Source organism: Bacillus sp. AF62 (genome assembly GCF_050312695.1).
Lineage (GTDB): Bacteria > Bacillota > Bacilli > Bacillales > Bacillaceae_G > Bacillus_A > Bacillus_A cereus.
The window spans coordinates 57,672-115,342 of the sequence record NZ_JBNPJZ010000066.1; the positions used below are offsets into that span (position 1 = coordinate 57,672).

A 57,671-nucleotide genomic window follows, 5' to 3' on the forward strand; every position below is an offset into this window, starting at 1 on the left:
ATTCGAGTATGATATAGATGAGGGAAGAATATGACGACGATAGAACAGTTAGAAAAATATTTTAAAATAAGAAGAAATGTTTCTTCTATTATGATAAAAGAAAATAATGCAGAGATTTTTACAGAAGAGCAATTAGAGGAAATGATGCAATATTGCGTTGTTGAAGCTAAAAAAGATGGATTAGAAAAACTATATTTTGAAATCTCTTCAAAAAGTCCAAATTATGATGTGTATAAAAAATGTTTTGAAACGTATTCATTTGAATATGTTACGGAAAACATGATTGTATTTAAAGATATATATGAAGTAGAAGATGTAGAAAGTGAAATTGATTTTAAGCTTATTGAAGAAGTTGGAGAAGAGGCTTTTTATTCACTGTGGAATGAAGCGACGGGAGAACCAGTCGCTCATGATCAAGTTGTGCATATGATGCTACAAGAAATTGGTGAGCAATGGAAAGAACATTGCTTAACAGCGAGTGTCGATGAAAAGCAGATAGGAATTGTAATCCCGCATATTGAAAGAGGTACGTTAGAAGAAGGGAAACTTATGTACTTCGCAGTTACTCCAAATATGCGTAATAAGGGATATGAAGAGGCATTATTTGCAGGTGCGATGTTTGTCTTAAAGGAAATAGGTGCATCTTATTATATTGGTGAGACAAATATACAAAATGAATGGATGAAGGATGTTTTTGAAAAGAACGGATGTCAGTTGCTGAGTTGTACTGAGCGGTATGTGAGGGAGTTTTAAGATATACTCTGGGACACATCTAGTGGGAACCCGTGTACAAATTTTGAACAAGTAAAAGAACTTTTCGCCTGTTTGTAAGATAAAAAGAAAAATGAGAACGACAAAGTAGTTATTCCTATAATAAAATAGAGTAAGATTTGACTATAAGAGAAAGCGTTGGTGAAAGAATGGAGCAGCAAAGAAATTGGCTACAAGCAACTGTAGAGAGAAATGAAGATAATACGTTACAAATAAAGTGGGAAAATAATATAGAGGAAGTTCGCATTTACTGGAGTACTTCGCCAGATCATATTGAAGAAAATGGAGAATTACTTGTAACTGTAAATGGAGAATTATCATATACAATTGAAAACCCGAGTGAAAATGAACGTCCATATTTTAGATTAGTAGGAAGTAATGGACAAGCAGTAACAGTAGCTGAGCGTAGACTGCCATTACAAGGCGCGTTTAACTTCCGTGATATGGGAGGATATGAAACGACAGAAGGCCGTAAAGTGAAATGGGGCAAATTATACCGTTCTGAAGAATTAGCAGGACTAACAGAATGGGATATTGCGTATTTACAAAAGTCTGGCTTAAAGTTAATTTGTGATTACCGTACAGACTTTGAAGTGAAGCATAAGCCGAATCCAGAAATTACGGGTGCTCGTCAAGTGTGCTTACCAGTTATGCAAGACTTAGCGAAAGATCTAAATATAAATGAATTTTTCCAAGTTGGTGACCTTTCTATGTTAGGAAAACCAGGTGAGTATCTTGTGAAAATGAATCAAGATTTCGTAAGTGGTAACGAGGCATTCGTGAGCTTCTTAAACTTAGCGCAAAACCCGGAAAACTTACCATTAGTAAACCACTGCACAGCTGGAAAAGATCGTACTGGATTTGGTTCAGCGCTTTTATTACTTTTACTAGGTGTACCGGAAAAAACAGTAATGGAAGATTACTTATTAAGTAACGGATTCCGTGAAAAGCTAAATGAAAAAATGATGGCCTTTTTAGGTGCGAAATTACAAAATGATGAGAGCAGAGCAATATTAGGTGCAATGTTTGAAGCGCGCGCCGAATATTTACAAGCTGCGATTGATGGAATCCAAAAGCAATACGGATCAGTTGAAGCATACGCCGAAAAAGCTCTTGGCTTTACGAAAGATTCGTTAGAAGAAATGAAAGTGTTACTGCTGGAAGAAAAGTAAAAAGAAGGGAGGCTGGTTTTAATTAGCCTCCTTTTCTTATTGTTGTTATAATTAAGCTATGAGAATATAGGAGTTGAGAAAAACATCATGAAATACAAATTTATATTATTCGACGTAGACGATACATTATTAGATTTCCCAAAAACGGAAAGACACGCATTACATAATGCGTTTGTACAGTTTGGTATGCCTACAGGGTATAATGATTATCTTGCAAGTTATAAAGAGATTAGTAATGGATTATGGAGAGATTTAGAAAATAAAATGATTACGCTAAGTGAATTAGCAGTAGATCGATTTAGACAATTATTTGCACTTCATAATATAGACGTAGATGCACAGCAATTTAGTGATGTATATCTTGAAAATTTAGGGAAAGAAGTACATCTTATAGAAGGCGCAGTACAATTATGTGAAAATCTACAAGATTGCAAGTTAGGTATTATTACGAATGGATATACGAAGGTGCAACAATCAAGAATCGGAAATTCGCCTTTATGTAATTTCTTTGATTATATTATTATTTCTGAAGAAGTTGGTCATCAAAAACCAGCACGTGAGATTTTTGATTATGCATTTGAGAAATTCGGAATTACGGATAAATCAAGTGTACTAATGGTTGGAGATTCGCTAACTTCTGATATGAAAGGTGGAGAAGACTACGGCATTGATACGTGTTGGTATAATCCGAGTTTGAAAGAAAATAGGGCAGAAGTTAAGCCGACTTATGAAGTGGAGAGTCTTCTGCAAATTTTAGAAATTGTGGGAGTGGTTCAAGAAAAGGCAACCTCATTTTAATTGTGTTGAAATTTGATGAATCGTCGATATAATTTCATATACTAAGATATGGAACAAAAAAGATGGCACCAAGTCAAAACAATTTTACTGAAGAAAACAGAAATAAAATCAGAACCATTTAAACAAGCTGGAATTAAAATTGAGGGTTAATGTGGAGAAGGTTTTGGAAAACAGAAATAACACGAAATAATATTTTAAGCAGTTTGTAATGACAAATTACAAACTGCTTAAAAATAAAAAAAGATTGCCTCTTTGGATATGAGCAATCTTTTTTATTTTGTTAGGAGATGAAATGTATATTTTTGTACCCTATCTCCATCAAGTAAAAAAATGTTTGTTCCCTAATAATGAAAAAAATGAATTTAATTTTCATAAATAACTGTAAAGTGGTAAAAATTTCGTTTTGGAAGTAATTCGAAATTTTAAGTTAATGGGCATAGGTTGGAACCATTTCCTTGTTTAGACTGGATATCCGCCTGTTGGCGGTGGCCAAGCACTAAATAATCTGCGGATCAGCACAATTTCTCCTAAATGGTAGGAGTTGTGAGATGCAATATTGCGTAGAACACCCCCAGTGGTTTCACCAGGCCATTCCTCCAATATTTTGTCCAATTGAACAGTTTGGGCAATCGTGCATGCCTGTTCAATCCCTTGAAGAAAATACTGAATAATCTGTTGCCACTCTTCTTCACTGGCAGGACATTCTTCTTCAGGCCAGCTCTCTTTTACATGGGCGGGCAATGCAGGCTTCTTCCCCTGGGCGGATAATAAGAGAAAATCTTGCCAGTAGGTCATGTGTTTTACTAATTGATAAATAGAATAAGGTAGTTCCTCTCTGCGTTTTCCCGCAAGCACCATGTCTATATCCGACAAAGCATTTTTGATGGGAAGATGTCCTCGTTCTCCTCTTAACGATTTTACTAATGCTAGGCTAAATGCCTTATTTGATTGATCCATAATAATTGACTCCCATCCTGTTTTATTTTCTAATTTGCTGATTTTAAGGTTTCGTCTCTTTTATATGTACTAAATAAATTATAGAAGATTTACGACTATTAAGAGAAAGTAAAATAAGGAAAAAATAACAAGAATCACTTACTTCTTAACGCACAGGAAATCGTTGTTTTTTATTTGAATAGTACCTTAATATACAATTGTAGTAACAGATAAATCAAAGGTTCGAATAACAATATCCAGGTCTGCGATAATGTCAGCCACTTTTGATTTTAGCTATTCCAATCCCTACTGAATTTTGTCCAATTGATTTTATTTTGAATGAACTATGAGTTGATTATAATGGTTAGAGTGAACTCTAAGTCAAGAAAAAATTATAAAAGGATAGTTATTCTATTATGAGGGAGTTCGTAAAGCAAAAATAGTGTTTCTATACTAAGGTCATTTACGTGTTATAATACATAAATTAAATGTGTATATATACATAGTTTCTCAGAGTGCTGCAATGTTAGGTATGAACTGTGTAACAACTAGAGGTGAATAAAGGATGTTAACGTTTTTATTTGAGTTAGACAAGAATCTCCCGCAGAAGGATGAGCCACGGTATGTTGCTTATACAAATGGTTTTATCGAAGGGGATTTAACAATTTGTATGGGTGACAGAGTATTTTTTCAAAAATCATGTATGAAGGTTGCAGAGCTGGGCATTTATTTAGGTCAGTGGATGGAACAAGTTCAACACGGGCAAAACGTGCCTATGAAATATGAAACGGCTGACCGTGAAGAGGTCATTCTTGGTTTCTTCTATGAAGAGGATCATAACCAATGGAATATTTCTTCCAGCTGGCAAGAATTTGAACTTCAAGAGCGTATCTCTACTGAAACATTAGTAGAGAGCGTTCAATGCTATTTATATGAGCTAAATAAGGAACTGCGTGCGATAGAATATCCTGTGACGTTTGATCAGTACTTAAGAGGAGAGCGAATGATGCAGCTTTCTTACAAACGACCGTGTGATAGCAAAGCAGATACGACGCCGATAGAGGTTTATAATGGAAGCGAGCAAGTAGGCGTAGTAAGGGGCTATTATAAAAATACGCTGATGAGAGTGCTGGATTTTATTCCGAAAATTGGTAGTAATATCATTTATGAAATAAAGGATATTAAGAACAATATTCGCGTCATTGCAAAGGATGTAAGTAGGCAGCGCCAAAGAAGGATTTTAGTAATGTACAAAGATAATCATGATGCAGAGCATGAAATACTTGTATGTGACGGAAAGTTATTGGATGCAAATTTCTTATTTACCTTTACATATAAGGCAGAAGAATATGTTGTTCATAAAACTTCATTTGGAATGGGAAAATTATTACGAAAAGGCTATTTAATCGCAGATTGGAATATTCGTCTTGAGGAAGATATGTATTACATCGAGATGAATGCATATGATGGAGATTACATGGAGGATCAATACTTACTATTAGGCGTATTTCATGCGGTTTTATATGGATAATCGATGAGAAATACCGTCATTCTTCTTGGAAAGAATGACGGTATTTTTTATTTATCCTCAAAAATAAAAATCTCATCAATCGTACTATGAAGTGCCTTCGCTATATCGTGAGCGAGTTGCAATGAAGGATTATACTTACCTTTTTCAAGGTGGCTAATTGTTTCACGGCGTACACCAACTTGCTTCGCTAAATCTTCTTGTGTCATGTTCAATTTGGCGCGGTATTCTTTTATCCTCGTTACGAACGCCATGGTGCATCTTCCATTTCATCAACAGGTTTATCATAAAAGAACATAGAAAAACCGAACGTAAGAATGAGTGTGCCGAAAATAAGAGCGATATCAATTTCTTGTAAGATCGGGTTTGGAAATAACATTTCAATAAACATAATGATAGCGGTAGTTAGTAATGTAATGATAAATGCATTGCGACACGATTTATTTACAATTTGTTCAAACAGTTCATCGTGTTGAACTGTTCTATACGATGTGAAAAAGGAGAAGAAACAGAACATAGTAAACAATCCTTTTTCATAAAAAAACCGAGGAAACCGAAGAAACCGAGAAATCCTAAATATTTTATCCAAGTTGTTTTCATGATAGGTCCTCCTTGCGGTGTTAGAAATAAGTCACGTTATGTTATAAATATATCACGTATGGATAGGAATGGTAATAATAGTTTTCCAGTTTGCTTCATAATAATAGTAAAAAGAGGAAATATGCTGCGAAATAAAGAGGATAATATTGTAAAATGATTGTAAGGAGGGGGAGGAAGAAATGCTAACTTGGATCATGATCGTTGTATTACTTGTAGTGATTACTGTCATTGCGACGGTGTTAATTGGGCGGAATGGTGATGCAAATTATAGCAAAGCGACAAAGGGGAATATTAAACGATTAACAATGATTTATATTATACTAGCTGTCGTTTTAGTTGTTGGATTAGGGGTGTATATTTATTTTAAAGGTTAAATAAACTGAAAAATGTAAAAATCTTAAAATAGAAGTATGCTATAATATCAATATAGTTATTTGGTAATTAAGGAAAGGATTGGATGGAATGATTGAAATTACGAATGTGTCAAAAAGTTATAATGGGTCTACCTATGCAGTAAAAGATTTAAGTTTATCTGTACCTAGCGGCGAAATCTTTGGATTTTTAGGACCGAATGGTGCGGGTAAATCCACGACAATTAAGATGATTACTGGCATTCACGGGGTGGACAAAGGGACTATTACGATTAACGGAAAAAATATTATGGAAGAGCCGATGGAAGCGAAGAAGACGTTTGGTTATGTGCCGGATAGTCCAGATATGTTTTTACGTTTAAAAGGAATTGAATATTTAAACTTTATGGCTGATATGTATGAAGTGCCGAAAGAAGTAAGACAAGAACGAATAGAGTCTTTAGCGAAGAAGTTTGATCTTTATAATGCATTATCTGATCAAATTCAAAGTTATTCGCACGGTATGAGACAAAAAATCGTTATTATTGGTGTGCTCGTGCATGAGCCAGATGTATGGATTTTAGATGAACCGTTAACAGGGCTTGATCCGAAATCTGCATATATTTTAAAAGAAATGATGAGAGAGCATGCGGATAAAGGAAAGATTGTATTTTTCTCTACACACGTATTAGAAGTAGCAGAAAAAATATGTGACCGCGTTGCGATTATTAATAAGGGGAATTTGCAGTTTAAAGGAAATTTAAATGAAATGAGAGATCATTTTAAATCCAATAAATCACTTGAAAAAATGTTCTTGGAGATGACGGGAAATGAGTAAAATTTGGACGTTAACGAAAGTATTATTGAAATTAAATTATGCAGATTTCATAACAGATAAGAAGAAGCGATGGGCGTATGTATTTTCATTTGCAGCTATTTTATTTGTTGGCTTTTTAATGTTTGGTTCTATAACGCACGCAATGTATGAGGGAACGAAACAATTAGGGCAAGACCCAGGAATGATTATCGCAATGGGACTTGCGATTGCGAGTATATGGGTATTTTTAATGAGTATTACGAACATTTTAACTGTATTTTATTACAGTAATGACATTGAAATGTTACTACCATTACCATTAAAACCAGCGCAAATTATTTCGGCAAAATTTTTAACAGTATTAATTACACAATACGTAATGAGTTCATTCATTTTATTACCAATCTTTATTACGTACGGGTTAAAAAGTGGCGCATTTATTACATATTACATATACATGATTTTGATTTACTTACTCTTCCCGATTGTGCCGTTAGTATTAGCTTCGTTACTTATGACAGTAATCATGAGATATACAAATATAGCGAAAAATAAAGATCGAGGCAATATATTTATCGGAATCGTAAGTATACTATTTATTGTAGGAATTAACGTATTTATGCAGTGGAAAAATAAAAGTGCGTTTTCTGAAGATGCAATTGCGAGTTATCTTGCGAATAATCAATCCTCTCTTTTAGTACAAATGACAAATTATTTTCCAACTACATATTTTGGAGCAGTGGCATTAGTAGAAAATGCAAATTGGAAGGGACCTTTATATGTAATAATCTTTGCAGTTATTTCATTTGTCTTCTTTGTGTTGTTTTATTACATAGCAGAGCGTACATATTTAAAAGGGGTTATTGGACTTTCAACGAGTACAGCAAAGAAACAAGTTATTTCGGCGGAAGGTTTACAGAAATCAACAGTACAAAGTTCGCATTTAAAAGCGTATGTGAAAAAAGAATTTAAAACGTTATTCCGTACACCACAATTTTTCTTAAATTGCATTGTACAAACTTTCGTTATGCCAATTATGTTGTTCTTTATTTTATTTGTGCAAGATGGAAATTTAAAGTTTATTACAGAGTATATTAACAATCCAAAGACAACGGGATTTGCAATTGGTGTTGGCCTTTGTGCATCGTTATTTTTAATGGGTAGTAATGTCATTGCAACAACGTCATTTTCGCGAGATGGAAGCTCTTGGTTTGTGAATCGTTATTTACCAGTAAAGGCTTCGGATATCTTTTTTGCGAAAGCAATCACTGCTTGGTTAATTAATGTGATCATTTTAGCAGTATTCGGTATTACGATGGCAGTTGTAGCTGGGATTTCTCCAGTCTTTATGATACTGTGGTTTTTACTAAGTGCGAACGGGTTACTATTAATTAATTTAATCGGAACACGCTGGGACGCACAAACTGCAGATATTCATTGGGATACAGAACAGAAATTATTTAAAAGTCGATATACAACTTTATGGAATTTTTTAGCTAATATTTTAATAGCTTTAATTATTGTGGGTGGAGTAAGTGTATTATACTTCTTCCTTCAAGTAGGACTTTGGGTTATGTTTATCGTTTTATTTGTAATGTTTACGATTGTAAACTATATCTTTATTAAAATGTTAAAATTAGGTGCTGAACGTATACTGTCAAATATTCAATAAGAAGATAGATCCTCTGTATTCATGCAGGGGATCTACGTATAGATGGAGGAGAAAAAGGTGAAGAAAATAGCAATTGTAACAGGGGCAACTCGTCTGAATGGAATTGGTGCAGCTGTATGCAAGGTGCTTGCTCAAAAGGGGATAGACATTTTTTTCACGTACTGGCCAAAGTATGATAAAGCGATGCCATGGGGAATGAGTGATCAAGAACCCTTTTTGCTGAAAAAGGAAATTGAAAGTTACGATGTTCGATGTGAAATGGCAGAAATCAATTTATCGCAGTCTTATTCGCCAAATCGTTTATTTTATATGGTATCAGAACGGTTAGGTGATCCATCTATTCTAGTTAATAATGCAGTATATTCTACTCATACGAGAATTGAGGAATTAGATGTAGAGCAGTTGGATAAACATTATACAGTTAATGTTCGGGCTACTATGCTATTAAGTTCATTGTTTATAAAACATTATTCACTTAAAACGGGCGGGAGTATTATTAATCTTACTTCAGGACAGTCAGTAGGTCCAATGCCAGATGAACTAGCATATGCAGCAACGAAAGGGGCAATTGAAGCATTTACAAAGTCAGTAGCACCAGTTGCGATGGAGAAGGGGATTACAGTGAATGCTGTAGATCCAGGACCGACGAATACAGGATGGATTACAGAGGAGCTGAAGCATCATTTAGTATGGAAGTTCCCGCAAGGTAAAGTAGGAGAACCGGTGGATGCTGCGCGCTTAATTTCTTTTTTAGTAAGTGAAGAAGCGAAATGGGTTACTGGGCAAGTCATTCACTCGAATGGTGGTTATTCATACAAATATTATGTTAACAAATGTTGAGAAACAAAAAACGAAAGAAAATTTTATTTTTTTTATAAATAAAATGTCAAGAAAGATAAAAATTTGATAGAAGAGTATATCGTCATATGAAGATAGTAATTCTTAATGTGACAATATACTCTTTTTCTTTTACTTGCGAGTAGAAAAATGAAGTAGAAGAAACTCGAATATTAAAATGAGTTTATCAGTTTTTGTACGTATTATTATGAAGATTACTGTCGGAAAGATGATAATTCGTATGAAAAGGGATTTTTTAAGGGGGAATCGAATCGTAAAGGGGAGGATAAATTATGTAAAACATAGGGGGATTTATATGAAAATGAAAAAGGTCGCTATCGCATCGATAACAATTGGTACAATGCTTACTATGGCAGCTTGTAGTCCTTCAGCAGATAAAGAAACGGAAAAGAAAGAGCAAGTAACTGCGCAAAATGATGGAGAAGCAAAAACGACAAGTGCAGATGAAGCGTCAAAAACAACGAAAGATACTGAAAAAGAAACAAATACTTCTTCAAATGAAAAAACAGATAAGGATGCAAAAAATACGAAAGAATCATCAGGAACAGAAAGTAATGGCAAAACGTCAACTCAAAACGAGAATGTAAAAACAAAAGAAAAAGAGACGACAGGAAAAACGAATGATCAAACGACTAGCGGGAAAACAACAGATCAAAGCACAAGTACAAACAATAACGGAAAGACAACGAAAGATCCGAAGAAAAGTGTTGCTGTGAAAACGAATGTTAAAGAAGTTGTAGCATTAATTGATAGCTTGGACAAGCAGTTAGCTGCTAATCCAAAATTGGAAACAGTGAATAAGCTTGGCAAACAAATTAATGAAAAGTGGGATGTGATTGAAAAAGAGCTAGAAGCATCACATCCGACGGATTCTAAAACAATCGGTCAAAGTATGTATCCGTTAATTGTAGGAGCGGAGAAAGAAAAAATCGATATTAATAAAATGAAATCATTAACGACGAAAACGAAAAAAGATTTAAATCAGTTATTGACGAAACTTTCATAGTTTCAAAAGCCTACTCGTGTGAGTAGGCTTTTTTTAGGTTGTTGTAATGTGCACAGTATAACTTATTTATTTTCATTTTCAATTACGATGCGAAAGGAACTGAATGCTTGTTGACTGATATAATCTTCTTCGCTAACTTTATAAGGAAATGGAAAAGCGACGAGTTGCAAATTACTTTCCTGATCCACTGAAGGCAATGTGAAATTAAAGATTTGTCTTGTTTCAGGTGCAACCTTAGTATAAACGACTTTTCTATTGTTAAATATTTCAACTTGTTTCCAATCTTTAAAAGCTACGATTGCGTAAGTCATTTCATCATTTGTTTCATTACCGTTTGATAAAATTAATTGCTTGCCTTCCTTTTCAAAGAAGACAGTTTGTAAGTTCTCTTCACGGTTCGTAACAAATAATGGTTCGTAAAGACCATCTTTTAAAATAGCATCTGGATCTATAAGGGAGAGTTTTATTTTTTCGTTTTCTTTCTGAGGAAGACGCATTGAGTATCGCATACTTAGAATATCTTCTAAAATGGCTGCTTTATTTAAGTTATTATCTTTTAATTTGTATTCAGGTTTTTTAATTATTAAAAAGGTTAATTCACTTGCATTAGGAGAAGTGTGTAAAGAGATTTTCGTAGTCATTGAACTGTTTGGCTTCATATCAAAAAAATAGTGTGATATTTCATTAGTAGTATCTTCTATTTTAAAAGGTTTTTGTTCGTAATCTTCTAGAACAATTAATCCATATTTTCGGTTTTCGTTAATAGTATGTACGAATGATAATGATACATTAATTTTATTATCCTCACTAGTAATTGTACTACCGTTGTTAATATGTTGGCCTTGATTATCCTTCAATCCGTAAGAAATAGTATTGGTTTGTTGCCCTCTCTTATTTTCTTTAGAAGGTGGATGAGGTTGTATGATTGAGGTATTGAACAAAATATAAATTGTAAGTAATGAAATGAGTAAAACACCGATAATAATATATATTTGTTTCATAAATAGCACCTCAATATATGTAAAGTATTAGAGAAAAAAGATATGCAAGATGCATATCTTTTTTCTCTTTCTTACCAGAAGGCTTTTGTTTCGTGATTCACATCATTATAACCACTTAATTTATAGGTATGATTACCGATAGCGTAATCATCTCCATAATAAACGCTTGTGTTGGTCGCTGTAGCACTGACAAAGGATGATTTTTTTGCACTATTACTTTTCGTATTTACTAATGAGCCATCGCCATTGAAAGTTCTTGCTTTTGCATAAACATAGTCTTCGGTCGTAGTTGATTTCGATTTAGCAACTGCATAGGGGTTACCAAAAAAGGGAGTATATACGCTAATGTTAGAGTCATTCTTAGGTGCAGCTGCAATAGTCAAACTAGGAACACTAGATGTTTTTGTTGATTGAATTGTATCAAAGTCAACTAAAACGGGCTGCTTGTCTACAGTATCGACCTCTGAAGCACTTGCGTTATTAGTAAAACCAAAACCTAAAACCGCTAACCCTAAAGTTGTCACCGATAAAGATTTTTTCATATTCACTAATTTTCCCACCTTTTTAAATTTTTGAGTTCGAACTCAATTCATACAATATATGAAAATTTCGAAACTCTCAATGGTTTATTCCATACTTAACTTTTCTTTTACTTTCGATTCAACATGTCTTCATTTGCAAAAAAGCGAATATATCTTCTAATGCTTAGCCAGCAAGGGATACAGGTTTAACTTTATGAAATTCGTGTAAATTTAAATCTATTCATTTCAGAATCTCTGTTATTTTTAAGTTCATATGGGAAACTTATTAAAAAAAGGATGGTGACAAAAATGACAATCGATCGAATTTGTACAATTGGACCCGCAAGTAATAATAAAGAAACGTTAGCACAGTTAATAAAGAATGGTATGAAAATTGTTCGACTGAATTTATCGCATGGCACGCATGAAAGTCATAAAGACATCATTCGTTTAGTGAAATCATTAGATGACTCTATTAAATTTTTGGGTGATGTACAAGGTCCTAAAATAAGATTAGGTGAAGTGAAGGGAGAGCAAATTACACTTCAGGCAGGAGATTCTTTTATTTTACATACACAATCAGTTACAGGGAGTAATACAGAAGCGAGTGTTGATTATGAAGGAATTGCGAATGATGTGAAAGTAGGCAGTAGAATTTTAATTAATGATGGAGAAGTTGAATTAATTGTTGAAAAGATAAGTACGGACAAAATAGAAACGAAGGTAAAAACAGGTGGCAATATCTCATCTCATAAAGGAGTTAATTTACCAGATGCGGCTGTTCGTTTACCAGCTATTACAGAGAAAGATAAAAAAGATATTCAGTTTCTTTTAGAAGAGAATGTTGATTTTATCGCGTGTTCTTTCGTAAGAAAACCTAGTCATATAAAAGAAATACGAGATTTTATACAACAGTATAAAGAAACGTCACCTAATGTAATTGCAAAAATAGAAACGATGGAAGCAATCGAGAATTTTCAAGATATATGTAAAGAAGCAGATGGAATTATGATTGCAAGGGGCGATTTAGGAGTAGAGTTACCGTATCAATGCATTCCGCTTTTACAGAAAATGATGATTCAGGAATGTAATCGAACGAATACATATGTCATTACAGCAACACAAATGCTTCAATCTATGGTAGATCATTCTATTCCAACAAGAGCAGAGGTGACTGATGTGTTTCAAGCTGTACTGGACGGGACGAATGCAGTTATGCTTTCAGCTGAAAGTGCATCAGGAGAACATCCAATCGAAAGTGTGAGAACATTACGTCTCGTTTCAGAATTTGCGGAGCATGTTAAAAAAGATGGACCTTTTGCGATGAAAGATGTACTGGAGTTACTGCATAAATCACTGAATGAGTGATGAATAAAAAAAGAGGGTGGATATGCATCCCCCCTCGTGTTTACTCTTGTTCTTGTTCATCTAAAATCTTATCAAAAGCAGCAGATACTTTATCAAACTCTTCATCATTTTCAATGTATGAAAACTCATTATCTTCTTCTACTTTTAAAAAGAAAATATCAATGTCTTCCTCAGTTTCTGTTTGGATATCTTCAACAAAGGCAACTGCAATATATTCTGCACCTTCGACATCCATTGCTCCAAGTACTTCTACTTCCTGATCCTCATTATTCTCATCGCTAAGTGTAAACACTTCGCCAACTTCAATATCAGACATATTCATTCTCCTCCTGTTCGACTCTAAAAATAGAGCACTCAAACTGTATACATACTAACATATCTTTCCATGAAAAACCAAATTCATACGTAAGAAAACAATTGATTCTTCTTTAGTATGAGTATACAGCTATTAGGAGCATTATTTGTCTGTGCTATATTACTTAATCCATTCAACAATTGTATCCATAGTCTGTCTTGTTTTATCACGCTTTGGCTCTTCTTTACGGTAACCAAAGGCAACCATAACTGATACTTCAAGATTATCGCCTTGTATAATGCCTTCTTGACGAAGTAAAGAATCTACTTCCTCTTTATCAAATCCTTCTATTGGACAAGAATCAATACCGATTTGAGCTGCACTCGTCATCATATTACCTAAAGCAATATAAGTTTGTTTAGATGCCCAATCAAATACAGCACGATCGGATTGTAATAAGTTAAAATCTGTTTCCTGGAACTTTTTGAAGAATTCATATCTAATTTTTTGAGTGTCTTCAGGCAATCCAATAATATCGTTCATCATATATTTAATATACTCTGCATCATAATGCATATCTTTAATGTTTCTTGAAAGAACAATAACAAAATGACTAGCTGTTGCAAGTTGCCCACCAGCGCCCCATGAATACGGTTGTAGTTTTTCTCTTAATTCTTTATTTTGTACGACAATAAATTTCCAAGGTTCATATCCAAAAGAAGAAGGAGATAATCTGCCTGTTTCTAAAATGAATTTAAAATCCTCTTCTGAAATTTTGTGCATAGGATCGAACTCTTTACATGCATGTCTGAAATGAAAAGCCTCCATAATTTTTTCTTTTGTAATTTCTTTTGTATTTGTCATAAAAGTTCCTCTTTTCATGAATTTATTTTTGTAAGTAAAGTATATTTTTAAAGTAACATAGATACAAGTACGCACATTTATGTGGTATAGTATCAAAAAAGATACTAATGTTAAGGGAAGGGATTTATTATGGATTGTCCAAACGAAAATAATATAAATTACCCATTTTTAAATAAATATTCTTGTCCAGTTGAAGCTATGGTTGAGGTGATTGGAGGGAAATGGAAAGGGGTAATTTTGTATCATTTATTAGATGGTACAAAGCGGTTTAATGAATTAAAAAGATTAAAACCAAATATCACACAAAGAATGTTAACACTGCAGCTGAGAGAACTTGAAGCAGATGGCATCATACATCGCGAAGTATACCGTGAAGTGCCGCCAAAAGTAGAATATTCATTAACTGAGCTTGGTGAATCACTACGTCCAGTGATTCTATTAATGATGGAATGGGCAACTCATAATATGGAGAAGGTTTTGGAGAGTAGGAATACGAAAAATAATAATTAAGAGTTGAAATTGGTATAGATGAGATATGTGAAATAGTTGTAGAAATAAAAGGTGTTTCCATACGTGAAAACACCTTTTATTTCTATATTTTTACTTTTTAACTTCAACTGCTGAAGTTGGAAAGTTATTTAAGTTTGCAATTTGACCATACCAATCAGCATGTTTAAAAACAACACCTTTTCCATATCCTTCAGTTGAAGTACGTTCCCATAGTGTTGTTGAATAGCTAGCGGTAGGGGATGCTGTACGTACAGAAACAATTTGATTTTGCCAACTAGCAGACAAGTTTTTATAACCGCTACTTACAGAAAAATACTCGCTACCTTGATTTGTGCGTTTATAGAAGTCTGTACTACCAGGTCCGCTTCCTCCAACACCAAGGGGAGTGATTGAATTATTCAACCTTTGTTTATCTTTTTCAATAAAAGCCTCTAAACTTTCTTTGCTCGAAAATCCATAAGATAACCAGTCACCATTTTGATTTTGTTTCGGTAGAACTAACGTTATTTTTACGTCTTCCTTTAATGGAGCACTCAATTTGTTAAATGAATCAACAGTCTTTTCATCTACAGTTACATATTCGAAAGAGGAAATCGTATAATCTTTTTCGGTACTAGCTGATACTAATCCCATTCCTCCAGTTAACGACGAAACAGTTAATAATGCACCTGCTACCAACTTTTTAAGCATGGATTCATCTCCTTAAAACTTAGATTTTTTACATAACTAAAATGTATGTTAATTCGAATGTATTATAAATATTTAGAAATTTATAAAAATTAAACAGAATATTCTTTTATTAGTCTTGAGTAAGGAAAGTAATTAAAAATGAAAAAAAGGTTTACTTAAAAAGTAAATCCTTTTTGCCGACCTATCTCAAAACTCTATGGATTAAAGTTTCATTTTATCCATCTATGAATCATACACTTCTTTTGCATTCATAGAAACAGCATCTAATAAAAGAAAAATGGCTGCTATAATATGTAGAAGGATTTCTATATAAGGAAAGAAGGCAACTAGAGTAACGATAATACCTATATAATGAGCGTACGTATTCATCCCTGCTTTTTTAGCTAATAAAATAGTAGTGATATGTAAAGCAATCAATAGTAGTAAAGGTAATCCATCTAGGTTAACAAGACTTGGAAATAAATAATAACAAGGAATTAATAAAAGATGATAGATTCCTGTGATCCACTTTAGTGCTTGTATGTAAGTTTTCAAAGTAAATCCTCCTAAAATAATATATCTATATATTACTAAAAATAACAGGTAATTGGATATTATATATTTTTAGTTTTAGGTAGCTTGTAATTATTTTATGTAAACTAATTATTGATTATCTATAAAATAGAAAAACCACCCAAACGAGGGTGGTTCGTATTAAAAATAACTACTTAAAGAAGAAAGGGAGACCTTCACCTCACTACCTTCCTTCATATTTCGCAGCATAACGGTTTCTGTACTAAGTTCGTCTTCACCAATGATAAGCACATAAGGGATATTCTCTTTATTGGCATAATTAAGGGCACGTTTTAATTTGCGTCCTGCTAGTTCAAGTTCAACTTTTAAGGAAGTGGTAGAACGTAATTGCTGGGCAATTTGTAAGCATTGTAATTCTGTTCCGAGTGGGATGATAAATAGATCCGCTGTAGATGATAATGTTTCTTTCTGCGAAAGTGCTGTATAAATAACGTCTAAACCGAATGAAATGCCGACTGTTGGATAGTTCATATTATCACCACGGAATGCTCCGATAATGTTATCGTAACGGCCGCCACTACCTATGCTAGATGTAATTGAGCCATCTTTTAGGAAGATTTCATATACAGTCCCTGTATACATTGTGAGTCCTCTTGCTAAAAACGGATTGAATATCGTATTTTCATTTATTCCGAGAGCGATTAAATATTGCTGTAATTGTTGCAATTCGTTTACTCCATCGGCAACGAGTTGGTTATTGAAAGCTTCTTTAAAGTCAACAATTGTAAGCTTTAGACAAGATAATACAGTATTACATATTGTATCAGCCATTTCTTCAGAAATGCCGCGCTCTAATACATCTTTTCGTACACCATCAATCCCAATCTTTTCGATTTTGTCTAATGATAAAATGACGTCACTTGTTAATTCAGTAGGGATGTTAATGGCCTGAAGAATACCATTTAACAATTTTCGGTTATTATATTGGATCGTTATCTCTAAGTTTAATGTTTGGAACAGCTCAAACGCCATGCTCATGAGTTCCGCTTCTGCCATGACTGATTCTACACCGACTATATCAACGTCGCATTGTATAAATTCACGAAATCTTCCTTGTTTAATTGGCCCATCTCGAAATACTTTCCCAATTTCATAACGTTTAAAAGGGAGGCGAATATTCGGATTCATTGCCACAACTTTTGCGAATGGAATAGTTAAATCGTATCGTAAGGCAAGCTCACGTTTTCCCTGATCCTCAAGTGTATATAATTCTTTTAAAATTTCATCGCCACCGCCGTACTTGTAAGACATAAGCTCATACATATTTAACGTCGGTGTCTCTAACGGTTTGCATCCGTATCGTTCAAACGTATCTTCACAAGCCCTTTTAATTTTATTTCGCAGCACTTGCTCCTCTGGTAAATAGTCTTTTGTGCCTTTTACATTTTTCATTTCCATTGTAATCACTCCTATTTTAAAATTAAAAAAAGCTATGCGGGTATAAAAATACCCACATAGCTTTATGAACGCTTCGTGGGTCAACAGGAAAAGCCCTGTACCCACGAAGAAAAATTTTTCTTCGGATACACGGCGTTACGTATGATGATGAAGTTGGAAAGAAGTATTAAAATTTCGCATTACAAATCTCTCCTTAACATAAGTTTTTCCAAATTATATCAGATGATTTTTGAATTATCAATATTTTTAGTTTTGAAATATACGTGAAGTTATGTAGGAGAAATGGAAAAGGGTGTATAATAAAACTTAATAATATGAAATAACCTTTTAAGGAGAACGTTATGAAAAAAGATAAAACAAATGCGATGCGAATATTAGACAAAGAGAAAATTGAATATTCGATGATGTCATATAATCCAGACGATGGAAAAATTGATGGTGTATCAGTAGCTGAGAAAATTGGACGAGAAGTGAGAGAAGTATATAAAACGTTAATCGCTCAAGGAAATAGTAAAAATTATCATGTGTTTATTATTCCGGTAGATGAGGAACTAGATTTAAAAGCTGCCGCAAAAGCAGTAAGTGAAAAGAAAATTGAAATGATTGCTGTGAAAGATATTACGAAAGTGTCAGGATATATTCGTGGTGGTTGTTCACCAGTCGGAATGAAGAAGTTATTTTCTACATGTATCGATGAAAGCGCCCAATTACTTGATAAGATGATAGTGAGCGGCGGGAAAATTGGTATACAAATTGAGCTGAAAGTTGATGACTTGGCGAAAGTGACGAGAGCGCAGTTTGGAGAGGTAACGAAGTAAATATACATAGGAAAAGAAGTTCTTGTTTTATTAAATTTAGATAAAGATTTATAGGATAATTAGTCCATTATGAGGACGGATTATCCTTTTTTCTTGCTACTGATCATGAGACGTTATGTTAACCGAGTGTGTATACAATATTCAACCGAAAACAAACAACATATCAACTCTATAAAATGGTAAAATAGGGAAAAGGGCATTCTGAATAATACCTTTAGAAACCACTATTTATCACATAGGGGTTTTCAAAAAAGTAAAGGGGGGGGATAAATGAAATATATTAATGGATTGTACATAGCACTTATATTAATGATGTTCATTAATTTACTTAATTTCACAATTTTTGATAATAAATACTCAGGGATAACAATGTATCTTTCTTCCGTTATATTCATAATTGGGAGCGCATTTTTTGGAAGTGCAAAACGGCTTAAAATGAGTGAGAAAAAATAAACCTTTTAGGAGGTTATAATCATTAATGAAACAACAAGAACAAGTTATCTTTCGTGAGGTTCAGCGATCCCCAATTTGGGTATGGATACTCATATTAGGGATCTCCATGCTGATGTGGTATGGATTTATTCAACAAATTATTCTTGATATCCCGTTTGGAGATAAACCAGCTCCTAATGGTGTCTTAATTGTTATGTGGTTGTTGTTCGGGATTGCCTTTCCTGTATTAATGCTTGGAGTATTGAAACTGATCATTGAGGTCCGTGAAAAAGGTCTTTATGTCCGCTTTGTTCCTTTTCATTTTCAATATAAGCAGTACCTTTTCAAAGATATACATCATTATGAATGCATTACTTACAGTCCAATAAAACGATTTGGAGGATGGGGAATTCGTTTTAACCTTAAGAATGAAAAAGCCTATAACATGAATGGAAATAAAGGTATAGAGTTAAAGTTGCAATATAACACAGTAGTAATCGGCACTCAAAAATCAGATGAATTAAAAAAAGCACTGGACTCAGTACAAAAAGCATAATGAAAATTAAACTTTAATAAACGGGCACAATTCAACAATTTCTACTAGGTATACCTACTTTAAAAACAACTTAAATTTACTTCCAATAACGAAAATTATGTAAATAAGCTGTTCACTGGATTCCCATAGAAAACTGTGGTGAGATGAGATTTTTGATTTTGAAGTACTTCAAAATCTTAGCTAGATGGCTATGTAGCGGTACCCACATTAAAAAGGCAGGAACATATCAAATATGTTCCTGCTTTTGATTTTATTTTAGATAGATGTTTCCTAACAGTTGATTTTGTTAACGAAAGTCGACTTTAAATCCATATTTTGTGTGAAAAAAGAACATATAATAAAAGTATGAGGTGATGATGTGAAAGAGATAAACATTCATAAAAAAATTGCGGATAAGAGAAAAGAAAAGGGAATTACGCAGGAAGAGTTAGCGGCGTATATCGGTATTACGAAGGCATCTGTTTCCAAATGGGAGACGGGACAGAGTTATCCAGATATAACATTTTTACCACTGTTAGCATCATACTTTAACATTAGTATAGATGAACTAATTAGTTATACACCGCAAATGAAACAGGAAGATATTAAAAATTTATATCATAGACTCGCAGAAGCTTTTAGTGAAAAACCGTTTGATGAAGTGATGATAGAGTGCAGAGGAATAATCAAAAAATATTATTCTTGTTTTCCGTTATTACTTCAAATGGGACTACTTTTTATTAATCACCATATGTTAACGGAGGATACGGATAAAAGAATTGAAATGTTAGAAGAGGCAATGCATCTCTTTAGCAGGGTACAGGAAGAAAGTGACGATGTTTCTCTTGTGAAAGAGGCGGTATCGTTTCAAGCAACTTGCTATCTTATACTCAATAGACCGAATGAGGTGCTTCAATTACTTGGCGAAACGATACGTCCTAACGTCCCAGCGGAAGATTTAATCGCACAGGCGTATCAAATGCTTGGAAATACTGAAAAAGCGAATGAAATAATGCAAATTAGTATGTACCAACATTTAATACAACTTGTTGCGACAATACCGAATTATGTAGTAGTAAATGCTTCAAGCGCTGAAAAAGTAGAGGTAATTTTAAATAGAGCTTTTATGTTAATAGATATATATGAATTAGAAACGTTACATCCCAATATGACTTTAAAAGTATACTATGCTGCTGCACAAGTATATTGCATGCAAGGGAATTTTGAAGGTTCATTAGAAATGTTACGGAAATATGCAGCGGTTTGTGCGGCGAGCTTTACAGTAAATAGTCTACATTTACATGGAGATTCCTATTTTGATGCGATTGATGGATGGTTTGCAGAGTTTCCACTTGGTCCTAAAACAGTTAGAAATGAAGAGATTATAAAGCGAAGTATGTTACAAAGTATTGCAGAGAATCCAGTTTTCGCTCCGATGAAAGATGTAAGAGAGTACAAAAATATAATAGCGAGTTTGAAATTCAAATTAGATATAACTGAATAAAAGGAGGGTTCATATAATGACCTTTGACGAATATGAAGTAGCGATAAAGAGGGAATTAACTTTGCTAGGTACGATTACTAAACCGAAAGCCGACGGGAAGTATGCAGCGGTTGTCATTATCGCTGGATCTGGAGAGATTGATCGTGATGGAACGATAGTACCGCTAAAGCTTGAGTCGAACATATATAAAGATTTAGCACATGTATTGGCGAGGCTTGGGGTAGTGACGCTCCGCTTTGATAAGCGCGGAGTAGGAAAGAGTGACGGAGATATCATGAAGACTGGAATGTGGGATTTAGTTAGTGATATAGAGTCTACGATTACGTATTTAAAAGAACAGCCATTTGTTGATCCAGAAAATATCATTTTAGCTGGTCATAGTGAAGGATGTATGTTGGCAACAGTAGTAAATGCAAGAACACCAGTTAATGGGCTTATCCTTCTTACAGGGGCTGCGGAATCATTAGAAGAGGCTACGAAAAGACAAAGAGAAATTGCATATAAAGAACTAAAAGAGCAGAAAGGAATAAAAGGAAAACTAATGCGTCTTCTCAATGTGGAGAAACGTGGAGAAAAGCAGATGGAAAAAATAAAAGAGAAAATGATGAACACAGAAAAAGATACGATTAAAGTTGGTTTTAAACCGATGAATGCAAAGTGGTTTAGAGAGCATTTTCAGCATGACATCTATAAAGACTTACAACAAGTAACATGTCCAGTACTAGCTATTGCTGGTGATAAAGATATTCAGGCTGACCCTGAAAGAGCGAAGCGGATCGGTGATTATGTGAAGGGTGATTCTGCAGTACATGTAATCAAAGATATGGATCATAGTTTAAAAAGTTTTGAGGGGGAGTTCAAAGCTTTAGATTTTAAAAAGAATTATGAAAAAGGAGCGGGAAAGTCCCTTCATCCAGAGCTGGAAGAAATAATTGTGAATTGGATGGATACGCATTTTATCTCGCAACATGCGGGTAGAAAGATTTCCGGCTCAATATTAGGCGAAAGTGAGGGAGTTGGAAGGAAGAGTAATTGTCTGTAAAAAAACGGTTGTTGTAGATTGATTTAGTTTAGTATATGAATTTATTTTTTACGAATTCATTCATTATAAAATGTTCGTTTTTATTAATTATCGCAATAAAAACGAACATTTTTTTATTTTAAATAAATTGGGTAATTAGATTATAACATTAATGCGTATGATTGAATATCATAATAATATAATGGAGGTGATGTTATATGGCTCTTACTACAGGCCCAATTGAAAACGTAGGCAATCAACCTGCTAATGCAAATAGAGTTAGGGTGAAGATCCTTAACCGTACTGCTGGCCCACTTACTGGAGTAGCTAGAGTTTTTAGACTTGACGGTTCATTAGTATTAATTGAACAGGTAAACTTCAATGTAAATTCTAATGCTTCTACTTTTGCAACTCTAAGTTTAGTTCATCCTGCTCTTGGACAAGCATTTGAATATGAAGTTCAAATTGTTCCTAATCAACCTGGTGGACTATATAGTGTTTATGGACTAACAGCTGACAGTGTTATCATTACTGCACAACGTATTGTGAACTCAGAATTGACACAGTTTCTTTAATTAAAATAGATTGGTGCCTACATGGTATCCAATCTATTTTTGTACGTATTATTCAGAGAAATAAAGGTTTTACACAAAAATAAAGACAGTTATGGAAACGGGAAAAGTCGAGTTATCATCTTGATTTTTATTATTTCTGTCTTAGACTGTATCTGTTTTGTTGCACGGTTTTCTTTGAATGCTTTTTATTCAAACTGTTTTTTAAAGTATTTATCAAATATGCATTATTGCATAAATAAATTTAAATTTATAAGTTAATATTAAACTACTTTTTAGTTGTAAAGAATATGTTAATAATCTTTATAAGAGAAGGATATTCCTTGTAAAAAGTGAAATTGTTTGGAATGTGAATAAACAAAAAGTTTAGAAGTGATACAGACTGGATAGAGTCTTGTATTAAATAAACAGAAAAGGGGTATGGGTTTCTAAAAGGTTTCGGGGGTTAGAAAGCATTTTTTAGTGAATAGCTTCAAATTATATTTTAAAGGGGAATGGGTATATGAAGTTTCGAAATACAAAGATTGCTATGGTTACACTATCTTCATTTTTTATTTTAGGTTCTGCATCTCTATCATTCACAGATACTATACACGGTGAAGTAGCTCCTGCATCAGCACAAGAGATTATTATAAAAAGTTATGACGATACATATTATAATAATGCAATAGGAAAAACGGGGTTAGAATTAAAGAAGGAACTGCATAATATTATTGATAATCATACAAAGTTATCATACAGTGCGGTTTGGGAAGCACTAAGAGATACTGATGAAGATCCAAATAATAAAAATAATGTGATACTCTTATATACTGGTCGTTCGCAAGGGAAACTTACGAATGGATCAGGAGTAAATAACTGGAACCGAGAGCATGTTTGGGCAAAATCTCACGGTGACTTTGGAACGACTGCAGGACCTGGAACAGATCTACATCATTTAAGAGCGACGGATGTATCTGTAAATAGTTCACGTGGAAATCTAGATTTTGATAATGGTGGTGTGAATCATTCTGAAGCGACAGAATGTAAATATGATAGTGATTCTTGGGAACCTCGTGATAGTGTAAAAGGAGATATCGCTAGAATGCTGTTTTATATGGCTGTTCGTTACGAGGGAGACAACGGCGAAATAGATTTAGAACTAAATGAAAAAGTGAATAACAATAAAGATCCATACATGGGGAAACTATCTGTCTTATTAAAATGGAATGAACAAGACCCGGTCGATGATTTAGAGCGAAAGCGTAATGAAGTGATTTTTACAAAATATCAACATAACCGCAATCCTTTTATTGATCATCCTGAATGGGTAAATAAAATCTGGAACTAAGATTTTTAAAGGTATTATAGTTTGATAAAAGGGATTGATCATTATGATCAATCCCTTCTTATATTTTTACTAGAATAAATGATTTTAATAGGACTAGTGAGGGAAATAGAATAGATATTTATATGGAACGATAGTACTTATTTATCTAGTTAAGTATTTAGTAAGGTCCCCACTCAATATTCACCCCAACAATAAGAAAGACAAGTCCAATGATAAACCAAATGAGTGCAAGTGGAGCCATGAAACGAATCCATTTTCCATAAGAAATCCCGCTCGCTGCGAGAACGCCCATTAAAACACCAGAAGTTGGATTTAAGCAGTTTACTACACCTTCTCCAAGCATAACAGCTTGTACTGTAACTTGGCGTGTAATGTGCATGAAATCAGCTAATGGAGCTAATATCGGAATGAAAATAACCGATTCTCCTGTCCCGGATGAAATGAGGAAATGTAATGCGGCACTACTCACATACATGCCGATAACACCAAATACAGGGCTTTGTCCTTCGAGAGCTTGTGCGAGTTGGTTAACGATTGTATCAAGTAATTTGCCTTGTTCTAAAATGACTGAAATACAGCGAGCCATTCCGACGATTAAAGCACCGTAGATAAGATTTTGGCAGCCAGTTAGAAAAGTGGATGCGATATCGTTTGCTTTCATGCCACCTATTATTCCTGCTGTAATTGCAATGAAAATAAAAGTAGCGGTCATTTCTGCGTCCGTCCAATGTAGACGAAAAGCGCCTATTAAAAATGCAATTAATGATAAAGCTGAAACGAGTAAAATTAATTTATGACGTATCGTCCAAGGAACTTCTTTTTTCTCTGTTTCTTTTTCGCTTGAAAGAGCGTTACTTGGAAACCAGTTGTCGCCAAGGATGCTTCCTTTATTTGATTTTTTCAAGCGTTTTACATACCAATTTATATAAAGGATAGTGGCAAGTAAAAAAGATATATAGATTGCGGTGCGTAAACCAATCCCGGAAAACATCGGAAGTTCTGCGATCTTTTGTGAAATGCCTAAAGGTGAGGGAGATAAAATAGTAGCATTAAAACCAGCATAAGTACCTAAATAAATAATTGCTACACCGACGATAGCGTCCCATTTTAACGTGCGTGCAACGATGATACCGATGGGGATAAAACCGATAACTGAGTTAACGATAATACCAGTCGTTCCAAGAATAGAAAAGAGCGCAGCAACTATACAAATGAAAAGTAATTGCTGATTCCGAAATTTGTTAATAACATGATAGATTAAACCGTCAAGAGCACCTGTTTTTTCAAGAATTGCAATAGCTCCACCTGTAAATAAAATTAGAAAGATAATAGGAGCAGCAAGTGTCATTCCTTTTTCAATAGCGGTAAAAAAAGAAACAAATCCTACGGGTGATTGCGGAACAGAATGGTAGCTACCTGGTATTGTTGTTGTAACGGTCCCGTTTGTAACCCTTTTAAATTCTCCAGCAGGAACGAAGTACGTAGCAATGGCGCAAAGTAAGGCAATAAAAAATAGTAGTACGTACGCATCAGGCATTTTAAACTTTGGTTTACTAGGTTGTTTTTTTGCCTCAGTTTGTATTTGCATAAAATCCCTCCTTCTTCACTTAGTTAATTTTTAATATTCTGAATTTAATCTGTGAAATAGATTATAATAAAGGTAGCTTCTTAAGGCAATAGTTTTTGTATCCTTTCCCGTACATACAAATTATTGCAATATTAGACAGGGAAACGATAATAAGCCAAGAATATGTTATGTAGAAAGAAAAAGGAAAAGAGGGAACAAGATGTGGAAAACTACTGATCTATGTGATGAATTTGAAAAGGAATTACAAATATGTCGCCAGTCTTTTCGGTCTTTTGGGAAGAAAGAACAATTCCACGGGAAAATTGCAACTGTAAAAGTGAAAGATGATAATGTACTAGTGAAGGAAGGATTGCAAACATTACCAGAAGGAACAGTATTAGTTGTTGATGGCGGAGCGTCTACGAATTGTGCTTTACTCGGTGATAATTTGGCAGCTATTGCGGAAGAAAGAAAGCTAGCAGGAATTATTGTGAATGGGTATGTTCGTGATTCTAGTGAACTAAAGAATATTAATATTGGTATTTTAGCGTTAGGAACTACGCCAAATAGAAGTGTGAAAGAAGGAAAAGGAGAACGAAATATTTCATTGCACTTTGGACAAGTAGAATGGAATCCAAATGAATATGTCTATGCGGATGAAGATGGCGTCATTATTAGTGAAAAGAGTTTACATAGTTAAGAGTTAATAAGTTATTATTCTTAGAAAATAAATCCGATAAAGCATGGACAAAATTCTTTGTCAATAGTAAAATAATACAGAAATTTAAAATTTACAGAATGTATAGGTTTATCGTTTTACGATAACTTAAATGGGAGTAAGTTGTGCCAAGAAAAGTGAATGTTATCACAATGATACGTTCATAAACAAAATTATTTTTCCTATACAAATATAGCCGCGAATGATGCGGGTAGGAGGTGTTGTACATTTTTGTTCGACACTTACAAAAAGAGAGTGTCAATCGCACGCCCTTGAAGGGCCTTTTTTTGTGTAAATGGTAGTAAGGGAGGAAATTTTGGGATGGCAATGTTGAAAAAATGGCTGCTTACGTCGTTAATGGCAGTGACACTTGTATTTGTTTCTTTTGCGAATACAGTACATATTACGTTTGCTGAAGGAAATACAGCAAAACTTGCAATTATTGGGGAATCACAAAAAGGCATTATGTTATGTCCGAAAGAAGAGCAAATTAAAGATGGGGAAACAGCTTTAAGTTTGCTGCAAAAGGTCATGGGGGACAAAGTAGAATCTGAAACGATGTCGTTTGGAACATATGTAAAAGGAATCGATGGTTTAATGGCCGGGGCTACAAGTGCTTGGCTGTATGATGTAAATGATAAGTCTGCAGAAGTCGGAGCAGATAGTTATAAATTAAAATCTGGAGATGTTGTTGTCTTTCGCTTTGTTTCAGACTGGAGCAATATAAGCCAGGAAACATTGAAAGAAACGTTAGATAAGTTCGGAACGTGTAAAACAGAAGAACCAAAACCAGAAGGCGAAAATGGTAAACCGACAGTCGAGCCAAAACCAGAAGGTGAAAATGGTAAGCCGACAGTCGAGCCAAAACCGGAAGGTGAAAATGGCAAACCGACAGTCGAGCCAAAACCGGAAGGTGAAAATGGTAAACCGACAGTCGAGCCAAAACCAGAAGGTGAAAATGGTAAACCGAAAGTTGATCCAAAACCAGAAGGTGAAAATGGTAAAAAACCAGAACAACCAAAGCAAGAGAATGTTCAAATTCCAGCGAAGCAATTAGAGGAAGCAATCTCAAAAACATCTGACAAGATGTTACAAGATGGAATCGAAAGTGATTGGGTAGCTGTAGCGCTTTCTCGTTCTGGAAAGAATGTGCCAATTGAGGCAAAATTAAATTATGTTAAGTCAGTAACTGAAAAAGTAGAAAAGCGCATTAATCGTTTTTCAGCGACAGATTTAGCTAGAACAATTATTATGATGAATGCAATGAGTACAGACCCTAAAAATGTAGGTGGACATAATTTAGTTCAAAAATTGTATGAGTCAGATAAAGTGAATTCTGTTACAGGTTATGCATTTGCTTTACTTGCATTTGATACGAAGAAGTATGAGATTCCAGTTGAATCAAAATGGAACAGAGTTGCTCTAGTGGAAGCACTGTTAAATAATCAGCATACAGACGGTGGATGGACTTATAATAGTTCAGGTAGTAAAGATAGTGCTAGTAGCGTTGATGTAACAGGTATGGTTTTATCAGCATTAGCTCCTTATCAAGAGCGATCAGATGTGAAACCAGCTATACAAAAAGCTGTTGCGTATTTATATAACGAACAGCTGCAAAATGGCGGTTTTTCAGCTGATGGACAAGAAAATTCAAATAGTACTGCGCAAGCAATTATTGGATTATCGCTTGTTAAAGATGTAGATCAAAATCGTCTTCATAAGGCAATGCAAAACCTATTATCATATCAACTTTCAAATGGTGAATTTAAATGGTTACCAAGTGATCAAAATGGTAACGGAATGGCTACAGAACAGGCTCTTTTAGCATTACTTCAATTTAAGGAAATGGGAAAATCTATTTATGATTGGTCTAATGTAGACGCTGGTGATGTAATTAAGCCCAAACCGATTGAAGAGCCAGAAAAGGTCGTTGAACCAGAAAATAATGTAGTAGAAAAAGAAGTTACTGAAGAACCGAAAGAACAAAAACAAGTACAACAAGAAACAAAAGATGAAAATCTAAAAGTAGTTGTAGATAACGAACCGGTTAAGAATAAAAAAATCGGAAACGGTAACAGTCTACCAAAAACAGGAGCATCTTCTCATAGTGCAGCAACAGAAGTAGGTATGGGTGTATTATGTATTGCTTCTGCATATGTATTATGGAGACGTAAAGCAGCTTAACAAAAAATTAGGAGCAATTATTTGCTCCTAATTTTCGTATGAAAGGTGAGAGATAGGATGAGTAAGGTGAAATGGTTCATTTCTTTACTGCTTTCGCTCGGGCTACTTGCCGGATGTGAAGAGGCAGCTGTAAAGCCTGAGAAGAAGGTAGAACCGAAGCAAGAAGAGGTAGCGAAACAAGAAGAACAAAAAGATGAAGCGAAGCCGGAAGAAAAAACAGAAGAAAAGCAAGCTGAATCAGAGCAAAAGCAGCAAGAAGAGCAGAAAGAGAAACAAGAACAAAAAGTAGAAGAGAAGCCGAAAGAGGAAAAGCCGCAGGCACAACCAGAGGTAAAGAAAGAAGAGAAACAACAGGAACAACCGAAAGAACAGCCGGCTGTAAATAAGCAACCAGAGCAGCAACAAGCACAAGAAGAGAAACAACAACCGAAAGCACCAGAAGTAAAAGAAGAAGCAAAGGTTGTGAATCAGCCGAAAGAAACACCGAAGCAGGAGCAAAAAGTTGATCCGAATAAAGCGGAGAAAACGATACCGACTCCGGCAGTACCAAAACCTGAACCACCAAAACCAGATCCAGTACCAGTACCGAAACTACAAGCAAAACAAGTAACAATCTCGGTAAAAGGAAATAACGGATATATAATGGGTGCGAAAAAGATGGATGTACAAGAAGGCGATACAGTGTATAAAGTATTGCAACGTACAGGATTAGATGTTGATGCAAGCGGATCTAGAGATAGTATTTATGTAAAAGGTATTAATGATTTATATGAAAAAGATATTGCGGATACTAGTGGATGGAAATATCGTGTGAACGGTGCTTTTCCAAACCATAGTGCTGGTGTAGCTACGGTAAAACCAGGAGATACAATTGAGTGGGTATACGTATTACAATAAGAAAGGCATTCGGTAAAGAGCTATGAAAATAAGTTTTTCTTCTTTACATCCTTTTGTGAATTTTTTCTATTATATCGGGGTGATGATACTATGTATGATGTGTCTTCATCCTCTTTTTTTAATTGGAGCAATAGTATTAATTATTATGTTAAATGTGATGCAAGGAAATAGCGAAAAGATAAGAAAGATGCTACCGAGCACAATTGTTTTCTTTTTTATGGTAATTTTATTTAATTCGTTATTAACGCATAGAGGTCGAACTACGTTATTTTGGTTAGGTGATAGCCGTATTAAGCTTGAGGCGATTATGTTTGGAATAGTAATGGGGTTATTACTAGTTGCAGTTATGTTTACGTTTGCGTCATACAATGATATTATTTCCAGTCATAAATTTTTATATTTGTTTTCAAGAATTTCACCGAAAGTTGCATTGTTAACGATGATTACAGTGAGATTTGTTCCTTTGTTTATAAGGCGATTAAAGAAAATCACACTCGTTCAAAAGACGAAAGGTGTGCAGGTAGATTCAGGTTCGATAATTGAACGCGTCAAAAATGGTATGCAATTGCTGCAAGTATTATTAATTTGTTCATTGGAAGATGCACTGCAAACGGCAGATTCTATGCAAGCTCGTGGATTTGGTGTAACGAAACGTACGACATATATTCGCTATAGAATGGAAAAACGAGATTGGTATACGCTCAGTTATTTAAGTATTCTATTTATAATTGCTATCATATGTAGTACGTATGGCGGAGGAAAGTTAATCATTTATCCGAAAGTCGAATCTATTTTATTTCAGCAATACGATGGGATGATGTTTATCGTATTTACGATGTTTATTAGTTTACCAATTATAATGGAAGGAAGGGAATGGTTATGGTGGCGCATACAGAAATAAATAATTTATCATTTGTATATGCTGATGAAAACGAAAAAGCGTTACAGCATATTTCTCTTTCTGTTCAAAAAGGAGAGTTTATTGCACTTGCTGGCGGATCAGGATCCGGGAAGACGACTTTATTAAAACATTTAAAAAAAGAATTACTTCCAATTGGTAAGCGTACTGGGGATACATATTATGATGGTACTTTATTAGAAAATGTACCTGATTTGTTATCTGCTCAAGAAATTGGTATGGTATTTCAAAATCCAGAAAATCAACTCGTAATGGATACAGTTATTCAAGAATTAGCATTTTCTTTAGAAAATATTGGGTTACCATCACATATTATTCAAAAACGAATAGCAGAGCTCATTAGCTTCTTAGGATTTCAAGATTTATTGCACCAATCTGTTCATACGTTATCTGGCGGACAAAAGCAACTTGTTAATTTAGCTGCGGTATTAGTTATGCAGCCAAAGTTATTATTATTAGATGAACCGACAGCGCAGTTAGATCCAATTGCTGCGAAAGAGTTTTTAGGATTGTTAAAGCGTATTAATGAAGAACTTGGAATTACAATTGTTTTAAGTGAACATCGTTTAGATGAAGTGATACCACTTGCAACGCGCGTGATTTGTATGAATAACGGCCGAATCGTGTATGACGGTAGTCCGAAAGCGGTTGTAGCGAACATGTGGGAAGTAGAAAAGTTCCGTCCATTTATTCCGCAAATTCCAAGATTGTTTTTAGAGTGGAATGCGAAAGATATTCCGTTTACAGTGCGAGAAGCACAAATGAAAATGAATGATTTTTCGGCGATATCATATGTAAATAAGCCAATAGTACAAGGTGAAAAGCAAGAAGTCATTTTAAGTGCCGAGCATATTTCGTTTCAATATGAAAAAAATAGTCCGCTTATTTTACGAGATTTAACTGTATCGATTGAAAAAGGAAAATGGGTAGCTCTCGTTGGAAAGAATGGGACAGGGAAGTCTACACTGTTAACGCTTTTTGCTGGATTGCAAAAAGTGAGAAGAGGGAAAGTAAAGTGGAATGGGAAAGTGATACATAAAATTGATTCGAAAGAACGATTTAAAAGTATTGGGTATGTATCGCAGCATCCATATTATCATTTTACATTTGATACAGTGTGGGATGAGGTGTATGAACGTGCACGTGAATTATACGGAGAACAAGGAAAAGAAATAGCAGAAGATACGCTAAAACAGTTTTGGTTGTATTCGCTTAAAGAACGCCATCCGCATGATTGTAGTGGAGGAGAGCAACAACTTCTTGCATTATGTACAACGTTATTATCAAAGCCAACGCTATTATTACTTGATGAACCGACAAAGGGGTTAGATCCATGGAAGAAAGAAAGAGTAGGAGAACTATTTAGGGAGCTGCAAAAAGAAGGTACAACAATTGTAATGGCAACGCATGACATTGAGTTTGCAGCGAAATACGTGGATCGATGTATGATGTTATTTGATGGAGCAGTCATTATGAATGATGCACCGAAAGAATTTTTTAGTGGTAACTTCTTTTATACAACATCTATTAACCGATTCATTCGAAAAGAATTGCCATATGCATTAACGTGGGAGGATGTGTACGAAGCGTGTCCAAACGATATGTTGCATTCATAATATGTATTTTTGCAGTAATAATAGGCACATTACTCTTTACTACACTTATTATGGACGGTTATTACATGTTAAGTAGTTTGTTTTTATTAGTTGTTATTATGTTACCTTTCTATATCCGTTTTGAAAGGAAGGCGTTTGTTTCACGTGAAATTGTTCTCGTTGCTGTATTAGCGGCAATTGCAGCAGTTAGCCGCGTACCATTTTCTATTTTACCGAGTGTACAACCAACTTCTTTTGTTATTATCGTTTCTGCAATTGTGTTTGGAAGTGAAGCGGGTTTTATGATCGGTGCAACAGCAGCGATTGTGTCTAACATCTTTTTAGGGCAAGGTCCGTGGACGCCGTGGCAAATGTTTTCATGGGGTATGATTGGTTTTATAGCTGGATTATTGCGTAATACATTTTTAATGAAAAAGCTATGGGGAAGACTCCTGTACGGATTGTTTGTTGGATTTTTATTTGGCTGGATTATGAATTTCTGGGGACTTCTCGGTTTTATAAGAGAGGCAACGTGGGAAACAGTCATTTCGTATTACATCGCAAGTTTTTATTTCGATTTGAGCCATGCAATTTCGAATGTTGTCTTCTTACTATTATTTAGTACTTCTTGGATTACGATTCTCACAAGATTTAAAAAGAAATACGGTATATTAGATAAGCATAACATAGCATAGAAAAGCATACTCATATAAGGTAGGGTCGCGACTTACATATTCGTTTGCCTCTTTCATGCTTCTTACATATTGTAAGGAGCATTTTTTATTGTCAAAAAATAGTCCAATATATATCCGTTACTATATAAAATTATTTGTATAATAATAGGTGAGAACTATTTTCAAAAGGGAGGTGTATAGTTAATGAAGTTAGTTATTCCGAAGCAACATGGTGCATGGGCGATGCTTGCTATACCATTTCTATTAAGTGTCATACTTGGAAAACCTACTATATATCACATTCCATTGTTTATAGCTTGGTTCTTTATCTATTTAGCTACGTATCCATTCCTTATGTACATAAAACAAAAACGAAAAAAAGAGTATTTACATGCTTCAATTGTATATTTTATTATTGCGTTCGTATTTGGGATGATTTCTCTATTATATGAATGGCGCATTCTTTTATTCGTAATAGTCATGATTCCACTATTTATAGTAAATATGCATTATGCTCGTCAAAAAAATGAAAGGGCACTATTAAATGATATTTGTGCGATCATTGTGTTTTGTGTTGGTGGGTTAATTAGTTATTATTTTTCAATGAAACAAATCGATCATACAGCATTATTCATTGCACTTATTTCATTCTTATACTTTTTAGGTAGTACGTTTTATGTGAAAACGATGATACGTGAGAAAAATAATCCGAAGTATCGTTTTATATCTTGGGGTTATCATATTCTATTAACAATCATTGTATTTGCAATTAATCCGTGGTGCTCCCTTATTTTTATACCAAGTGTCATTCGAGACATTATATTGTATGGCAAAAAAATTTCTATTATAAAAGTAGGGGTTTTAGAAATTGTGAATTCTGTATATTTTTTAATCATAACGGCAATAATTATGAAGTATGCCATTTGAAAAAACTTCCCACCTTATGATGGGAAGTTTTTTCAATCTTGTTCTAAAATGTGAACGGTGTAATCGCAGCGTTGAATAGCTTGTTCGATCGCATAAAGGGATTGCTCAATACGAGCGCGATTAAAATCTTTTTCAACAGTCTGTAGTGCTTCTTCTAAACAATGTTTTGCTTCTTGTAATGATTGAAAAGAATCTTGTACATATCCGCGAGCATTTTGATGCATTTCATAATCCTCCTTGCATATTCATATATGTATAGTATGAACAGTAAAGAAGAAAATATTATTTGTTATATTTGTTTGACAATTAAAATGAAATTACGTATAGTAAGAATTAAGTGAATATTTTCTTATCCAGAGAGGTGGAGGGACTGGCCCGATGAAACCCAGCAACCGCGATGCAGGTGCTAATTCCAGCAGAACATATTTGTTCTGGGAGATAAGACGAAGATATATACGTAACTTCTTCTTATCGGAGAGGTTTTTTTGTTGCAAAAAAACCGATTACGAAAATTTATCTTAAGAAGAAAGGGGTTGCGCATTGCTGTGACACTCGAAAAATACGTAAAACTGCGTAGTACAGTTTATGAATATATGATAGAGCAAGATAAGCCAATATCATTGTTAGATATTCAAGAACATATCGTTTCGCATCATGAAGGAAAATTCACGAAAAAGATGTTACATCAATTTTATTTATCAAGACTATTAGATGAACTGAAACTGGATGGGAAAATTACATTAGCTGATGAATATCTCTATACTGAAAAAGGGGTATTTTATAAGGCGAGAAAAGGGAGCTAAGCTCTCTTTTTTTTAAAATAACGGAGTATGTAGAGTAAAAGACTGCTTAAGCAGCCTGATACAGGGAATGGTGTTGAGTGTGTAGTGTCAAAAATTGAATGTGCCTGAAAGAGGCAATTCGTATCGGCTGCAAATGAAAAGAGACACCTTCGCCGAATAGGTGTCAGTCGTTTTGCAAAATAGACTTGCTATTTAACAGTTCTTAGAATAACATGCAGGGTTTTGGAAGTCAAAAGGGAATTAAAGGAAGGGGTACAATTATGTACGCTTACTTATTAAAAGATATAACGAAATGGATCCCAAAGTACGTTGTAGATAAGGGAAATGAATATTATGAAGATGGACATGTAGAAGATGTTGAAATACAAGATAACAAAGTGTTTGCTTTCGTTACTGGAAATGCAGGGAATTATGAAGTAGTTATCGATCTCGAAGATTTTTCAAAAAGTAGTTGCGAATGTCCGTATGAAAATTATTGTAAACATATGGCGGCAGTTGTTTATGATATTCAAGGTGCTGGTGAGAGTGCAGTTAAAGAGAAACTGAAAGATTTAGAAAAAGAAGAGTTACTTACTGTATTAAATCGACTGTTGCAAAGTTCGAAAAACGTACAAATTGTAGAGAAGTTATTAAAGAAGGGGTAACTTTAACGATAGAGGGAGTTGTTTTGTAGTGAACGTACTGATTATATACGCTCATCCTAATCCTTCAAGTTTTAACGGGGCAATTTTAGAGCATGTGCAAAAAGGGCTACAGGAAACAAATCATTCGGTTACGTTGCTTGATTTATACAAGGAACAATTTGATCCGGTACTTGTATTCAATGAAGAGAAGAAAAGACGTGATTTAATAAATGAAGAAGAGACAGCGCGGTATAGAAAATTAGTGGAAGAAGCAGATACACTTCTCTTTATATATCCGATATGGTGGTGGGGGATGCCAGCTATTTTAAAAGGTTTTATTGACCGTATTTTCGTAGCTGGATTTGCTTATAAATATGAAGGGGCTCTGCCGAAAGGATTATTGCAAGGGAAAAAAGCGTGGGTTATTAATACGTTAGACTCGCCTCTATGGTACGTCGCATTGTTATATCGATCAGCAGATTGGATTATGATGAAGAGAGGTGTTTTACGTTTTTGTGGCATTCGTGATATAAAACGGTCAGTGTTTCAATCTGTGAAAAGGAGTAAAGTATCAAAGCGCGAAAAATGGTTATTACAAATAGAAGAAAAGGCTCGTACATTATGAATGAAGTCGATCGTATTATAAACTGTTGTCAGTATGATAACGAACTTTTTCGAAAGTATATTACGTGTTTACTTCAATTGAAAAAATGCAGCGATACATTTCAACAAATTCAAATAGAGTTAAGAAATGATTATTTAATAAGAGGAATTTGTGAAAGAGAAGTAGATGAGGTAGTAAGGGGAAGTAAAGAATATGAAACATATTTTCTTCCTAAAGCGTTACAGTGGAATTTTTTGAGGGGACATCCACACTTGATCGGAAAAATTTGCGAAGATTTTTTTGCATTTGAGTCATTACACCTTACATAGTGTGGAAGACAGTTATAAATTGCATGGGAAATAAATGATTTATTATGTAAAAAAGCTAGTATAAAACTAGCTTTTCGTTTAAATGAATAAGAAGCATAGACTAATGATAAAACCCGCATATAGTAAGTTCACAACACAAAATCCCATAATGTCACGAGCACCTAAACCAGCTATCGCTAATGCTGGTAATGCCCAGAAAGGTTGAATTAAATTCGTCCAAGCATCGCCCCACGCAATGGCCATTGCAGTTTTTGCAGCAGGTACACCAAGTTCAGCGCCAGCTGGAATCATAATTGGTGCTTGCACGGCCCATTGACCGCCACCAGATGGAACGAAAATATTAACGATGCCAGCACTTAAAAAAGTAAAGAGCGGGAAAGTTGATTCGTTTGAAATGCTAATAAAGAAATTAGAAATAGCTCCTCCAAGTGAAAGTCCTTCACTATTCGCTCCAATCATCATGCCCATAATTCCTGCGTAAAACGGAAATTGAAGTAAAATGCCAGAGGCACTTTTCGTAGAGTCTGAAAAAGCGCGAATATACTGAATCGGAGTGCGGTGGAAAATAAGTCCAGCAATTAATAACATAAAAATCACGATATCGAGAGTAAGATTAAATCCTTTCGTATAAAAGTAATTGAAAATATAAATGAGACCTAACAATCCAACGCAAAGTGTAATAATGATGCTATTTTCCATTTTTTCAGCGAATGTATTTTTTTCTACTTCTTGAGCAGCAGCTTCTTCATGGAACACGCTAGGATCTACAGTTATCGTATGTTTTTCATCTGGATGCATCGCTTTATTAATGAGAGGCATCGTAACGAGAAAAATAATAACTGGAACGAGAGCGTATGGTGAGAATAACGTTTCTGTTATCGGAATCGCCTCTTTAATACTTCCAGCAGTCGTTTTAATTAACGTTTCGCCGCCTGTTGCTAACGTAAGAGGGATAGAGGCAGAAAGACCGGCATGCCAAATGAGAAATCCAGAGTAAGAAGAGGCAATTGCTAGTCTATAATCTAATCCTTCTAATTGTCTTGCTACTTCTTTTGCGTATAAAACAGATACAACAATTCCAAAGCCCCAGTTTATGTATGCACCAAGTAAACTTACAATGGAAATGGCAATAATACCTTGTCCATTCGTTTTCGGTAGTCTGGCAGCTTTCGTTAATCCTTTTTTAATAAGAGGAGCATTTGCTAAAGCAGATCCAGTCACGAGTACAAGTGCCATTTGCATAGAAAAGGCGAGGAGTCCCCAAATTCCATTACCCCAGTGATTAATCATTTCTACAGGTGTTTGGTGAGTCGCAAACATACCAAAGCAGATAACGAAAACAGTTAGTAAACATGATAAAATAAACGGTTCTGGCAAGAAGCGTTGCACTAAGGCGACGCAACCATTTGTAAAGGAACGAAACAAAATAGATCAACCTCCTTATGCATATGTATTACAATTATTCGAGGTTGTTTAGGAGATAACCTTCAATAAAAAGAAAATTCAGATATTTACAGGGTGGTAATTTATTGATAGGTTGATATAGAGCCTTGTATCAGATTCTGCTTTTAATATACTAGAAGAAAACGGTTGGGAATGGGGTAGCACTTATAGGGATAGTATAGAGAAAGGTTACTAGCTGGCTTCAAAGCAACTGTTGCAAAGGGAGAGGAGATTCAATACAATAGTGTTGCATTACATGAGAAATATGTTTTAGCACAAATCTAGCTAAAAATGTTTATACAAATACATTTAAAATTGATGGGGGAATTATGATCAAAAGTTTTTATCTTTTAAAGCCTAAAATGTTTACGGCAGATATATATTATAAAGTCTTTATTACAGGTGACTGTATATATTTTATAAAGATTGGCGGACAGTTTCATAGCCGACATGCTTATAAAAAACAATTACCTGGTATTTCAGAGCTATTGTTTTTGTTTCGGTTCAAAAAAATTGAGAAAAAACAATTAAACTTAGAAACTGAAATAGATGCAAAAATACATACTGGCGATGTACATGAACTCTTGCAATTAAAGAATAACTTTTCAATTGAAATAAATATAATTGAAGAGGTACTATTAAATAAACGAGGAACGTTTCATACAGGTTTTAATGATAATGGAACGATTTCCTTCATGTTAAAAAATGGTCAAAAAATAAAGTTCATCATCCCGGAAGAAACTTTATTTTTATCTATAGAAGAAATTTTCGACCAATATGAACAGATAATCTTTGTAAGGGAAGTGTTTTAAAGGAAACGATTAATTTATTATCTTTTTAATAAAGTGATAGAAAGCTTCATTAAAAAGATGAAGCTTTTTACTTATAAAAGATAACAAAAGTAATACATTCATTACTACATTTGTGTGTGAATTCAAGAAAAATTAAACCACCTAGCCCCTAAAGAGAATATAGGAAGCAGATGGTTTAGGTGTTTTGAGAGGTATCCTGTTTTCAGTATTTAGTTCAAATTATTGATTTGCATTTTTATATCGAGTAAATTTAAGTTTCTGGAATAATTGTAATAGCGACAGTCCGAACCGGAGTCTCTATTTCGTCGTCTTTACTTTGGCTATTGTAGTATTTAATCATTAATTCGTTAAGTTCGTTTTGAAATTTTCCAAAGTGTTCTTCATCTAGCTTTAATTCTACTACAGAAAAAGTAGCAGTATCTTCTTGACTGTTTTGTTCCTCTAATTTCTTAAGGTAACTTTGATATTGTGTCATAAGTGATAACTGATAATAGGAAATGTAGTTTAACTTTTCATCATCAGATAATCCTTTCCATTCACTTCCTTCAATTTTTGCATCTTCTTCATTGATTGCGTAATATTTTTCAGAAACAGATTTCACCTTTTTTTCTTTAATTACATGGACGATACCAGAATCAACCATAGTTTGTAGCTGTCTATATAGTGTGGCTTGTGGTACATTTTTAATGATTTTTACCATTTCTAATGGTGTTAGCCCATCTTCCTTATTTCTCATTAACACTTGGCAAATTTTCATTCTTACCGGATGCATTAAAATTTCAACTTTATTACTCATTCGCTCACCTTATTTATTATGTATTTTTATTCTCATTATAAATAATGAGAATAAAGTTTGCAATTCATTCGTTTATGTTTTATCATTATCAATAATGAGAATGAATTTAGGGAGGAATGACAATAATGCAACTACATTATGGATTGAATGATCTTAAAGACATTGATATTATGGCTTTTCTACCCATTATATTACCAGTTATTGCAGTGGGAGCACTTTTAGTTTTAATTGCATTCATTGATTTATATCGACATAGGAAAACAAGAAAAAATGTACTTGTATGGACGTTAATTATTCTTTTCGTTAATATATTGGGACCTATCTTGTACTTTGTTATAGGGAGAAAGGACCGTGAGAAATTATGAAATTAGAGATTAAAAATGTAACAAAATCATTTAAAGGAAAAATTGCTGTGAATAATTTCTCGATGGAACTGCAAGCGGGGGAATGCGTCGGATTAATTGGACCAAACGGAGCAGGGAAATCCACATTAATAAAAGTAATTTCGGATATTACTAATCCAACTGCTGGTGAAGTTTTATTGAATGGGATAAAAATATCAAAAATGAAAAGTGAAATTGGTTATTTACCTCAATATCCTAATTTTTTTCATTGGATGACAGCGAGAGAAACGCTTACGTTTATGGGCCAACTTTCGGGGTTGAAAAAAGAAGAATTGTCAAAGTCGATTCCAAAAATGTTGGAGAAAGTTGGACTAAAGGAAGAAGAAAATGCAAAGGTTAGTACATTTTCTGGTGGAATGAAACAACGACTTGGTATTGCACAAGCATTATTGCATAAACCTTCGCTTATTGTCATGGATGAACCAGTATCCGCATTAGATCCGATCGGCCGGCGGGAAGTATTGAATCTGATTAAAGAAATAAAAAAAGATACAACCATTTTATTATCAACCCACATCTTAAGCGATGCAGAAGAAATCTGTGAACGATTTGTCATTATAAAAGATGGAACAAAAATAGAAGACACAACGATTACGGAGCTTTACACCGTAATCGTGAAAATAAATTAATTATTGAAATAACAGCTAAAGATCAAAATTGGATTGAAGTTGTAAAGAAATTACCGTATGTGAAGAATGTAGAAGTGGTTGGGCTTAAAATCAAAGTGAAGGTTGAAAGTATCGAAATAAACAAAAATATGTTACTGCAAAATGCACTCGAACATAAAGTGGACATCGTTAAATTTAAAATGAGCAACGATACTTTAGAAGAAATTTTCTTGAAATTGGTGGTGTAAAAATGAATAACTCAATGGTATTGATAAAAAAAGAATATGTTCAAATGTTGCGTGATTTTAAGATTATTTGGCTACCAATTGTTTTTATATTTTTAGGTGCAACACAGCCGATAGTAACTCATTATTTGCCATCAATTCTAGAAGCGTTAGGTGGAGGTCAGGGAATTACAATTGATCTGAGTATGGCAGCGCAAAAAGGGGGCGAAGTATTAGCGAGTACTTTAGGATCCCAGTTTGATCAGCTTGGACTTATGATTCTAGTGATTTCTATGATGGGTGCAATTCAAACAGATAAAGCTAATGGTATGTTGGCCTTTATTTTAACAAGGCCCGTTACTGTTACTTCATATGTAGGTGGGAAAATAGTTTCAAACTATTTAATGGTAGCGTTTAGTGTAACAATTGGATACGTAGCTTCTTATCTATATGTAAATTTTCTTTTTACTGCCGTTCCATTTGCACACCTAATTACTGGATTACTATTTTATCTAATTTGGGTTCTTTTTATCGTATCTTTCACAACAATGATAAGTGCTATTTTTCACAGTCAAGGTATTATTGCATTAATTTCAATTGTTTTCCTTTTAGCCTGCAGAGTAATCGTCGGTTTGAATCCAATAATGGATCAGCTTAATCCAGCCGGTATGAGTAAGTATGCAATGGAAACGTTAGTCACGGGGGAAGTAAATTCAAACGCAATAATTAATGGATTACTAACTATAGTGTGGATTTTATTGACACTCTTCGTAACGTATTATTGGATTGCTAATAAAAAGTTTCATTATGAATAACCGTGATGAGGGTAGTGGTTTCAAATAAAACACCGAAATAAGAAAAAGCTTCCACTACTGTGGAAGCTTTTCTAAATGATGTGCAATATCAATATACATATTTGAGTAAACCGAATGTATTTCATTACTTGGCGTTGCGTTAGAAGAAAAATGAACGATCACCATATTTGTTTTCGGATCGATGTAAAGTGTTTGTCCGTAACTACCTAACACTTCGAAAGCACCTTGTTCATTGTGCGGAATCCACCATTGATTATGATAAGAAATGGAAGCTCCAGGGGCAATTGCAAGTTCACCTTCTTGGACATTTTTTATATCTTCAGTAATAGAAGAAGGGAGAATTTGTTTTCCGTTATATTCCCCGTTGTTTAATAGTAATTGCCCGAATCTCGCCATATCTCTAGCAGTTGCATTTAAGCCAGCGCTTGCTTGTTCTACTTTTGTTTCATCTGTAACGTAATACGCGTTTTCTTCCATACCAATTTGAGACCAAATTCGTTCGCTTACATTTTCAGCTAGTAATTTACCAGTAATAGTTCTAATAATCCAAGCGAGCGTTTCTGTTGATCCGTTATTGTAAGAAAAGGAAGAACCAGGCGGTGCAGTTTCTTCGGCTTCTCGTAACATATCATAAATTTTCATCGGACCGCCGTAATTTTTGCCGCGGGGTAAAATATTGCTAGCTAAATATAATTGTGCATCTTGATTTTCTAGCCCAGGCTGCTCATATCCGTGGGTCGGGTATTCTGCTGAAACTTGCATGTCCATTAATTGCTGAAGTGTCGCTTTTCCGAACGGTGTGTTTTTTAGTTCTTTTATGTAAGTGTCAGCTGTTTTTTCTAAGTCAATACGTTTTTCTTCAGAGAGAGATTGTATAATTGCCCCAGTAAAGACTTTTGCTAATGATGCCATACCATGAGGTTCATTCTGTTTATACCTATTGAAATATCGTTCGTAAACAAGTTGTCCATTATGTACAACGACAAAAGCATCCGTTTTGTTATCATCTAAAAGTTTTTTTAGAGGAGTTGTATTTCCGAATCTACGCTCCACGGCAAAATCGTCTAAGTTTTGCAATGCGGAAGGGAAGTGAGCAATTTGGTCAGGATTGTTTTTTACGTCATTAACTAAAGTGAATTCTTTCATGTGTGTGTACGACCAACGTAAGTAAGGGTCATTTAACCAGTTTTCTTTTGTCACATTATGTTTTGATGGGGTCGTTTTATTTTGTTTGAAGTAAGTAAACCCAAGCCCTGTAATTACAAATATGAATGTTAGTATAAGTAAGAGTAGGGGAGATTTTTTTAGTTTCATATATGGCCCTCCTTTTTATTTCTACTATAAGTATACGCTCGTCTTGAAAGAAATACAAAATAAGGAAAGTAAACGGGGAAGTTTACTTTCCTTATTAACGTTAAGCGGAAATTTTTCCGTCTGTAGGTTGTTTCTTGAATTTTTGTTTTCGTCCGTGTAATCCATAATATAAAAGTAAAGTGAACGCAACGATAATAGCTGCGATAAAATACATATTATGATAACTGGATTTCGCTGCGACAATACCTAAAATGAAAGAACCAAAACCAATACCACTATCAAAGAATGAGAAATACGTAGCTGTCGCAGAACCACGTCTATGGTTTGGAGCGGCAGAAATCGCAATCGTTTGGAAACTCGGAATTAATGTTCCGTAACCTAAACCGATTAGCATACCTGCGCCAAGGAACCAAAATGAAGTTTGTGCTTGGCTTAATATGAACATTCCGATTGTGAAAATAATGATAGCAGGGTAAACGAGTACATTTTCACCGAAGCGATCAAAAATCTTTCCTGTAAATGGACGAGAAATGACAACGACAAGTGCATATACAATGAAGAAATAACTTGCAATTTCACTTAAACCGAGTTCTTTCGCATAAATAGGAATAAAGGATAAAATACCACTATAAGAAAAGGCTAAAACAAATCCTGTAAGTGCAATCGGAATAGAAGATGGTTCGATTAAGTCTTTCCATTTCATTTTTTCACGTTTTTGTTTGCTAACAGGTGCTTCGTGCGGAATATCTACAAGTAGTCCTAATAAAAATGCAAGTAATGAAAATACGGAACAAACGATAAATAACACAGTAAACGAAAAATGAGAAATAATTGTTAAACCTAAAAAAGGACCAATTACCATCGGCAGACTCATAAATACGCCGAAATATGCAAGTGCTTCGCCTCGTCGATGAGCTGGCGCAACATCAGTTACAATCGTACCAGTGGCTGTCGTTGCCATCCCGAACCCAATACCGTGTAAGAAGCGAAGGGCAAGTAATAAGAATAAACTTTGCGCACCGAAATACATAACAGTAGCGGCTAAAAATAATGAAAGTGAAATAAATAATATTTTCTTTCTTCCTAAATCATCGAGCCATTTTCCTGTGAATGGTCTACATAAAACAGAAGAAATAAGAAACACAGTTGCAACTAAACCAATTTCCTCAGGTTTTCCTTTTAGGCCGTCTATTACATAGACAGGCAGAGTAGTCATAAGCATGTAAAATGTTAAGAAGAGAAATAGACTACTAAAACAAGTTCCGAGGAAATCCTTCGTCCAAAGTTTCTCACTTTGCATCGTCATCCCTCCAATTTAATCTAAATTTTTAATAATTTGTTGTAACACTTGAAATGCTTGATGTAAATCATTTTCATTAATACCTTCTAGCGTTTTTTCTTCGAAAGTATCAACTTCTTCTTGCCATACTGGAATCATCTTTATCGCTGTTTCGGATAAAGAAATGAGCTTCTCGCGGCGATCTTTACCTTCTGTACGAATAATCCATCCCATCGTTTCCATACGTGTTAACGTACGAGTCATCGTTGGTGATTCAACATTTAAATACTGGCACAATTCTGTTTGCGTACAAGAACCAGTTTGATTAATGCGGAAAATAACAGCCCATTGCGCACTAAATAACCCTGTTGGAGATACACGTTCATTAAATTTCTTCGTAAACTTTCGAGAAGTCTGGCTGACGATGTGAAAAAAATGTTGTTTTTCGTCCATGTATTTTGATCCTTTCAAATTAGTTACCTAGCTAACTATATACTTTTTTATAATAATTGTCTAGTAATAGACATGTTGATTTATGTAAAAAATTCTTATAGGTTTTATGTTGCGAACGTATATTCTGCGTGCTATTCTTTAATTAAGTAAAGAATTTTCTTTCTATTAAATAGAATGGGGGAACTTGTGATGATTAAGCCTGCAACAATGGAGTTTGTTTCACTATCGAACGGAGAAACGATTGCATATCAGGAAGTTGGAAGGCGAAATACAGATATTCTTGTACTCATTCACGGGAACATGACATCGTCACAACATTGGGATTTAGTTATTGAAAAGTTGCAAGATCCATACCATATTTACGCTCTTGATTTAAGAGGGTTTGGACAATCAACGTATAATCAGTCAATAGATTCATTACAAGACTTTGCAGACGATGTAAAATTATTTATCGACGAGTTAAAGCTAGAGAAATTCTCATTAATGGGCTGGTCAATGGGCGGTGGCGTTGCGATGCAATTTACAGCGAATCACCCAACTTTTGTAGAAAAGTTAATTTTAGTAGAATCAGTAGGAATGAAAGGATACCCAATCTTTAAAAAAGATACGAATGGGCAGCCGATTGTATCAAGTTTAGTAAAGACGAAAGAAGAAATTGCGCAAGATCCAGTACAAATCGCTCCAGTATTAGACGCGATAAAAAATATGAACAAACTATATTACCGTACAGTATGGAATCTATTAATATATACACATAATCAACCTGAACCGGACCGTTATGAAAAGTATTTAGATGATATGTTAACGCAACGTAATTTCGTAGATGTGAATTATGCGCTCATTACATTTAATATTTCAGATGAACATAATGGGGTTGTAGAGGGAAGTAAGCAAATTCATCATATTAAAGCGCCGACACTCGTCATACAAGGTGATAGAGATTATGTCGTACCGCAAGTAGTCGGTGAGGAATTAGCGAAACATTTGCCAAATGCAGAGTTGAAGGTATTAGAAGATTGCGGACACTCACCGTTTATTGATTGTTTAGATGTATTTATAAAACATGTAGAGGATTGGTTAGAATAGAAATAATCCCCGAAATGAAAGGTATTGCATATACTATAACATTGTAGGTAAAAGGGGAGATTATCAATGCATCATCCGTTCTTAATTGTGCATTCTCCATATAATCATCATGTGTATACAAAAATGATGATAGCTCCGCTGTATATGCAAGTTTCACCAGTTGTAGTTCCGTTACAAATACAACAGCCACCAATTGTTCATTCGCATCATTATTTATATGAAACTGCTTTTTATAAACATCCATATTTCAAGCAATTTCATAACAACGTGAAAGCGCAAGTTTGGGAAGGATAGGAAGCTAAAAGGTTCATTCTTTTAGCTTCTTTTTTATTATGAATATTCGTACACGCATTTGCAGAAACAGTTTATAATGAAAAGTGGAAAGCGTGAGAAGGAGAGGGAAAGGGATGTCAATGCGTTTTACATTTTGGATTATGGTTGGGATTGTAGCAATTTCTGGTTTATCACAAGGAATGCTCTTACCTGCCATTGCAATGATTTTTGAACAAGAAGGGGTTAGTTCAAGTATTAACGGTATTCATGCGACGGCATTGTACATCGGGATATTAGTTATTTCGCCGTTTCTTGAAAAACCGATGCAAAGGTTTGGAATGAAGCCAATTATTGTTATAGGTGGGTTTCTCGTTATTATTTCATTATTCTTTTTTACACAAACATTTTCATTTTGGGTATGGTTTATCCTTAGATTTCTAGTTGGAGTCGGAGATCATATGCTTCATGTCGGAACACAAACATGGATTACGACAACATCGGACCCAAGTAAAATAGGGAGACAAGTATCGATATACGGTGTATTCTTCGGAATTGGTTTTGCCGTTGGTCCGTATTTAGCAAGCACTGTACAGTACGGTCTTGCAACACCATTTATTATATCTACTATACTTTGTCTAATAGGTTGGCTGTTACTATTACCAACAAAAAATGCATTCCCAGCGCAAGATGAAAGAGAAGTGAAGAGTGAATCATCATTTTCTCGTTATAAACAAGTTGTTGGATTAGGATGGATTGCACTGCTGGGACCACTTGCATATGGCGTACTTGAAGCAATGTTAAACAGTAACTTACCAGTATACGCACTTCGTAAAGGATGGTCTGTTTCAGATGTATCCTTCTTGTTACCAGCATTTGCAGTTGGGGGTATTATTACACAAATTCCGCTCGGTATATTGAGTGATAAATACGGAAGGGACCGTATATTAACGTGGACGTTTAGCATAAGTACGGGCATTTTTCTACTTGCCGCCGTATTTGATCAATATTACTGGATCGTCTTTGCCTGCATGCTTTTAGCGGGTATGGTTATTGGATCGTGTTTCTCTTTAGGGCTTGGATTTATGACTGATTTATTACCGAGACACTTACTACCGGCAGGTAATATATTATCCGGAATCGCTTTTAGTTTAGGAAGTATTATGGGGCCTGTATTAGGCGGCGTATTTATAGAAAAAATACAGTATACAAGCTTTTTTATTGCGGTTATGATTATAATGGGAATTCTAGCAATGTTATATATGGTCTACATGAAGAATCAATTCGCATCAAGAAAAATAGAAAGTAGGTTAGGGCATGACAAAACAACCTAATAAAAAGAAATTTGAAGTACTAGAAAATGAAACAATTACAGACTGCTTAGCACGTATGGAACAAGAAGGCTACGCTCCGTCTCGTCGTATGGAAGAGCCGATCTTTCATGAAGTAAAGAAAGACGGCAAAACAGTAGTTGAGCCGTGCGGTAGGAAGATTGTTTTTGAAGGGAAATTGAAGTAATCCAATAACAAATTCTCTTTATCGTATAGAGCCATCCAATAGCTGGGTGGCTTGTTTTTTTATTAATCAGTGAAGGAAGGAATTAATTAAAATGAATCTCCCTTTCATTTCTCCTAATTGGCTTCTTTATATGGGGCAAAAGATTGCTACTTTTTTTGTATATTGGTAAAATAAGTTCTTGGGTCTTACTTATTGTTATCGGTATAATGTTTGTCGCTTAACGTAAAGAAATTAGTTACAATGATTCCATAATATTTAAAGGGGGTACAGCAACGATCCCCTCTTTTTGGAGCCACTCACAAACGTAAAGCAAGAGAAGAGGCTATATGAACTATTCTTCTATCTTGTTTAGATTAAACGAGTTACTGCAATTGGAACAGGTATATGAAACTAGTCGACATCCTGATGGATCATGTTTTTCTAGCAATCTATCAATTCTGATGGAATTGATAGATTGCTAGAGAATGGAAAATGATTATCTGTATATTCCGAAGCAGATGTAACAGAGTGTCCTTCCATAATTAAGGGTAAAACCAAAATACGTTGTTTTAAAGAATGATTTGTTAGAACTGGTTATAAGTAATAAAACAGAAAAGAGGATCACATGTTAGATACTTTACAGAGAAGTAAAAAGTTTTTTTTATTATGTCTTATTTTTTTAGTGCTTTTAACTGCTTGTGGTAATACAGATGTTAAGACATCTAAAGCTTCATTACCACCGGCTGAATCTAATATAGATACATCATTAAAAGCACCAAATTGGGTAGAGAAGAGTCCTATCCAACAGTCTCCTAATTTTACGGAAGATAAAAAAGTAAAATCGGTTGTGAATTTAATAGCAACGGGTGATAATTTATATCATGACGCAGTAATTAAAGATGGCAAACAAAAAGACGGTTCATATGATTATAACTATATTTATGAAAATATCAAAAAAGCTGTTAAATCAAGTGATCTTGCTATCGTGAACCAGGAGACTCCAATTGCAGGAAATAATCTAAAAGTACAGGGATATCCGACTTTCAATACACCTGAAGAAGTAGGCCAATCTTTAGTGGACACTGGATTCAATATAGTGACTCAAGCGACAAATCATGCTATGGATATGGGTATTAAAGGTGTTGCGAATACAAGAGAATACTGGAAGAAATATCCGGATGTTATCCCGGTAGGTATTAATGAGAGTCAAAACGAGCGTAATGAAATAAAAACGATTACAAAAAATGGTATTCGTTTTGCGTTACTAAATTATACATATGGTACGAATGGAATTAAAATTCCAGCTGATAAGTCTTGGGCTTTAAATTTAATTGATAAAAAAGCGATACAAAATGATGTGGAAAAGGCAAAGAGTAACTCTGATATGGTCATTGTTATGGTGCATTGGGGAGTAGAATATACCTCAACACCTTCAAAGCAACAAAAAGAAGTTGCTCAATATTTAACAGATTTAGGTGTAGATGTAGTAATTGGAAATCATCCACATGTAATTCAACCAATTGAGTGGAAACAAAATAAAGATGGGCATGAAACGCTAATTTATTATTCTCTTGGAAATCTTATTTCTGCGCAAGAAAAATTAGAAACATTGGTTGGAGGATTATCTTATGTACAATTTGTTAAGTATGAAGATAAAACTTTTGGTATACGACAAGCGGCAATCGTACCGACAGTAACCGACTACGCTGATGGTAAGAAACAATTTAAAATTCAATTTTTAAAAGATTATTCGGATGAAAATTCTAAAAAACATGGAATTAAAAAATTTGTCGGCCCGGTTTCTTTGAAGGATTTCAAGGAGATTCCTAGAGACGTGTTGGGAAATTGGTATAAAGACTAATAAACAAAAAGGGAATGAGATACAATTAAAAAATTTATAATTTTAGCATTGGTATTGGCAATGGGATGGAGTCTTGCTGCTTGTAGTGGAAAGCAAACATCTCAGGAAACTACTAATAATAACGATAAAAATAAAAATGAAATACATGCGAAGAAAAAAGATGTTTTACCTATCTCTGATGTTAATGATTGGAGAATTATCCTTGTAAATAGAGAGCATATGTTATCAAAGGAACTAGGAATTGAATTAACAAGTATCACCCAAAATGCGAAGCCAAATATGAAAATAGATAGTAGAATTGCAACTTCCTATCAGGATATGGTAGCAGCTGCAAAAAAAGAGGGAATCAATCTTTATTTAAGATCAGGTTATCGAGCTATAAAATTACAACAAACGTATTATGATGCTTCAGTTAAAAGCTATAAATCTCAAGGTTTGTCGGATAAAGAGGCTAGTGCTAAGGCATTGGAATATCTTCAGTATCCTGGTGCAAGTGAACATCATACTGGATTAGCGTTAGACATTATTTCAGTTGAATGGCAGAATACTGTAGAAGATTTAAATGCAAAATTTGAAACTACCGATGCATTCAAATGGTTAGATAAGAATGCTGCAGAATATGGATTTATTCTCCGCTATCCAAAAGATAAAGAGAATATTACTGGCATTAAGTATGAGCCATGGCACTATCGTTATGTAGGGAAAGAAGTTGCTGTTTATCTAAAAGAAAAAGGGTTAACTTTAGAAGAATATAACGAAAAAATTAAGTCTGGTAAGTAAAAATACACTTTGATTCTATTAAAAAGTCAGATTTGGAGGGTGTGTTAATCTTCCTCCTAGAATTGCGAAAACTGTGTATGATAATGTAAGCACGTATGAACCGGTTATCGTGTGAAACGATGTATGTATCAAGAAGTTACATTTATAAAAGAAGCAATGAAAAAGGATCTGATATTCATATCAGATCCTTTTTCATTCGCAACATAGAATACTTACTTAACTAAGACTTAAAGACTGCTTGCTTTTCAGGTACTACAATAGTAACCTCGCTTTTTATTTTGGATGTTCGTTTTTCTTAGCTTGATAGACATGTGGAAGTAGTTCAAACAATGCGATTAGCAGTGTTTTTTGTTAGCATGATTTGTGCACTGGCTGTTTACTATTGCTTTCAGTTCAACAATAAAGAATTCTGCAATAGATGACAGAACGTATATTTGGTATAATGGAAATATACTACTTAAAATAATGCACATGAGTTATAAAATTTATGTAAAGAGGTAAGGACTACATAACAATAACTAAATGTAAAAGTTCTAGTACATATAGGGTTCAGTTCATGTTAAGCAAATTCGTTATGAGAAAGGAAAAGATGTAATGAATCAAATTTCATTTGAAGATTTATTTGAAGACGAAAAAGAAAATAAACAAGAAAAGGTAGAGGTAGCCGAGATACCTGCACTTTTATCAGCATTGCAAAAAGATATATTGGAATTAATGGATTCTGAAGAAATAAGTGCATTGGAGCTATGCGAACAGTTAATACGATCTGGTAAAATATCAGACGAAAGATTTACAACGAATAAGCCAAAAGCATATGGACAAGTATGCTTAGCGTTGGAAGGCTTTGTTATAGAAGGAACGCTTACTTTTGTTAAAAATGATGAGAAAAGAGATAGGGTGTATAAAGTGAAAGAAGAATTTTCTAACATATAAGATGTACAGAGGAAAATGAATGATTTTCAGGAAGGTAGTTCATTTTCTACTTCTACATTAAAAAAGGTGCCAATCTTTCTTGATTGACACCTTTTTTAATAATCTAACATCTAACGTATTTACGTTTGAAACCAATTCTTCCTCTATCGACTTCTTTCTGAATACTTTCGGAAGCATTTAACAAACTGCTTTTTTTATTGTCACGTTTTACTTCAACTATACCAACTTCTTTTGCAGTCTCGACTGCTTTTTCGTGTAGTGGCACATATGAAATTGCTACAGTATTTATAAAATTATTCATAGCAGATTTTGTTCGTTCTGGCGCAGCATGAATTGTATTTTTTACAATTTCAAGCATATCGGAAATTTTGCTTTCGGCAAATTCATTGTCTTTGCGATTTCCTAAAAGCCAGCAGTAGCAACTCCAGCCCGCTGACATTCGTAGCTCATCCCCACTTGCAATCCATTTATCAGCAACGTCTTGGGCGATAGTTGACTCCGATAAAGTTACTGCTACCACATAATGAGATAGCATATAAAAATATGCCCCATCCATCCAGCGATAAAAATCAGACTCATTCATAGCTTTTGGATCTGCAATAATGCCTGCAAAGTACATAGCATCGTAGTTACCTGTAGCATAAAGTTCCTCAGCTAACTCTTGATTTACTTTTATTTTCTTAGCGATTGGTTTCATAGCACCTGTAGCTACGCCAAAAACCGGCTCGTGTGCACCGTTAGAGATGTATGTTTTTTTCGTTCTTTCCTTACCAAGGGCTTCAAGCTCTTGCATGACTGTTTTAAAATCCATAGCTGTGCACTTCCTTAATATAAGTAATCATCTAGTTTATATATTTTCAATTCTAATACTAATCGTATGTGAGTAGGATGTCTACTTTCTATAATATTCCCGTATTAATTTTGAAAGCCTAGCTATTCATACTTATGAGGATACTATATTAATGTAAAGGGAGGGACAATACGGATGTAAATAATATTTTATCTTTGGCTCTTTCTCTGTATTATCATGTTATTTTATAATAAGGAAATAAATAGCATTTTAAATTAAGTATGTGAGGTTAGTTATAAATGATAAAGAAATTTACTAGAGTAGTATTAACTATGGTTATACCAATCAGTCTTATTACAGGTTGTGGAGCTGCTGAAAAAGCTGAAACACAAAAGCCGAAAGTGGTACAAACGGAGAAAAAGGACTATATGGATTACTCATATGGTAGCAAAGGTATACTAGTAAGCGGAAAAGCGAAAGAACGGCAACAATACGAGATTGGATATATAGATGATAACAAGTTAATTGGGATTGATGAAAATATTGAAGACTGCATTATTTTAGATAATAAAGATGAAGCAGGCCTCATTTGGAAACAAATAGAGCGTGGATCTATCATTGAAGTGCAATACGGTAAGGATCGCAATGATATTGTAGGCGTGCAATTCGTAGGAGATCGTGAGCCATACGAAATTAGTGATAAGTTTGATCGAAATACGATATACGAAATTGTCGGACAAGTTAAAGGTAATTTGTAATAGTATATAATGTGAAAGAAATAGCATTTACTATAGCTATTAAAGTGTGGATTGTTGAAAATGCTTTTGACGGTATTGGTAATTAGTTGTAAAATAATTTTTGTTGACGGATTTTGTAAAAAATATGTTAGATGAAATTCATTTGTAGGGATGACATATAAATATTTTCTTAACGGGCATAAAATAATATAATTTAAATATATAAATAAAATATATTAGAAGTACATAGTAGATTTGTATTTTTAAAATTAATGTGACAACAAAAGGAGGTTGAGATATATACACGGCGAGAATGTGTATATATCTATTTATAATAATGAATAAGACAATCAAACAACAAGTAATCGCACTATCAACAAGTCTAGTGATTTTAGGGAGTGTACCTTTATCAGCATCAGCAGAAGAGATAAACAGATCTCAAACTGATCAACTAAATATTGCTGAAGGAGAACATGGAACGAGCGGATTAAATTATTCTAATTTCAAGTTGGAAGTTCCTGATCATATACAAATTAACGAAGCAGAAGTATCTGAAAATGAAAAAATTCTTTTAGAAGAATATAAGCATAAACATGATGAAACAGAAGAATTAAACAAAATGCAAGATGCTAAGAAGGGACAAGTAGCAGAAAAGGAAGCTATTTCAAACATTGAAAAGGCATTTGAATCTGTAGATGGTCGAAATGATGGATCTGATCGTCAAATGAAACCTGTTGCAAAGCCAAGAGGTATTCAATATAGTGCACAGAGTACGAAGAAATATGGAACACTTGCAGGAGTTCCATTTGTGGAGTCGATTGTTCCAGCAGGAAATCCTGATATTCGTCCTGCAAATCCGATGAAAGCACGTTACATTACAATTCATGAGACCGCAAATACAGCCGCTGGTGCTAATGCTGAAAATCATGCGAAATATTTATACAAGCAAGCAACTGAAGGCACTTTCCGAACAGCTTCATGGCATTTTACTGTAGATGATAAACAAATTTATCAACACTTACCAACAAACGAAAATGGTTGGCATGCAGGAGATGGAGATGGTTCAGGAAACAGGGAGTCTATCGGTATCGAGATTGCGGTTAACCAAGACGGTGATTACAATAAAGCGTTAGAAAATGCAAAACGACTTGCAGGTTATTTAATGAACAAAGAAGGAATTGGTGCAGATCGTATTTACAAGCATCAACAATGGAGCGGGAAAAAATGTCCTGACATTTTAATTTCACGTGGTAATTGGGCTGGTTTCGTGCAAGGAATTCAGTGGTATGCAAATATAAATGCACAGATTGATACGCCTTTACAAGATAAAAATGACTCATTTAATCCAAATGAAAATAATCCAGCTGAACCTAGCATGGAACTAGTGGTAAATGGTAGTGGCATCAATGTACGTAGTGATGCGGGTATTGAACATCGTGTTGTACGTAAAGCTTCAAACGGAGATCGTTACAAAGTATTAGCGGTTAAAAATGGTTGGTATAAAGTAGGTAATGGAGAATGGATTTTCTATGACCCAAGTTGGATTAAAATTAACTACAATGTACCAAAGGAAGAAGTACAAAAACCAAAAGATGATATTACAGGTGGCTGGTTTGAAGGGCGTATTCGTAAATTAAACAGTCTAGGTATTATGCAAGGCGAAGGCAATGGTGTATTTGCGCCATATCGAAATGTAACGAGAGCGGAGTTTGCGAAATTAATCTCGAATGCTCTTAAACTACCAGAGGGAAATAAGTCATTTGTAGATATTAATGAGGCACATCCATCACTTCATGACGGTATTAAACGTTGTGCAAGTGCAGGAATTATTAATGGTCGTGGTGAAGAGATTTTTGATCCTAACTCACCAATTACTCGTGAAGAAGTATCTATTATGATTGACAAAGCATTACGATACAAAGGAATTACAGGTGAGTTAGTAGCATTACCATTTACAGATAAGCATTTAATAACATACAAAGAATCGGTTCAACGATTATACAGCTTAAAGGTAGTTAATGGTATTGGAAATAATGAGTTTGATCCCCGAGGTACAGCAACTCGTGGTCAGGCAGCTGCCTTTATTGTGAAGATGTTAGATTCAATGCAAAAATAAAATAAAATAAAACTTTAATCAGTGGGGCCACTCGCGTTGCAATCGAGCAGTTTATTCACCGAATTTTGAAATGAGAGTTTTACTGCCTGCAAATAGCAGAATAAATTGTATGTAGAAGCTGACATTGGTAGAAGTAAAAAATAAGAAGAATTTGAAAGGAGCTATCCAAAATAATAATTTGGAATAGCTCCTATTTAGTAGGAAGAACAAATTGTATTTCATAGATTGTAATGCAGAATGCCCTTCCAAGCCCCTCATAAGCCCCTACCAAGTAATAAATCACTAAGAAAAAACAAAAATAAAAACAAAAACAAAAACAACTACAAGAACAAAACAAGCACGAAAAAATGAAACCGGCGTTGTAGTAGTAAAAAAAATTGTAATTCGAATGCCAAAACCATTCCCGCATTCCTATTTTTATAATGAAGGATTAAAATCTTCCTATTTACTAGCAAAGAGTGGAGGAAACATATGGCGGTATACCGTAATGTGCAGTTGAACTTTTGGCAAGATGAATTTATATTAGATTTAACGCCAGAGGAGCGTTATTTTTACATATATTTGTTAACTGGTACGAAAACGAAGCAATGTGGTATTTACATATTACCGAAGCATGTGGCAGAGCTTGAAACAGGTTATAGTATGGAGACTGTTGAGAAGCTGCTAAACAGGTTTGTTGAGTATGGAAAGATTCTATATGATACGGAAACGAAAGAGGTATTCATAATAAACTGGTTACACTATAACCCTATTTCAAATACGAATGTGGAGAAGTGCATATTACGTGAGTTAAAGACTATAAAAAGTAATGAGTTCATACATATATTTTTACGTAAATGTCTTGAAAAAGAATACAAGATTCCGTTATTATTGCAACATTTTGGTATGCCAAAAGAAGAGGATAATAGTAGTTCACAAGTAGTTATTGAAGAGAAAGAAGAAGTGGAAGAGATAGAGGTGGAAACCATAGAAGAGGACGTTCCAAATAGTGAAGTTTATAAGTTTTATGAACAAAATATTAGTAGTTTATCCCCATATATTGTGAAGGAATTGAAGAATTGGATACAAAGACTTTCTGGAGAGAAAGTGTTAGAGGCACTTAAAATTGCGTTTGAAAATAATAAGAAAACGTTAGCTTATGTGAAGGGGATTTTGAGGAATTGGTGTAGCAAAAAGTTAAAGGATTTTAGTGGGGAGAAGTGTGTAATGGGAAGTTTAGAGAGAAGGAAATGTATGTTGAGTAGTGTATTTTAATTTACATTAATTTAATATAGAATATACGTTCGTTTTTGTGGGTTTTATGCTATACTACCATTAAATAAGTGTATTTTTATAATAGATAAAAAGATGCGGGGGATACAAAGTTTGACTACTAGTACATCTGAGTTGTTTCAATATATTAATATGACAGAAGAACAGGAACAATTATCACTACGATATTTACAGACAAAAGAAGAAGAGATTTTAAAAGATATTGAACTAACGACGATTCGTGATCAAAAAAGAAGCGATTTTGCGGAGCGATTTATAAACGATTTTAGGAAAGTACATAAGCAAGATCCGGGTTTCTTTCGGTTATTTTATCATATACTCGAGGAGCAATTATTAAATGTTCTTGTAGTCCGTTTTGCGCATGTCAGTTTTTCTAAAATGAAGGTTTATTTAGAAAAAAGTGCACTACCTTTGGACAAACTTGTAGCAATTGCATGTAGGTATTTATCTAGTATTTCAAGTTACGTCAATGAAGCAGATGTTTTTCTTAGAGAGTTAACAAAAGAGAAACCGAACTATATAGAGGAACAATTACATAATTTACCGACTAAACAGCAATTAACATTACTTCTCGTAATGTTTGATGTAGAGTATGAAAAGTTTCGTACATATAGTTCTTTATTGAATGAGAGGTTAGAAGAACATACAGAATTTATATTGAAACTGCTAGGGGAAAAGGAAAAGGTTGAAGCAGTTAAACGGTATTTAAAAGGTGAAGATGATAGTGAAGTATTTATAGGTGGGAATTTACCGGAACATATTTGGCGGCTATTATTTTGTGTTCATAAACATTCGAATGTTGCGAGGCGATATATTGAAATATTGGCGAAGAAAAATGTTTGGGGTTTTATAAACTATGCAACACGTTATATGTGTCACACTCTTGGTCAGTCTCAAAACCACAAAAAAACTGGTAGTGTAAATAGAGAAACGTATGAAGAAATTCAAAGTTTTTGTACACAGTTTTGGATTTCTAAGGAAAGATTTTTTGCGCATCGTCTAAGGCAACATGATTTGAATAGTGAGGATTTTTGTAAGACGTATGAATATGAATTGCTATGCTTTATGTTGGAGGAAAATCCTGAATTTATTCAACAAACTATGCAATATGTAAGTAAAATGAATTATCTCATCATCGCACGAACGCTAGCCGAAAAAGGATATGAGCTAAATAGAGGGAAAATGCGAGAAGAATTTTTTGTTGCTGCTTTGCAAATTAATTTGTCTACATTGCGGGATACATATTGTGATTATTTACTAGGGAAGTTGTCACTTGAGGATATGAAGCAAATACTTAAAAATCCGAAATATAGAAATATGTATTGGGGTATGCCGGTGTTAGAGGTTGCGCTTCTTTGGGATATAGATGATGTAGCGAAAAGGGAAGCTGTACTTACACTACAGTTTGGAGATAATGATAGTGTTAATTTATACGAACTTCTTTACGAATGTTCTGTCAGAGGAGTAGAGCCGAAACAAGTATTAGAAGATCTGCTTTCGTATGGGTTAAGTAAGGAAAAACTTATCGCTTATGCAGTTGAAGAAGCTGCATGCTACAGTGAAGAGAGAAATAAGGCGAAGGAAGCGCTTGTTTATGTAATTGTAAAAGAACAAGCATATATAATTGAACGGTTTGATGAGTATTCTGCTATGGCAAAAGCATATATTTTAGAAGAGTTAGCAAAGGATAACATGGTTAAAATGCGTCCGATTTTAATTAAAAGCTTAGGAGATTCATCTAAAAAAATGCGTGAGTCTGTAGTTAAACTGCTTTCAAAAGATGTAGAGGCTGCAGCAGATGTAGCAGTTGAACTTCATAATAAAAAGAAGATTGTTCGTGAAAATGTGATGAAAATACTAATAGAGTATAAGCTTGAAAAATATACGAAACTTGTACAGGAAGCTTTGCAAGAAAGTAAAAATGAATCTTTCGCAGGAAAATTCTCGTTTTTATTTCAAGCGGAGGAAGAAAAGATCGAAGAACTATGTGCACGTATTTTAACGGAACAAACAAGAAATTCACTTCTGCAATTGATTGGGGATGAGCCACAAATCAGTTTACGTGACTCTAATGAAATTGCTGATGCTGCAATTCCGTTAGCCTATTTACAACAGTATATTTCAGATGCTGTTATTGAGAAGAAAGAAACGGCAGAAGTAATTGGTAGAGCTTTAAATGAAGAGGACTTAAAAGAATATGTGCAAACAATATATCAAATATGGATTTCTCAAGACGCAGATGTGAAGAAGCGTGGAATTCTTTCGTTATACGGAATGTATAGTGACGACAAAATGGTCGACATACTTATAAAGCAAATTGATGAATGGGTGCTTCAAATGAGAGGAAAGATAGCAGCGGATGCCGTTCGTGCTTTAGGTTTGTCTTCATCTAAGCTTGCAC

59 protein-coding genes, 3 pseudogenes and 1 riboswitch (1 of these 63 only partly in view) are annotated in these 57,671 nt (G+C 34.4%); of the genes and pseudogenes, 44 read left to right on the plus strand and 18 right to left on the minus strand.

What is annotated here, in order from left to right; translation table 11 throughout:
- Positions 1-30: 30 nt before the first annotated feature.
- The 3 genes from ACQRBL_RS15785 to ACQRBL_RS15795 all read left to right on the plus strand — a co-directional run bounded on the left by ACQRBL_RS15785 (position 31) and on the right by ACQRBL_RS15795 (position 2,741).
- Entirely contained in the window at positions 31-753 is a 723-nt protein-coding gene (locus tag ACQRBL_RS15785; RefSeq protein WP_023522529.1) for a GNAT family N-acetyltransferase, read from the plus strand.
- A gap of 167 nt (positions 754-920) precedes the next feature.
- A complete protein-coding gene (locus tag ACQRBL_RS15790; RefSeq protein WP_411995925.1) occupies positions 921-1,943 on the plus strand; it encodes a tyrosine-protein phosphatase in 1,023 nt (340 codons plus the stop codon).
- Positions 1,944-2,030: 87 nt separating this feature from the next.
- Entirely contained in the window at positions 2,031-2,741 is a 711-nt protein-coding gene (locus ACQRBL_RS15795; RefSeq protein WP_023522527.1) for a YjjG family noncanonical pyrimidine nucleotidase, read from the plus strand.
- 459 nt (positions 2,742-3,200) lie between these two features.
- Here ACQRBL_RS15795 and ACQRBL_RS15800 read toward each other — a convergent pair whose 3' ends face one another.
- A complete protein-coding gene (locus tag ACQRBL_RS15800; RefSeq protein WP_016080905.1) occupies positions 3,201-3,698 on the minus strand; it encodes a DinB family protein in 498 nt (165 codons plus the stop codon).
- A 544-nt stretch (positions 3,699-4,242) separates the two neighbouring features.
- Between ACQRBL_RS15800 and ACQRBL_RS15805 the strand changes: the two genes are divergently transcribed.
- The gene (locus ACQRBL_RS15805; RefSeq protein ID WP_065484518.1) at positions 4,243-5,208 is read left to right on the plus strand and encodes a tubby C-terminal domain-like protein; all 966 of its coding nucleotides are present in this window, start codon (positions 4,243-4,245) and stop codon (positions 5,206-5,208) included.
- A 47-nt stretch (positions 5,209-5,255) separates the two neighbouring features.
- Here the strand turns inward: ACQRBL_RS15805 and ACQRBL_RS15810 are convergent, their stop codons facing one another.
- Positions 5,256-5,459 carry a helix-turn-helix transcriptional regulator gene (locus ACQRBL_RS15810; RefSeq protein WP_000896321.1) on the minus strand — a complete coding sequence of 68 codons (204 nt, stop codon included), beginning with the start codon at positions 5,457-5,459 and terminating at the stop codon, positions 5,256-5,258.
- A pseudogene (locus ACQRBL_RS15815) lies at positions 5,447-5,805 on the minus strand (DUF3796 domain-containing protein). Before ACQRBL_RS15815 ends, ACQRBL_RS15810 begins: the two are co-directional and overlap by 13 nt.
- 179 nt (positions 5,806-5,984) lie before the next feature.
- Between ACQRBL_RS15815 and ACQRBL_RS15820 the strand changes: the two are divergent.
- The 5 genes from ACQRBL_RS15820 to ACQRBL_RS15840 all read left to right on the plus strand — a co-directional run bounded on the left by ACQRBL_RS15820 (position 5,985) and on the right by ACQRBL_RS15840 (position 10,508).
- Complete coding sequence (locus ACQRBL_RS15820; protein WP_000958863.1) at positions 5,985-6,179, plus strand: hypothetical protein; 195 nt, start codon at positions 5,985-5,987, stop codon at positions 6,177-6,179.
- An 88-nt stretch (positions 6,180-6,267) separates the two neighbouring features.
- Complete coding sequence (locus ACQRBL_RS15825; RefSeq protein ID WP_411995909.1) at positions 6,268-6,993, plus strand: ABC transporter ATP-binding protein; 726 nt, start codon at positions 6,268-6,270, stop codon at positions 6,991-6,993.
- Positions 6,986-8,644 (plus strand): putative ABC transporter permease subunit, encoded by a 1,659-nt coding sequence (locus ACQRBL_RS15830; protein WP_023522523.1) that lies wholly within the window; start codon positions 6,986-6,988, stop codon positions 8,642-8,644. The genes ACQRBL_RS15825 and ACQRBL_RS15830 overlap by 8 nt, the downstream gene beginning before the upstream one ends.
- 57 nt (positions 8,645-8,701) lie before the next feature.
- Entirely contained in the window at positions 8,702-9,484 is a 783-nt protein-coding gene (locus tag ACQRBL_RS15835; RefSeq protein ID WP_411995910.1) for an SDR family oxidoreductase, read from the plus strand.
- 313 nt (positions 9,485-9,797) lie between these two features.
- Positions 9,798-10,508 carry a hypothetical protein gene (locus ACQRBL_RS15840; RefSeq protein ID WP_000782542.1) on the plus strand — a complete coding sequence of 237 codons (711 nt, stop codon included), beginning with the start codon at positions 9,798-9,800 and terminating at the stop codon, positions 10,506-10,508.
- A gap of 62 nt (positions 10,509-10,570) precedes the next feature.
- Here ACQRBL_RS15840 and ACQRBL_RS15845 read toward each other — a convergent pair whose 3' ends face one another.
- Entirely contained in the window at positions 10,571-11,509 is a 939-nt protein-coding gene (locus tag ACQRBL_RS15845) for a hypothetical protein (RefSeq protein ID WP_023522522.1), read from the minus strand.
- 71 nt (positions 11,510-11,580) lie between these two features.
- The gene (locus ACQRBL_RS15850) at positions 11,581-12,057 is read right to left on the minus strand and encodes a hypothetical protein (protein WP_023522521.1); all 477 of its coding nucleotides are present in this window, start codon (positions 12,055-12,057) and stop codon (positions 11,581-11,583) included.
- 282 nt (positions 12,058-12,339) lie between these two features.
- Here ACQRBL_RS15850 and ACQRBL_RS15855 point away from each other — a divergent pair, with 282 nt between their 5' ends.
- Positions 12,340-13,398 carry a pyruvate kinase gene (locus ACQRBL_RS15855; RefSeq protein WP_065484514.1) on the plus strand — a complete coding sequence of 353 codons (1,059 nt, stop codon included), beginning with the start codon at positions 12,340-12,342 and terminating at the stop codon, positions 13,396-13,398.
- A 40-nt stretch (positions 13,399-13,438) separates the two neighbouring features.
- Here the strand turns inward: ACQRBL_RS15855 and ACQRBL_RS15860 are convergent, their stop codons facing one another.
- Positions 13,439-13,720 (minus strand): DUF1292 domain-containing protein, encoded by a 282-nt coding sequence (locus tag ACQRBL_RS15860; RefSeq protein ID WP_003271045.1) that lies wholly within the window; start codon positions 13,718-13,720, stop codon positions 13,439-13,441.
- 153 nt (positions 13,721-13,873) lie between these two features.
- The gene (locus ACQRBL_RS15865; protein ID WP_000185606.1) at positions 13,874-14,557 is read right to left on the minus strand and encodes an NAD(P)H-dependent oxidoreductase; all 684 of its coding nucleotides are present in this window, start codon (positions 14,555-14,557) and stop codon (positions 13,874-13,876) included.
- Positions 14,558-14,686: 129 nt separating this feature from the next.
- On the opposite strand from ACQRBL_RS15865, the gene ACQRBL_RS15870 reads away from it, so the two are divergent.
- On the plus strand, positions 14,687-15,067 hold the full coding sequence (locus ACQRBL_RS15870) for a winged helix-turn-helix transcriptional regulator (protein ID WP_000340580.1): 381 nt from the start codon (positions 14,687-14,689) through the stop codon (positions 15,065-15,067).
- 90 nt (positions 15,068-15,157) lie between these two features.
- Here the strand turns inward: ACQRBL_RS15870 and ACQRBL_RS15875 are convergent, their stop codons facing one another.
- The 3 genes from ACQRBL_RS15875 to ACQRBL_RS15885 form a co-directional block, all read right to left on the minus strand.
- Positions 15,158-15,757, minus strand: a complete 600-nt coding sequence (locus tag ACQRBL_RS15875; RefSeq protein ID WP_023522519.1) for a hypothetical protein — start codon at positions 15,755-15,757, stop codon at positions 15,158-15,160.
- Positions 15,758-15,979: 222 nt separating this feature from the next.
- Complete coding sequence (locus ACQRBL_RS15880; RefSeq protein ID WP_000860701.1) at positions 15,980-16,291, minus strand: hypothetical protein; 312 nt, start codon at positions 16,289-16,291, stop codon at positions 15,980-15,982.
- Between the two features lie 159 nt (positions 16,292-16,450).
- Positions 16,451-17,728, minus strand: coding sequence for a histidine--tRNA ligase (locus ACQRBL_RS15885; protein WP_411995911.1), 1,278 nt, complete (start codon positions 17,726-17,728; stop codon positions 16,451-16,453).
- Positions 17,729-18,069: 341 nt separating this feature from the next.
- Between ACQRBL_RS15885 and ybaK the strand changes: the two genes are divergently transcribed.
- The 7 genes from ybaK (at position 18,070) to ACQRBL_RS15920 (ending at position 23,940) form a co-directional block, all read left to right on the plus strand.
- A complete protein-coding gene (gene ybaK / locus ACQRBL_RS15890; RefSeq protein ID WP_023522517.1) occupies positions 18,070-18,546 on the plus strand; it encodes a Cys-tRNA(Pro) deacylase in 477 nt (158 codons plus the stop codon).
- Between the two features lie 270 nt (positions 18,547-18,816).
- The gene (locus ACQRBL_RS15895) at positions 18,817-18,999 is read left to right on the plus strand and encodes a hypothetical protein (RefSeq protein ID WP_000875160.1); all 183 of its coding nucleotides are present in this window, start codon (positions 18,817-18,819) and stop codon (positions 18,997-18,999) included.
- Positions 19,000-19,024: 25 nt separating this feature from the next.
- Entirely contained in the window at positions 19,025-19,534 is a 510-nt protein-coding gene (locus tag ACQRBL_RS15900; protein ID WP_063548018.1) for a DUF6141 family protein, read from the plus strand.
- Between the two features lie 358 nt (positions 19,535-19,892).
- Positions 19,893-21,017, plus strand: a complete 1,125-nt coding sequence (locus ACQRBL_RS15905; RefSeq protein WP_023522515.1) for a helix-turn-helix domain-containing protein — start codon at positions 19,893-19,895, stop codon at positions 21,015-21,017.
- 16 nt (positions 21,018-21,033) lie between these two features.
- Positions 21,034-22,059, plus strand: coding sequence for an alpha/beta hydrolase family protein (locus tag ACQRBL_RS15910; protein ID WP_327878981.1), 1,026 nt, complete (start codon positions 21,034-21,036; stop codon positions 22,057-22,059).
- 197 nt (positions 22,060-22,256) lie between these two features.
- Positions 22,257-22,613 (plus strand): hypothetical protein, encoded by a 357-nt coding sequence (locus tag ACQRBL_RS15915; RefSeq protein WP_001229424.1) that lies wholly within the window; start codon positions 22,257-22,259, stop codon positions 22,611-22,613.
- 499 nt (positions 22,614-23,112) lie between these two features.
- Complete coding sequence (locus ACQRBL_RS15920; RefSeq protein WP_023522513.1) at positions 23,113-23,940, plus strand: endonuclease I family protein; 828 nt, start codon at positions 23,113-23,115, stop codon at positions 23,938-23,940.
- A 157-nt stretch (positions 23,941-24,097) separates the two neighbouring features.
- Here the strand turns inward: ACQRBL_RS15920 and ACQRBL_RS15925 are convergent, their stop codons facing one another.
- Positions 24,098-25,528: a YfcC family protein gene (locus ACQRBL_RS15925; protein WP_023522512.1), complete on the minus strand. Its 1,431-nt coding sequence runs from the start codon at positions 25,526-25,528 to the stop codon at positions 24,098-24,100.
- A 199-nt stretch (positions 25,529-25,727) separates the two neighbouring features.
- Between ACQRBL_RS15925 and rraA the strand changes: the two genes are divergently transcribed.
- From rraA to ACQRBL_RS15960, 7 genes are all read left to right on the plus strand, one after another.
- On the plus strand, positions 25,728-26,207 hold the full coding sequence (gene rraA, locus ACQRBL_RS15930; RefSeq protein ID WP_023522511.1) for a ribonuclease E activity regulator RraA: 480 nt from the start codon (positions 25,728-25,730) through the stop codon (positions 26,205-26,207).
- 339 nt (positions 26,208-26,546) lie between these two features.
- Positions 26,547-28,409 (plus strand): DUF4430 domain-containing protein, encoded by a 1,863-nt coding sequence (locus ACQRBL_RS15935; protein ID WP_411995912.1) that lies wholly within the window; start codon positions 26,547-26,549, stop codon positions 28,407-28,409.
- Between the two features lie 57 nt (positions 28,410-28,466).
- Entirely contained in the window at positions 28,467-29,306 is an 840-nt protein-coding gene (locus ACQRBL_RS15940) for a DUF4430 domain-containing protein (RefSeq protein WP_411995913.1), read from the plus strand.
- Positions 29,307-29,328: 22 nt separating this feature from the next.
- Positions 29,329-30,207, plus strand: a complete 879-nt coding sequence (locus ACQRBL_RS15945) for an energy-coupling factor transporter transmembrane component T (RefSeq protein ID WP_097987340.1) — start codon at positions 29,329-29,331, stop codon at positions 30,205-30,207.
- Positions 30,180-31,841, plus strand: a complete 1,662-nt coding sequence (locus tag ACQRBL_RS15950; RefSeq protein WP_120460011.1) for an ABC transporter ATP-binding protein — start codon at positions 30,180-30,182, stop codon at positions 31,839-31,841. The genes ACQRBL_RS15945 and ACQRBL_RS15950 overlap by 28 nt, the downstream gene beginning before the upstream one ends.
- On the plus strand, positions 31,814-32,515 hold the full coding sequence (locus tag ACQRBL_RS15955) for an ECF transporter S component (RefSeq protein WP_023522507.1): 702 nt from the start codon (positions 31,814-31,816) through the stop codon (positions 32,513-32,515). The genes ACQRBL_RS15950 and ACQRBL_RS15955 overlap by 28 nt, the downstream gene beginning before the upstream one ends.
- Before the next feature lie 183 nt (positions 32,516-32,698).
- Positions 32,699-33,421 carry a YwiC-like family protein gene (locus ACQRBL_RS15960; RefSeq protein ID WP_411995914.1) on the plus strand — a complete coding sequence of 241 codons (723 nt, stop codon included), beginning with the start codon at positions 32,699-32,701 and terminating at the stop codon, positions 33,419-33,421.
- A gap of 32 nt (positions 33,422-33,453) precedes the next feature.
- Here ACQRBL_RS15960 and ACQRBL_RS15965 read toward each other — a convergent pair whose 3' ends face one another.
- A complete protein-coding gene (locus tag ACQRBL_RS15965; RefSeq protein WP_000554029.1) occupies positions 33,454-33,645 on the minus strand; it encodes a hypothetical protein in 192 nt (63 codons plus the stop codon).
- Positions 33,646-33,767: 122 nt separating this feature from the next.
- Positions 33,768-33,866: riboswitch (SAM riboswitch) on the plus strand.
- A 40-nt stretch (positions 33,867-33,906) separates the two neighbouring features.
- Here ACQRBL_RS15965 and ACQRBL_RS15970 point away from each other — a divergent pair.
- The 4 genes and pseudogenes from ACQRBL_RS15970 (at position 33,907) to ACQRBL_RS15985 (ending at position 35,818) form a co-directional block, all read left to right on the plus strand.
- On the plus strand, positions 33,907-34,224 hold the full coding sequence (locus ACQRBL_RS15970; protein WP_002094089.1) for a hypothetical protein: 318 nt from the start codon (positions 33,907-33,909) through the stop codon (positions 34,222-34,224).
- Positions 34,225-34,484: 260 nt separating this feature from the next.
- On the plus strand, positions 34,485-34,868 hold the full coding sequence (locus ACQRBL_RS15975; protein ID WP_088020600.1) for an SWIM zinc finger family protein: 384 nt from the start codon (positions 34,485-34,487) through the stop codon (positions 34,866-34,868).
- Between the two features lie 28 nt (positions 34,869-34,896).
- Positions 34,897-35,472 (plus strand): NAD(P)H-dependent oxidoreductase, encoded by a 576-nt coding sequence (locus ACQRBL_RS15980; RefSeq protein ID WP_078993945.1) that lies wholly within the window; start codon positions 34,897-34,899, stop codon positions 35,470-35,472.
- A pseudogene (locus ACQRBL_RS15985) lies at positions 35,469-35,818 on the plus strand (group-specific protein). Before ACQRBL_RS15980 ends, ACQRBL_RS15985 begins: the two are co-directional and overlap by 4 nt.
- Before the next feature lie 40 nt (positions 35,819-35,858).
- On the opposite strand, the gene ACQRBL_RS15990 reads toward ACQRBL_RS15985, so the two are convergent.
- Complete coding sequence (locus tag ACQRBL_RS15990; RefSeq protein ID WP_097987342.1) at positions 35,859-37,205, minus strand: short-chain fatty acid transporter; 1,347 nt, start codon at positions 37,203-37,205, stop codon at positions 35,859-35,861.
- 347 nt (positions 37,206-37,552) lie between these two features.
- Between ACQRBL_RS15990 and ACQRBL_RS15995 the strand changes: the two genes are divergently transcribed.
- A complete protein-coding gene (locus ACQRBL_RS15995; protein WP_411995915.1) occupies positions 37,553-38,035 on the plus strand; it encodes a hypothetical protein in 483 nt (160 codons plus the stop codon).
- A gap of 250 nt (positions 38,036-38,285) precedes the next feature.
- Here the strand turns inward: ACQRBL_RS15995 and ACQRBL_RS16000 are convergent, their stop codons facing one another.
- A complete protein-coding gene (locus ACQRBL_RS16000) occupies positions 38,286-38,831 on the minus strand; it encodes a transcriptional regulator (RefSeq protein ID WP_097987343.1) in 546 nt (181 codons plus the stop codon).
- A 125-nt stretch (positions 38,832-38,956) separates the two neighbouring features.
- Here ACQRBL_RS16000 and ACQRBL_RS16005 point away from each other — a divergent pair, with 125 nt between their 5' ends.
- The 3 genes and pseudogenes from ACQRBL_RS16005 to ACQRBL_RS16015 all read left to right on the plus strand — a co-directional run bounded on the left by ACQRBL_RS16005 (position 38,957) and on the right by ACQRBL_RS16015 (position 40,882).
- Positions 38,957-39,196, plus strand: a complete 240-nt coding sequence (locus tag ACQRBL_RS16005; RefSeq protein WP_097920496.1) for a PLD nuclease N-terminal domain-containing protein — start codon at positions 38,957-38,959, stop codon at positions 39,194-39,196.
- Positions 39,193-40,091, plus strand: a pseudogene (locus tag ACQRBL_RS16010) (ATP-binding cassette domain-containing protein). Before ACQRBL_RS16005 ends, ACQRBL_RS16010 begins: the two are co-directional and overlap by 4 nt.
- 2 nt (positions 40,092-40,093) lie before the next feature.
- Entirely contained in the window at positions 40,094-40,882 is a 789-nt protein-coding gene (locus ACQRBL_RS16015) for an ABC transporter permease subunit (protein ID WP_023522499.1), read from the plus strand.
- A gap of 54 nt (positions 40,883-40,936) precedes the next feature.
- Here ACQRBL_RS16015 and ACQRBL_RS16020 read toward each other — a convergent pair whose 3' ends face one another.
- The 3 genes from ACQRBL_RS16020 to ACQRBL_RS16030 all read right to left on the minus strand — a co-directional run bounded on the left by ACQRBL_RS16020 (position 40,937) and on the right by ACQRBL_RS16030 (position 43,928).
- Positions 40,937-42,196, minus strand: a complete 1,260-nt coding sequence (locus ACQRBL_RS16020) for a serine hydrolase domain-containing protein (RefSeq protein ID WP_411995916.1) — start codon at positions 42,194-42,196, stop codon at positions 40,937-40,939.
- 100 nt (positions 42,197-42,296) lie between these two features.
- Positions 42,297-43,496, minus strand: coding sequence for an MFS transporter (locus tag ACQRBL_RS16025; RefSeq protein ID WP_001190320.1), 1,200 nt, complete (start codon positions 43,494-43,496; stop codon positions 42,297-42,299).
- A 15-nt stretch (positions 43,497-43,511) separates the two neighbouring features.
- Complete coding sequence (locus ACQRBL_RS16030) at positions 43,512-43,928, minus strand: MarR family winged helix-turn-helix transcriptional regulator (RefSeq protein ID WP_023522497.1); 417 nt, start codon at positions 43,926-43,928, stop codon at positions 43,512-43,514.
- 189 nt (positions 43,929-44,117) lie between these two features.
- On the opposite strand from ACQRBL_RS16030, the gene ACQRBL_RS16035 reads away from it, so the two are divergent.
- From ACQRBL_RS16035 to ACQRBL_RS16065, 7 genes are all read left to right on the plus strand, one after another.
- Positions 44,118-45,014, plus strand: coding sequence for an intracellular short-chain-length polyhydroxyalkanoate depolymerase (locus ACQRBL_RS16035; RefSeq protein ID WP_411995917.1), 897 nt, complete (start codon positions 44,118-44,120; stop codon positions 45,012-45,014).
- Between the two features lie 66 nt (positions 45,015-45,080).
- Positions 45,081-45,308 carry a hypothetical protein gene (locus ACQRBL_RS16040; RefSeq protein WP_023522495.1) on the plus strand — a complete coding sequence of 76 codons (228 nt, stop codon included), beginning with the start codon at positions 45,081-45,083 and terminating at the stop codon, positions 45,306-45,308.
- A gap of 113 nt (positions 45,309-45,421) precedes the next feature.
- On the plus strand, positions 45,422-46,618 hold the full coding sequence (locus ACQRBL_RS16045; protein WP_000062798.1) for an MFS transporter: 1,197 nt from the start codon (positions 45,422-45,424) through the stop codon (positions 46,616-46,618).
- On the plus strand, positions 46,602-46,802 hold the full coding sequence (locus tag ACQRBL_RS16050; protein WP_000166303.1) for an NETI motif-containing protein: 201 nt from the start codon (positions 46,602-46,604) through the stop codon (positions 46,800-46,802). The genes ACQRBL_RS16045 and ACQRBL_RS16050 overlap by 17 nt, the downstream gene beginning before the upstream one ends.
- Positions 46,803-47,406: 604 nt before the next feature.
- Positions 47,407-48,642 (plus strand): CapA family protein, encoded by a 1,236-nt coding sequence (locus ACQRBL_RS16055; protein ID WP_023522494.1) that lies wholly within the window; start codon positions 47,407-47,409, stop codon positions 48,640-48,642.
- 48 nt (positions 48,643-48,690) lie between these two features.
- Positions 48,691-49,422, plus strand: a complete 732-nt coding sequence (locus tag ACQRBL_RS16060; protein WP_080672401.1) for a M15 family metallopeptidase — start codon at positions 48,691-48,693, stop codon at positions 49,420-49,422.
- A gap of 594 nt (positions 49,423-50,016) precedes the next feature.
- Complete coding sequence (locus ACQRBL_RS16065; RefSeq protein WP_023522492.1) at positions 50,017-50,355, plus strand: DUF3895 domain-containing protein; 339 nt, start codon at positions 50,017-50,019, stop codon at positions 50,353-50,355.
- 103 nt (positions 50,356-50,458) lie between these two features.
- Here ACQRBL_RS16065 and ACQRBL_RS16070 read toward each other — a convergent pair whose 3' ends face one another.
- Positions 50,459-51,166, minus strand: a complete 708-nt coding sequence (locus ACQRBL_RS16070) for a DNA alkylation repair protein (protein WP_411995918.1) — start codon at positions 51,164-51,166, stop codon at positions 50,459-50,461.
- Positions 51,167-51,444: 278 nt separating this feature from the next.
- On the opposite strand from ACQRBL_RS16070, the gene ACQRBL_RS16075 reads away from it, so the two are divergent.
- The 4 genes from ACQRBL_RS16075 to ACQRBL_RS16090 all read left to right on the plus strand — a co-directional run.
- Positions 51,445-51,903 carry a hypothetical protein gene (locus ACQRBL_RS16075; protein ID WP_023522490.1) on the plus strand — a complete coding sequence of 153 codons (459 nt, stop codon included), beginning with the start codon at positions 51,445-51,447 and terminating at the stop codon, positions 51,901-51,903.
- 316 nt (positions 51,904-52,219) lie between these two features.
- On the plus strand, positions 52,220-53,998 hold the full coding sequence (locus ACQRBL_RS16080; protein ID WP_411995919.1) for an S-layer homology domain-containing protein: 1,779 nt from the start codon (positions 52,220-52,222) through the stop codon (positions 53,996-53,998).
- Positions 53,999-54,469: 471 nt separating this feature from the next.
- A complete protein-coding gene (locus ACQRBL_RS16085; RefSeq protein WP_023522488.1) occupies positions 54,470-55,252 on the plus strand; it encodes a DnaD domain-containing protein in 783 nt (260 codons plus the stop codon).
- A 111-nt stretch (positions 55,253-55,363) separates the two neighbouring features.
- On the plus strand, positions 55,364-57,671 hold the 5' portion of the coding sequence (locus tag ACQRBL_RS16090; RefSeq protein WP_411995920.1) for a DUF4132 domain-containing protein. Its footprint extends 1,106 nt past the window's final position; only the first 2,308 of its 3,414 coding nucleotides appear in the window; the start codon lies at positions 55,364-55,366; its stop codon lies off the right edge, out of view.

What these genes read in the sequence shown, in the direction of transcription:
- ACQRBL_RS16065 (WP_023522492.1), top strand. Translation starts at nt 50,017, where the DNA reads ATGAATCAAATTTCATTTGAAGATTTATTTGAAGACGAAAAAGAAAAT.
- ACQRBL_RS15790 (WP_411995925.1), top strand. Translation starts at nt 921, where the DNA reads ATGGAGCAGCAAAGAAATTGGCTACAAGCAACTGTAGAGAGAAATGAA.
- ACQRBL_RS15875 (WP_023522519.1), bottom strand. Translation starts at nt 15,757, where the DNA reads ATGCTTAAAAAGTTGGTAGCAGGTGCATTATTAACTGTTTCGTCGTTA.
- ACQRBL_RS15865 (WP_000185606.1), bottom strand. Translation starts at nt 14,557, where the DNA reads ATGACAAATACAAAAGAAATTACAAAAGAAAAAATTATGGAGGCTTTT.
- ACQRBL_RS15920 (WP_023522513.1), top strand. Translation starts at nt 23,113, where the DNA reads ATGAAGTTTCGAAATACAAAGATTGCTATGGTTACACTATCTTCATTT.
- ACQRBL_RS15900 (WP_063548018.1), top strand. Translation starts at nt 19,025, where the DNA reads ATGAAACAACAAGAACAAGTTATCTTTCGTGAGGTTCAGCGATCCCCA.
- ACQRBL_RS15915 (WP_001229424.1), top strand. Translation starts at nt 22,257, where the DNA reads ATGGCTCTTACTACAGGCCCAATTGAAAACGTAGGCAATCAACCTGCT.
- ACQRBL_RS16040 (WP_023522495.1), top strand. Translation starts at nt 45,081, where the DNA reads ATGCATCATCCGTTCTTAATTGTGCATTCTCCATATAATCATCATGTG.
- ACQRBL_RS16075 (WP_023522490.1), top strand. Translation starts at nt 51,445, where the DNA reads ATGATAAAGAAATTTACTAGAGTAGTATTAACTATGGTTATACCAATC.
- ACQRBL_RS15910 (WP_327878981.1), top strand. Translation starts at nt 21,034, where the DNA reads ATGACCTTTGACGAATATGAAGTAGCGATAAAGAGGGAATTAACTTTG.
- rraA (WP_023522511.1), top strand. Translation starts at nt 25,728, where the DNA reads ATGTGGAAAACTACTGATCTATGTGATGAATTTGAAAAGGAATTACAA.
- ACQRBL_RS15945 (WP_097987340.1), top strand. Translation starts at nt 29,329, where the DNA reads ATGAAAATAAGTTTTTCTTCTTTACATCCTTTTGTGAATTTTTTCTAT.
- ACQRBL_RS16050 (WP_000166303.1), top strand. Translation starts at nt 46,602, where the DNA reads ATGACAAAACAACCTAATAAAAAGAAATTTGAAGTACTAGAAAATGAA.
- ACQRBL_RS16085 (WP_023522488.1), top strand. Translation starts at nt 54,470, where the DNA reads ATGGCGGTATACCGTAATGTGCAGTTGAACTTTTGGCAAGATGAATTT.
- ACQRBL_RS16005 (WP_097920496.1), top strand. Translation starts at nt 38,957, where the DNA reads ATGCAACTACATTATGGATTGAATGATCTTAAAGACATTGATATTATG.
- ACQRBL_RS16070 (WP_411995918.1), bottom strand. Translation starts at nt 51,166, where the DNA reads ATGGATTTTAAAACAGTCATGCAAGAGCTTGAAGCCCTTGGTAAGGAA.
- ACQRBL_RS16020 (WP_411995916.1), bottom strand. Translation starts at nt 42,196, where the DNA reads ATGAAACTAAAAAAATCTCCCCTACTCTTACTTATACTAACATTCATA.
- ACQRBL_RS16025 (WP_001190320.1), bottom strand. Translation starts at nt 43,496, where the DNA reads ATGCAAAGTGAGAAACTTTGGACGAAGGATTTCCTCGGAACTTGTTTT.
- ACQRBL_RS16035 (WP_411995917.1), top strand. Translation starts at nt 44,118, where the DNA reads ATGATTAAGCCTGCAACAATGGAGTTTGTTTCACTATCGAACGGAGAA.
- ybaK (WP_023522517.1), top strand. Translation starts at nt 18,070, where the DNA reads ATGAAAAAAGATAAAACAAATGCGATGCGAATATTAGACAAAGAGAAA.
- ACQRBL_RS15785 (WP_023522529.1), top strand. Translation starts at nt 31, where the DNA reads ATGACGACGATAGAACAGTTAGAAAAATATTTTAAAATAAGAAGAAAT.
- ACQRBL_RS15995 (WP_411995915.1), top strand. Translation starts at nt 37,553, where the DNA reads ATGATCAAAAGTTTTTATCTTTTAAAGCCTAAAATGTTTACGGCAGAT.
- ACQRBL_RS15950 (WP_120460011.1), top strand. Translation starts at nt 30,180, where the DNA reads ATGGTTATGGTGGCGCATACAGAAATAAATAATTTATCATTTGTATAT.
- ACQRBL_RS15795 (WP_023522527.1), top strand. Translation starts at nt 2,031, where the DNA reads ATGAAATACAAATTTATATTATTCGACGTAGACGATACATTATTAGAT.
- ACQRBL_RS15965 (WP_000554029.1), bottom strand. Translation starts at nt 33,645, where the DNA reads ATGCATCAAAATGCTCGCGGATATGTACAAGATTCTTTTCAATCATTA.
- ACQRBL_RS15925 (WP_023522512.1), bottom strand. Translation starts at nt 25,528, where the DNA reads ATGCAAATACAAACTGAGGCAAAAAAACAACCTAGTAAACCAAAGTTT.
- ACQRBL_RS15885 (WP_411995911.1), bottom strand. Translation starts at nt 17,728, where the DNA reads ATGGAAATGAAAAATGTAAAAGGCACAAAAGACTATTTACCAGAGGAG.
- ACQRBL_RS15845 (WP_023522522.1), bottom strand. Translation starts at nt 11,509, where the DNA reads ATGAAACAAATATATATTATTATCGGTGTTTTACTCATTTCATTACTT.
- ACQRBL_RS16000 (WP_097987343.1), bottom strand. Translation starts at nt 38,831, where the DNA reads ATGAGTAATAAAGTTGAAATTTTAATGCATCCGGTAAGAATGAAAATT.
- ACQRBL_RS15840 (WP_000782542.1), top strand. Translation starts at nt 9,798, where the DNA reads ATGAAAATGAAAAAGGTCGCTATCGCATCGATAACAATTGGTACAATG.
- ACQRBL_RS16015 (WP_023522499.1), top strand. Translation starts at nt 40,094, where the DNA reads ATGAATAACTCAATGGTATTGATAAAAAAAGAATATGTTCAAATGTTG.
- ACQRBL_RS15870 (WP_000340580.1), top strand. Translation starts at nt 14,687, where the DNA reads ATGGATTGTCCAAACGAAAATAATATAAATTACCCATTTTTAAATAAA.
- ACQRBL_RS15975 (WP_088020600.1), top strand. Translation starts at nt 34,485, where the DNA reads ATGTACGCTTACTTATTAAAAGATATAACGAAATGGATCCCAAAGTAC.
- ACQRBL_RS15935 (WP_411995912.1), top strand. Translation starts at nt 26,547, where the DNA reads ATGGCAATGTTGAAAAAATGGCTGCTTACGTCGTTAATGGCAGTGACA.
- ACQRBL_RS15855 (WP_065484514.1), top strand. Translation starts at nt 12,340, where the DNA reads ATGACAATCGATCGAATTTGTACAATTGGACCCGCAAGTAATAATAAA.
- ACQRBL_RS15800 (WP_016080905.1), bottom strand. Translation starts at nt 3,698, where the DNA reads ATGGATCAATCAAATAAGGCATTTAGCCTAGCATTAGTAAAATCGTTA.
- ACQRBL_RS15830 (WP_023522523.1), top strand. Translation starts at nt 6,986, where the DNA reads ATGAGTAAAATTTGGACGTTAACGAAAGTATTATTGAAATTAAATTAT.
- ACQRBL_RS15940 (WP_411995913.1), top strand. Translation starts at nt 28,467, where the DNA reads ATGAGTAAGGTGAAATGGTTCATTTCTTTACTGCTTTCGCTCGGGCTA.
- ACQRBL_RS16080 (WP_411995919.1), top strand. Translation starts at nt 52,220, where the DNA reads ATGAATAAGACAATCAAACAACAAGTAATCGCACTATCAACAAGTCTA.
- ACQRBL_RS15860 (WP_003271045.1), bottom strand. Translation starts at nt 13,720, where the DNA reads ATGAATATGTCTGATATTGAAGTTGGCGAAGTGTTTACACTTAGCGAT.
- ACQRBL_RS16030 (WP_023522497.1), bottom strand. Translation starts at nt 43,928, where the DNA reads ATGGACGAAAAACAACATTTTTTTCACATCGTCAGCCAGACTTCTCGA.
- ACQRBL_RS15820 (WP_000958863.1), top strand. Translation starts at nt 5,985, where the DNA reads ATGCTAACTTGGATCATGATCGTTGTATTACTTGTAGTGATTACTGTC.
- ACQRBL_RS16055 (WP_023522494.1), top strand. Translation starts at nt 47,407, where the DNA reads ATGTTAGATACTTTACAGAGAAGTAAAAAGTTTTTTTTATTATGTCTT.
- ACQRBL_RS16045 (WP_000062798.1), top strand. Translation starts at nt 45,422, where the DNA reads ATGTCAATGCGTTTTACATTTTGGATTATGGTTGGGATTGTAGCAATT.
- ACQRBL_RS15960 (WP_411995914.1), top strand. Translation starts at nt 32,699, where the DNA reads ATGAAGTTAGTTATTCCGAAGCAACATGGTGCATGGGCGATGCTTGCT.
- ACQRBL_RS15895 (WP_000875160.1), top strand. Translation starts at nt 18,817, where the DNA reads ATGAAATATATTAATGGATTGTACATAGCACTTATATTAATGATGTTC.
- ACQRBL_RS15810 (WP_000896321.1), bottom strand. Translation starts at nt 5,459, where the DNA reads ATGGCGTTCGTAACGAGGATAAAAGAATACCGCGCCAAATTGAACATG.
- ACQRBL_RS15805 (WP_065484518.1), top strand. Translation starts at nt 4,243, where the DNA reads ATGTTAACGTTTTTATTTGAGTTAGACAAGAATCTCCCGCAGAAGGAT.
- ACQRBL_RS15825 (WP_411995909.1), top strand. Translation starts at nt 6,268, where the DNA reads ATGATTGAAATTACGAATGTGTCAAAAAGTTATAATGGGTCTACCTAT.